Annotated in this window: 56 protein-coding genes and 1 CRISPR repeat array (1 of these 57 running past the window's edge); of the genes, 19 read left to right on the top strand and 37 right to left on the bottom strand. The window is 45.1% G+C overall.

Annotated elements, in window-relative coordinates:
* Positions 1-213, bottom strand: the 5' portion of a protein-coding gene (locus MC24_RS02360; protein WP_011943512.1) for a GH36-type glycosyl hydrolase domain-containing protein. It extends 2,229 nt beyond the left edge of the window; the window shows 213 of its 2,442 coding nt (coding positions 1-213); the start codon lies at positions 211-213; the stop codon falls past the left edge of the window.
* Positions 214-520: 307 nt separating this feature from the next.
* Here MC24_RS02360 and MC24_RS02355 point away from each other — a divergent pair, with 307 nt between their 5' ends.
* Positions 521-1,450, top strand: a complete 930-nt coding sequence (locus tag MC24_RS02355) for a DUF4382 domain-containing protein (protein WP_038052178.1) — start codon at positions 521-523, stop codon at positions 1,448-1,450.
* An 80-nt stretch (positions 1,451-1,530) separates the two neighbouring features.
* On the opposite strand, the gene MC24_RS02350 is transcribed toward MC24_RS02355, so the two are convergent.
* The 23 genes from MC24_RS02350 to MC24_RS02240 form a co-directional block, all read right to left on the bottom strand.
* Complete coding sequence (locus tag MC24_RS02350) at positions 1,531-1,710, bottom strand: hypothetical protein (RefSeq protein WP_012310848.1); 180 nt, start codon at positions 1,708-1,710, stop codon at positions 1,531-1,533.
* A 203-nt stretch (positions 1,711-1,913) separates the two neighbouring features.
* Positions 1,914-4,958: an alpha-mannosidase gene (locus tag MC24_RS02345; protein WP_038052176.1), complete on the bottom strand. Its 3,045-nt coding sequence runs from the start codon at positions 4,956-4,958 to the stop codon at positions 1,914-1,916.
* A 20-nt stretch (positions 4,959-4,978) separates the two neighbouring features.
* Positions 4,979-5,803 carry a carbohydrate ABC transporter permease gene (locus MC24_RS02340; protein WP_235280279.1) on the bottom strand — a complete coding sequence of 275 codons (825 nt, stop codon included), beginning with the start codon at positions 5,801-5,803 and terminating at the stop codon, positions 4,979-4,981.
* A 14-nt stretch (positions 5,804-5,817) separates the two neighbouring features.
* Positions 5,818-6,759, bottom strand: coding sequence for a carbohydrate ABC transporter permease (locus MC24_RS02335; protein ID WP_235280278.1), 942 nt, complete (start codon positions 6,757-6,759; stop codon positions 5,818-5,820).
* Entirely contained in the window at positions 6,744-8,048 is a 1,305-nt protein-coding gene (locus MC24_RS02330; RefSeq protein WP_038052174.1) for an ABC transporter substrate-binding protein, read from the bottom strand. The genes MC24_RS02335 and MC24_RS02330 overlap by 16 nt, the downstream gene beginning before the upstream one ends.
* Positions 8,049-8,223: 175 nt before the next feature.
* Complete coding sequence (locus tag MC24_RS02325; protein ID WP_081953058.1) at positions 8,224-9,357, bottom strand: GntR family transcriptional regulator; 1,134 nt, start codon at positions 9,355-9,357, stop codon at positions 8,224-8,226.
* Positions 9,358-9,370: 13 nt separating this feature from the next.
* Positions 9,371-10,261: a glycoside hydrolase family 130 protein gene (locus MC24_RS02320; protein WP_038052172.1), complete on the bottom strand. Its 891-nt coding sequence runs from the start codon at positions 10,259-10,261 to the stop codon at positions 9,371-9,373.
* Positions 10,262-10,273: 12 nt separating this feature from the next.
* On the bottom strand, positions 10,274-11,092 hold the full coding sequence (locus MC24_RS02315) for a carbohydrate ABC transporter permease (RefSeq protein WP_015919281.1): 819 nt from the start codon (positions 11,090-11,092) through the stop codon (positions 10,274-10,276).
* A complete protein-coding gene (locus tag MC24_RS02310) occupies positions 11,089-11,961 on the bottom strand; it encodes a carbohydrate ABC transporter permease (RefSeq protein WP_038052169.1) in 873 nt (290 codons plus the stop codon). The genes MC24_RS02315 and MC24_RS02310 overlap by 4 nt, the downstream gene beginning before the upstream one ends.
* Positions 11,958-14,114, bottom strand: a complete 2,157-nt coding sequence (locus tag MC24_RS02305) for a hypothetical protein (RefSeq protein WP_012896067.1) — start codon at positions 14,112-14,114, stop codon at positions 11,958-11,960. The genes MC24_RS02310 and MC24_RS02305 overlap by 4 nt, the downstream gene beginning before the upstream one ends.
* A gap of 51 nt (positions 14,115-14,165) precedes the next feature.
* Entirely contained in the window at positions 14,166-15,497 is a 1,332-nt protein-coding gene (locus MC24_RS02300) for a hypothetical protein (RefSeq protein WP_012896068.1), read from the bottom strand.
* Positions 15,498-15,545: 48 nt separating this feature from the next.
* Positions 15,546-16,802: an extracellular solute-binding protein gene (locus MC24_RS02295; protein ID WP_012896069.1), complete on the bottom strand. Its 1,257-nt coding sequence runs from the start codon at positions 16,800-16,802 to the stop codon at positions 15,546-15,548.
* Between the two features lie 29 nt (positions 16,803-16,831).
* Positions 16,832-17,818 carry a LacI family DNA-binding transcriptional regulator gene (locus MC24_RS02290; RefSeq protein WP_011943502.1) on the bottom strand — a complete coding sequence of 329 codons (987 nt, stop codon included), beginning with the start codon at positions 17,816-17,818 and terminating at the stop codon, positions 16,832-16,834.
* 205 nt (positions 17,819-18,023) lie between these two features.
* The gene (gene rny / locus MC24_RS02285) at positions 18,024-19,547 is read right to left on the bottom strand and encodes a ribonuclease Y (protein WP_011943501.1); all 1,524 of its coding nucleotides are present in this window, start codon (positions 19,545-19,547) and stop codon (positions 18,024-18,026) included.
* Positions 19,547-20,032: a regulatory protein RecX gene (locus MC24_RS02280; RefSeq protein ID WP_011943500.1), complete on the bottom strand. Its 486-nt coding sequence runs from the start codon at positions 20,030-20,032 to the stop codon at positions 19,547-19,549. Before MC24_RS02280 ends, rny begins: the two co-directional genes overlap by 1 nt.
* Positions 19,962-21,032 carry a recombinase RecA gene (gene recA / locus MC24_RS02275; protein ID WP_011943499.1) on the bottom strand — a complete coding sequence of 357 codons (1,071 nt, stop codon included), beginning with the start codon at positions 21,030-21,032 and terminating at the stop codon, positions 19,962-19,964. Before recA ends, MC24_RS02280 begins: the two co-directional genes overlap by 71 nt.
* Complete coding sequence (gene thpR / locus MC24_RS02270) at positions 21,025-21,588, bottom strand: RNA 2',3'-cyclic phosphodiesterase (protein ID WP_011943498.1); 564 nt, start codon at positions 21,586-21,588, stop codon at positions 21,025-21,027. Before thpR ends, recA begins: the two co-directional genes overlap by 8 nt.
* 3 nt (positions 21,589-21,591) lie before the next feature.
* The gene (locus tag MC24_RS02265; RefSeq protein WP_004082412.1) at positions 21,592-22,113 is read right to left on the bottom strand and encodes a CDP-alcohol phosphatidyltransferase family protein; all 522 of its coding nucleotides are present in this window, start codon (positions 22,111-22,113) and stop codon (positions 21,592-21,594) included.
* Positions 22,110-23,402 carry a 30S ribosomal protein S12 methylthiotransferase RimO gene (gene rimO, locus MC24_RS02260; protein WP_004082413.1) on the bottom strand — a complete coding sequence of 431 codons (1,293 nt, stop codon included), beginning with the start codon at positions 23,400-23,402 and terminating at the stop codon, positions 22,110-22,112. The genes MC24_RS02265 and rimO overlap by 4 nt, the downstream gene beginning before the upstream one ends.
* Positions 23,399-23,938, bottom strand: coding sequence for a DUF4416 family protein (locus MC24_RS02255; RefSeq protein WP_038033184.1), 540 nt, complete (start codon positions 23,936-23,938; stop codon positions 23,399-23,401). The genes rimO and MC24_RS02255 overlap by 4 nt, the downstream gene beginning before the upstream one ends.
* On the bottom strand, positions 23,926-24,501 hold the full coding sequence (locus MC24_RS02250) for a helix-turn-helix domain-containing protein (protein ID WP_038052166.1): 576 nt from the start codon (positions 24,499-24,501) through the stop codon (positions 23,926-23,928). Before MC24_RS02250 ends, MC24_RS02255 begins: the two co-directional genes overlap by 13 nt.
* Positions 24,502-24,572: 71 nt before the next feature.
* Positions 24,573-25,250, bottom strand: a complete 678-nt coding sequence (gene nfi / locus MC24_RS02245) for an endonuclease V (RefSeq protein ID WP_011943494.1) — start codon at positions 25,248-25,250, stop codon at positions 24,573-24,575.
* Positions 25,251-25,254: 4 nt separating this feature from the next.
* Positions 25,255-26,325 (bottom strand): LCP family protein, encoded by a 1,071-nt coding sequence (locus tag MC24_RS02240; protein ID WP_235280277.1) that lies wholly within the window; start codon positions 26,323-26,325, stop codon positions 25,255-25,257.
* A gap of 166 nt (positions 26,326-26,491) precedes the next feature.
* On the opposite strand from MC24_RS02240, the gene MC24_RS02235 reads away from it, so the two are divergent.
* Positions 26,492-27,451, top strand: a complete 960-nt coding sequence (locus MC24_RS02235; RefSeq protein ID WP_038052163.1) for an L-lactate dehydrogenase — start codon at positions 26,492-26,494, stop codon at positions 27,449-27,451.
* Here the strand turns inward: MC24_RS02235 and ecfT are convergent.
* Entirely contained in the window at positions 27,377-28,192 is an 816-nt protein-coding gene (ecfT, locus tag MC24_RS02230; RefSeq protein ID WP_038052162.1) for an energy-coupling factor transporter transmembrane protein EcfT, read from the bottom strand. The two genes, MC24_RS02235 and ecfT, sit on opposite strands and share 75 nt — an antisense overlap.
* Positions 28,189-30,573 (bottom strand): Lon protease family protein, encoded by a 2,385-nt coding sequence (locus tag MC24_RS02225; RefSeq protein WP_038052160.1) that lies wholly within the window; start codon positions 30,571-30,573, stop codon positions 28,189-28,191. The genes ecfT and MC24_RS02225 overlap by 4 nt, the downstream gene beginning before the upstream one ends.
* A 100-nt stretch (positions 30,574-30,673) precedes the next feature.
* Between MC24_RS02225 and minD the strand changes: the two genes are divergently transcribed.
* From minD to MC24_RS02210, 3 genes are read left to right on the top strand one after another with little or no spacing between them, the layout of a single operon-like run.
* Complete coding sequence (gene minD / locus MC24_RS02220) at positions 30,674-31,489, top strand: septum site-determining protein MinD (RefSeq protein WP_038052158.1); 816 nt, start codon at positions 30,674-30,676, stop codon at positions 31,487-31,489.
* A 4-nt stretch (positions 31,490-31,493) separates the two neighbouring features.
* A complete protein-coding gene (locus MC24_RS02215; RefSeq protein ID WP_038052156.1) occupies positions 31,494-31,769 on the top strand; it encodes a hypothetical protein in 276 nt (91 codons plus the stop codon).
* Positions 31,770-31,783: 14 nt separating this feature from the next.
* Positions 31,784-32,182: a secondary thiamine-phosphate synthase enzyme YjbQ gene (locus MC24_RS02210; RefSeq protein WP_038052154.1), complete on the top strand. Its 399-nt coding sequence runs from the start codon at positions 31,784-31,786 to the stop codon at positions 32,180-32,182.
* A gap of 1 nt (position 32,183) precedes the next feature.
* Here the strand turns inward: MC24_RS02210 and MC24_RS02205 are convergent, their stop codons facing one another.
* Positions 32,184-33,350 carry a type III PLP-dependent enzyme gene (locus MC24_RS02205; RefSeq protein ID WP_038052151.1) on the bottom strand — a complete coding sequence of 389 codons (1,167 nt, stop codon included), beginning with the start codon at positions 33,348-33,350 and terminating at the stop codon, positions 32,184-32,186.
* A 233-nt stretch (positions 33,351-33,583) separates the two neighbouring features.
* Here MC24_RS02205 and MC24_RS02200 point away from each other — a divergent pair, with 233 nt between their 5' ends.
* The 3 genes from MC24_RS02200 (at position 33,584) to MC24_RS02190 (ending at position 36,074) form a co-directional block, all read left to right on the top strand.
* Positions 33,584-33,784 carry a cold shock domain-containing protein gene (locus MC24_RS02200; RefSeq protein WP_038052149.1) on the top strand — a complete coding sequence of 67 codons (201 nt, stop codon included), beginning with the start codon at positions 33,584-33,586 and terminating at the stop codon, positions 33,782-33,784.
* A gap of 96 nt (positions 33,785-33,880) precedes the next feature.
* Positions 33,881-35,275: a glutamate--tRNA ligase gene (gene gltX / locus MC24_RS02195; protein ID WP_038052147.1), complete on the top strand. Its 1,395-nt coding sequence runs from the start codon at positions 33,881-33,883 to the stop codon at positions 35,273-35,275.
* Between the two features lie 34 nt (positions 35,276-35,309).
* Positions 35,310-36,074 carry a metallophosphoesterase family protein gene (locus tag MC24_RS02190; protein ID WP_038052145.1) on the top strand — a complete coding sequence of 255 codons (765 nt, stop codon included), beginning with the start codon at positions 35,310-35,312 and terminating at the stop codon, positions 36,072-36,074.
* On the opposite strand, the gene MC24_RS02185 is transcribed toward MC24_RS02190, so the two are convergent.
* Positions 36,058-36,807 (bottom strand): radical SAM protein, encoded by a 750-nt coding sequence (locus tag MC24_RS02185; protein WP_038052143.1) that lies wholly within the window; start codon positions 36,805-36,807, stop codon positions 36,058-36,060. The two genes, MC24_RS02190 and MC24_RS02185, sit on opposite strands and share 17 nt — an antisense overlap.
* Before the next feature lie 74 nt (positions 36,808-36,881).
* Here MC24_RS02185 and MC24_RS02180 point away from each other — a divergent pair, with 74 nt between their 5' ends.
* Complete coding sequence (locus MC24_RS02180; protein WP_038052137.1) at positions 36,882-38,408, top strand: bifunctional UDP-sugar hydrolase/5'-nucleotidase; 1,527 nt, start codon at positions 36,882-36,884, stop codon at positions 38,406-38,408.
* A 635-nt stretch (positions 38,409-39,043) separates the two neighbouring features.
* A CRISPR array of direct repeats spans positions 39,044-40,799; the repeat unit is 30 nt; unit sequence GTTTCAATACTTCCTTAGAGGTATGGAAAC.
* Positions 40,800-40,854: 55 nt separating this feature from the next.
* Here MC24_RS02180 and MC24_RS02175 read toward each other — a convergent pair.
* The 3 genes from MC24_RS02175 to MC24_RS02165 are packed head-to-tail and all read right to left on the bottom strand — an operon-like array spanning position 40,855 to position 45,161.
* On the bottom strand, positions 40,855-42,807 hold the full coding sequence (locus MC24_RS02175) for an IGHMBP2 family helicase (RefSeq protein WP_038052135.1): 1,953 nt from the start codon (positions 42,805-42,807) through the stop codon (positions 40,855-40,857).
* Positions 42,807-43,841, bottom strand: a complete 1,035-nt coding sequence (locus MC24_RS02170) for an L-Ala-D/L-Glu epimerase (protein WP_038052133.1) — start codon at positions 43,839-43,841, stop codon at positions 42,807-42,809. The genes MC24_RS02175 and MC24_RS02170 overlap by 1 nt, the downstream gene beginning before the upstream one ends.
* 3 nt (positions 43,842-43,844) lie before the next feature.
* Complete coding sequence (locus tag MC24_RS02165; protein WP_038052132.1) at positions 43,845-45,161, bottom strand: transglutaminase-like domain-containing protein; 1,317 nt, start codon at positions 45,159-45,161, stop codon at positions 43,845-43,847.
* A gap of 33 nt (positions 45,162-45,194) precedes the next feature.
* On the opposite strand from MC24_RS02165, the gene MC24_RS02160 reads away from it, so the two are divergent.
* Complete coding sequence (locus MC24_RS02160) at positions 45,195-45,869, top strand: cyclase family protein (protein WP_038052130.1); 675 nt, start codon at positions 45,195-45,197, stop codon at positions 45,867-45,869.
* A gap of 35 nt (positions 45,870-45,904) precedes the next feature.
* On the opposite strand, the gene MC24_RS02155 is transcribed toward MC24_RS02160, so the two are convergent.
* Genes MC24_RS02155 through MC24_RS02140 form a run of 4 tightly spaced genes read right to left on the bottom strand, consistent with a single transcriptional unit; the run spans position 45,905 to position 49,043 of the window.
* Complete coding sequence (locus MC24_RS02155) at positions 45,905-46,333, bottom strand: ferritin-like domain-containing protein (protein WP_008194237.1); 429 nt, start codon at positions 46,331-46,333, stop codon at positions 45,905-45,907.
* Complete coding sequence (gene nuoF, locus MC24_RS02150; protein ID WP_008194235.1) at positions 46,330-48,153, bottom strand: NADH-quinone oxidoreductase subunit NuoF; 1,824 nt, start codon at positions 48,151-48,153, stop codon at positions 46,330-46,332. Before nuoF ends, MC24_RS02155 begins: the two co-directional genes overlap by 4 nt.
* Positions 48,154-48,171: 18 nt before the next feature.
* Positions 48,172-48,552, bottom strand: a complete 381-nt coding sequence (locus tag MC24_RS02145) for a (2Fe-2S) ferredoxin domain-containing protein (protein ID WP_004082448.1) — start codon at positions 48,550-48,552, stop codon at positions 48,172-48,174.
* 2 nt (positions 48,553-48,554) lie between these two features.
* Entirely contained in the window at positions 48,555-49,043 is a 489-nt protein-coding gene (locus MC24_RS02140) for an NADH-quinone oxidoreductase subunit NuoE family protein (protein WP_004082449.1), read from the bottom strand.
* 203 nt (positions 49,044-49,246) lie between these two features.
* Between MC24_RS02140 and MC24_RS02135 the strand changes: the two genes are divergently transcribed.
* The 9 genes from MC24_RS02135 to MC24_RS02095 all read left to right on the top strand — a co-directional run bounded on the left by MC24_RS02135 (position 49,247) and on the right by MC24_RS02095 (position 55,502).
* Positions 49,247-50,008 (top strand): MBL fold metallo-hydrolase, encoded by a 762-nt coding sequence (locus MC24_RS02135; RefSeq protein ID WP_038052128.1) that lies wholly within the window; start codon positions 49,247-49,249, stop codon positions 50,006-50,008.
* A 9-nt stretch (positions 50,009-50,017) separates the two neighbouring features.
* Positions 50,018-50,854 (top strand): methyl-accepting chemotaxis protein, encoded by an 837-nt coding sequence (locus tag MC24_RS02130; protein ID WP_038052126.1) that lies wholly within the window; start codon positions 50,018-50,020, stop codon positions 50,852-50,854.
* Between the two features lie 90 nt (positions 50,855-50,944).
* On the top strand, positions 50,945-51,523 hold the full coding sequence (gene porC / locus MC24_RS02125) for a pyruvate synthase subunit PorC (RefSeq protein WP_004082456.1): 579 nt from the start codon (positions 50,945-50,947) through the stop codon (positions 51,521-51,523).
* A gap of 12 nt (positions 51,524-51,535) precedes the next feature.
* A complete protein-coding gene (gene porD, locus MC24_RS02120) occupies positions 51,536-51,835 on the top strand; it encodes a pyruvate synthase subunit PorD (protein WP_004082458.1) in 300 nt (99 codons plus the stop codon).
* 2 nt (positions 51,836-51,837) lie between these two features.
* Positions 51,838-53,016, top strand: coding sequence for a pyruvate synthase subunit PorA (gene porA, locus MC24_RS02115; RefSeq protein ID WP_004082460.1), 1,179 nt, complete (start codon positions 51,838-51,840; stop codon positions 53,014-53,016).
* A gap of 14 nt (positions 53,017-53,030) precedes the next feature.
* A complete protein-coding gene (locus MC24_RS02110) occupies positions 53,031-54,005 on the top strand; it encodes a thiamine pyrophosphate-dependent enzyme (protein WP_004082462.1) in 975 nt (324 codons plus the stop codon).
* Positions 54,006-54,046: 41 nt separating this feature from the next.
* Positions 54,047-54,817: a glucose 1-dehydrogenase gene (locus MC24_RS02105; protein WP_038052124.1), complete on the top strand. Its 771-nt coding sequence runs from the start codon at positions 54,047-54,049 to the stop codon at positions 54,815-54,817.
* Positions 54,814-55,197 carry a fluoride efflux transporter CrcB gene (gene crcB / locus MC24_RS02100; RefSeq protein WP_004082466.1) on the top strand — a complete coding sequence of 128 codons (384 nt, stop codon included), beginning with the start codon at positions 54,814-54,816 and terminating at the stop codon, positions 55,195-55,197. The genes MC24_RS02105 and crcB overlap by 4 nt, the downstream gene beginning before the upstream one ends.
* Positions 55,194-55,502: a DUF190 domain-containing protein gene (locus MC24_RS02095; RefSeq protein WP_004082468.1), complete on the top strand. Its 309-nt coding sequence runs from the start codon at positions 55,194-55,196 to the stop codon at positions 55,500-55,502. The genes crcB and MC24_RS02095 overlap by 4 nt, the downstream gene beginning before the upstream one ends.
* Here MC24_RS02095 and mutL read toward each other — a convergent pair.
* Together mutL and MC24_RS02085 are read right to left on the bottom strand one after the other, a co-directional pair.
* A complete protein-coding gene (gene mutL / locus MC24_RS02090; protein WP_193325877.1) occupies positions 55,499-57,031 on the bottom strand; it encodes a DNA mismatch repair endonuclease MutL in 1,533 nt (510 codons plus the stop codon). The two genes, MC24_RS02095 and mutL, sit on opposite strands and share 4 nt — an antisense overlap.
* Before the next feature lie 96 nt (positions 57,032-57,127).
* On the bottom strand, positions 57,128-57,671 hold a 544-nt coding region (locus tag MC24_RS02085), incomplete at its 5' end, for a methyl-accepting chemotaxis protein (protein ID WP_038052122.1).

Here is a 57,671-nt window from a genome sequence, read left to right as displayed (position 1 = left end):
GTACCTTCCTCCAGCATCCGTTGGAACGTTGTTGTATCTGAACCTCGTTATTCTTCTGAGTCTCGCGTCTTTGTAAAAACAGTAACCCCCTGCCATGTGAGATATGATGGAAAAGAAGTCCTCCGTTCCCAGATAATTTATCCATGGATACGGAGTTTGAGGAGTTGTGATCACGTATTCACGGTTGACGTCATCAAAATAACCGAATCGCACGCTATCACCCTCTCTTCACTTTTTCTGTCTCTGGTATTTTATTCTGAAAATGTTTTCATTCAAAATCTGAAGAGATGGATGCAGAAACAAGTATCGGCGAATATTTTTCAAAAGAAACCATTTTCTTCTAAATCCGCGGTTCCAGTCTCCGGTATTTATTAGACGAAATCAAAAAAGATAATTTATTAGTGGGCAAAAATCTTAGTGTTTAAGATCGAAAACATACAGGCTATTAATAGATAATTTGTTCACATATTTATTATGAAACCATTAATGAGTTAAAATATATTTTGGAGGAGGTGAGAACATGAAATACGTGCTCTGGGCAGTTCTGATTTTGAGTTTGCTGGCTGGATGTGTGCTTTTCACAACCGGAACCAACACCGTAAAAGCTCCTGTGTATCTCACGGACAACCCAACTTTCAACATCGAAAAATTACTGGTGAAAATTTCAAACGCGGAATACCACTATTCATTGGATGGAGAAGAGTACACTGCTACCGCTGCTCTGCTGGAGAATGAGTTCGATCTCCTCTCACTTGCTGGAACTAAAGTTCAGTTCTTCGAGATGGAATTGCCCGAGGGCGCTAATCTCGAGTGGATCAGACTCTACATCGATGCCGCCACTGCTGTTACAAACGGTTCAACAGAGACTGTTAGGGTTTCTTCCAGAAAGATCAAAATCATAAAGCCTGTTATAGTGCAGAACGGCGACTCGATCGTTCTCGACTTCGATGTGGCAAGATCTCTCAAAATCGCAACCACGGGCAACAACAAAAAATACTTGCTCAGGCCCGTTATAATTCCATATCACCACAGAGAGAGGAACGAGTACGGTTTTGGTGAGGGAGAGGAACACAGGTATGAGGTGGAAGGAAGGTTGAAAGAAACACTTTCAGGAACACCATGTCTTGTGGCACTCTTTGAGGGAGAAACCTGCTCCGGTACACTCGTGAATCTTGAAATCACAGACGATCATTTTGACTTCGAAGATCTGAAAGAAGCCACTTACACCGTTTGTGTGTACACCGATTTTGAACTTCCAGAGGAAAATGAAGTCGCTAACACTGATGAAGAATTGGAGATAGACGAAGACGATATGGAAAACGCAAATAATGAGATTTCAACCATACTAGCAGATCTCTCTCCATTCGCATCAGAAACGTTCTATCTCAACGACTCGACGATCACCTACATTTTCGATTCAAATCTGATAGAACTTGCACTCGGTGATTAAAAGTAGGGGAGGGATGCCTGGAAGACTCGAAGAAGGATATCTGGGAAGGCAGATCGTTAAAGATGGCGGATAAATAATCTTTACACTTCGACTGTTTCTTTCTCTCTTCTCCTCCTTCTGGAGGAGACTTTCTTTTCTTCTTTCACTACCTTTTCAAGGAGTTCTTTTTTGAGTTCGATGGCTTTGAGATTTTCGAGAGCTTTCTTTACCCTCTCTTCGTGGATCTCTCTAACAACTTCCGGCGGCAAGAACATCATCATAGTTTCACCTCCTTTTTGTTGTCATGCCTTTTTATCATTTATTTCTTCTGTCCTGTTATTTTTATAACATAACAGTGATACAAATCAAGAACACATTTTAGAAGAATCGTTTAAGGCTTTATTTATGGGTGTTTACACAGGAAAAATTAGGTTGATCAAAGAGCGGGGTGCCATCCCCGCTCTCGAGTGACAAGTTTGAACCTTCAACCTTCTACAACAAAAGTGTAGATCTTGAACGGATGGTAAACCACTGGGAAGGTGACTTTCTGTTTTTTCTCTTCCAGAACGTTCGTCTGGTAGATTTCACCGTTCCACGGGGTCTTAATGGAAAGTTTTCCTGATGTTCCGAAGATCTCAACAAGCCTCAGAACAATTTTGCCATTCACCCTTCTCAGTGAAGTGAGACGGAAATTCTGGGGAGAGATCTCCAGTAAAGGAGAGGGGAGGTTCAACACCCCGCGATGAACGATGAAAGATCTGTTGAGATCTTCTGATTCTTTTACAACATCTCTCAAGCTGTCCCCAGGGTGCACGTAGACAGAATAGGTGAAACTGTGTTTACCCTCGTCACAGAGAAAATCGGGGAAAATACCCGCTTTTATCAGTGAAAGCGCCATAGTACCCTGATGAACACTGCCACCGTATTTTCCGTCGTTCATAATAGACACACCGAAGTCTGTCTGGGAGAGATCCATCCACCTGTGAAACGGCACCTCGAAACGTGCCTGTTCGAAACTGGTGTTTCTGTGTGTGGGCCTTTCGATGAAACCACCGGAGATATCGAACCTTGCCTTTCTCGACAGAACAGTTGTTGGGAAGTAAGCTCTGAGAAGAGCTCGTCTTGTGTGCCAGTCTACCTTCGTTTCTATATCGAGCCTTCTACTCTTTCTGTAAAGGATGTAATGCTGCGTGATCCTGCTTCCTTCTGATTCATATTCAACACGGATCACTTCTCGAACAGGGCCAGACTCTATTTTTTCTATGTTTTTCGCCCTCAGGGTATATCCTGTCTTTTCCACGTTTTCTGCGATATCCCAGTTGTCCCAGTAGGCAGGGATGTTTTTATGAAGTTTCAAGATGTTTCCCTTCTCTTCGAAAACGTACCTGTCCAGTTCTTTGTCGTAGATTTGAATTGTTCCGTCATCGTTGACGTGCACCCTGAGAAATTCGTTCTCCATGATGTTTGTTTCTCTCAACTCACTTGGAGTTTCCTCAAACGTGGCTTTGCGAAATTTCAGTTCTACTTTCGTGAACGGAGGAATCTCCCTGTCTATGAAGTACACATACCTTCCATCGTGAGTTCTCTGTTTCAAGAGCGCTTCTCCTTCAAAGGAAATCGCGAGATCTTCGTTGAGGAAGAAAAGACACTTCTTTGGAAAAGAGGAAACGTTCAAAAGGGTTAAAACCTCTTCGTTCTCAGAAGAAAAAACTTTGAGAGATTCGATAACGATGTCTTTTGATTTTTCTATCACATGTCTGAGTTCTTTTTCTGTATCTTCATAGACTTCCTTTATAGAAGAACCAGGTAGAATATCGTGAAATTCGTTTCTCAACAGAATCTTCCAGAGTTCGTCTATTTCGTCAGAAAAATCTTTATCCGTGAAAGCAGAAATCAATTCCGCAAGGTAAAGACTGTCTTCCGCTTCTTTGTGAAGTTTCTTTGTCCTGGACTGTGAAGTGTAGGTTCCCCTGTGAAGTTCAAGGTAAAGCTCTCCGTCCCACACAGGAAGTTCTCCGTCGATATCCATTTTTTTGAAGAATTCTTCCACAGTTCCCATCTCAAGGCGCGGCAGTCCAGGAAAATCCTTCAGAACTTCGTAATTTTCCAGCATCTCTTCGGTTGGACCACCACCCCCATCACCGTGCCCGAATGAGAGAAGGACTTTGTTTGCGAGATGTTTCTGCCTGAAATTCTTCCAGGTTTTGTAGATCGTATCGGGATCTATCTTCCCGTTGTACCCCTCGTTGGGATTTTTGAAACTGAAATAGATCACTTCGGATCCATCTATTCCCCTCCAGCGGCACAGATCGTACGGAAACTCGTTCGTGTCGTTCCAGTTGAGTTTCGTGGTGACGAAGTATTTTATCCCGGCTTCTTTCAGAATTTGGGGAAGCACCCAGGAAAACCCAAACACGTCTGGAAGCCAGCACACCTTGCTCTTTCTTTTGAATTCCCTTTCGAAGAATTTTTGCCCATAGTAGAACTGTCTCACAAGCGACTCTATCGATGGAACGTTGCAGTCCGACTCCACCCACATGCCACCGACTGGTTCCCATCTACCCTCTTCTACGAGCTTTTTCACTTCCCCGAAGAGTTCCGGTGAATTTTGTTTGAGATCCTCGTACATTTGAGCGGAAGACTGAGTGTAAACGAACTCTGGATAGAGCTTAGAGAGCAACACAGAGTTTGCGAAAGTGCGTAGTATCTTTCTCTTCGTTTCCTCAACTGGCCAGAGCCAGGCGTAGTCTATGTGCGCGTGCCCCACAAGGTGAATCGTTCCAAAACTCGGATGGTCTTTTCTTATTCTATCCAGCTTTTCTTTGAATTTTTCGAACTCTTCCAGAATCTGATTTCTCAACTCTTCAGAAAGCTTCACACCTGTGAACTCTTTGAACTCCGGTGTGTTCCAGGTGTTTTTGATCTCATCTTTTATTCCCGGATCTTCCGGTGCTGTCATCAGATAGGTATCTGTGTCTCTTGGGATCCACACTTTCGAGAGAAACTTCTCGGAGATGTCCAGCAGTTTCTTAGAAAGTGACTCATCTTCTATTACTTCTGCCGTTTTTATGGTGAGTTCGAGAGTTTTCACCACCTTCATCAGTGCTTCATCAACGACGATGAAGAAAGCTTCTGTAAACACCGGTTTTTCCGGTCTTCCAAAAAGACCTCTTGGCATCACCTGAGCTTCTATCCTGTGTGGTTTACCATCGGCGAGTGGTGTGATGTTCAGCATTCTGTGGTACTCATTGATTTCCCCGTAAGGTTTCCCATCCACAAGAACAAGGGTCTCCCCACCGAACCAGAGTTTCAGGTAAGCCCTCTGTCCCCCGTCGACGGAGAAGGGGGACAGATCCTTTCTGAACCAAACAGGAGCGGAGTTGAAATTCCATTCGAAAATAGGGGTTACGATCTTCTTGACAAGGCCACTGGAAAAATCCCACTCTCCTATTTGCTCCCTACTCAAAATAGCAAAGGGAACAATCTCCGAAACCATTCTGAGTAGTTTATAAATCACGGCATCTTTCATTGGCACCCCTCCTGTGCCTGTTATCCCTTCAATCCTGTGAACTTTATGCTCTCAAGAATTTGTTTTTGAGCGAAAATGAAGAACACTAGAGTGGGAATAACCGCGATTGTTGCTGCTGCCATCATTTGATTCCACAAAGTGCCGTATCTATCGAGAAATTGAGGTAACCCCAGGGCGAGGGGATACTTACTCTCGTCCGTCAAATAGACTAACGGCCCCAGATAATCGTTCCATGAGGCTATGAATTGGAACAAAGCTACTATGACGAGAATAGGTCTGATTAAGGGAAGTGCGATCTTTAGATATATCTGAAATTCAGAAGCACCGTCTATTTTGGCTGCTTCAAAGAGGTTGCGAGGAAGAGAAAGGAAAAACTGTCTTATCAGAAAAATATAAAACGGTTGACCAAAGAATGAAGGCAGAATGAGCGGCCAGAAAGTATTGACCAGCTTTAATTTACTGAAAATGAGAAAAGTAGGAACCAGTGTAGCAGCACTGGGTAGCATTATTGTCGCAAGAATGATATAAAAAATGAGCTCCCTACCTCTCCAACGAGGAATGGAGAGTCCATATGCAACTAGAGGGCAGGAAATAAGTGTCCCCAAGATAGCTCCTCCTGTTATTATCAAGCTATTCCTGAAATAGGTGAAAAAAGGAAATCTCTTTAGAGCTTTGGGGTAGTTGTCAAAAGCAATCTCAGAAGGTATCAATTTTGGGGGAAATTCGTAGAGTTCGTAATTCGGTTTTAGTGAAGTAGAAATCATCCAGAAGAACGGAGCCATATAGATCATGGTTACAATCAAAAGCAAGAGAACATGAAATAATTTTCCGAGAATCAGTCTCATGAACATCTCCTCCTTCATCCATAAAAGACCCACTTTCTAGAAGTTCTTAAATAGAGAATACTCACCGCAAAAGCAGCAATAAACATTAACCACGCCATGGACGAAGCATATCCCATGTTTCCATATCTGAAAGCATGCCTGTACAAGTAGATTGCCAGCGAAAGGGTTGTGTTATTTGGGCCTCCACCGAACATTATTTGAGGAAGATCAAAAAATTGAAGAGCAAGAATGGACGAATACACAAGATAGTAGAGAATAGCAGGAGTGATCATGGGTAATGTGATCTTTCTGAAGATCTGCCACTTATTTGCTCCATCTATCAGTGCACTTTCGAAAATTTCTCTTGGAATGTCTTTGATAGCTGCCATGAAAATCATCGCCTGATTACCGGCGCCCCATTGAGCAATAAGAATTATGGTAAGCTTTACAAGTCTCTCGTCTGCTGTCCAGAGTGGCCCCGGGATACCTAACTTCGCCAGTAAACCGTTTACAAATCCCAAATATGGGTTGAAAAAATTCAAGGCTACGACGGCAAAAGCGTACACCGGAACAACCGAAGGCATGTACATAGCCGCTCTGAAGAAGCTGATGCCTTTGATGTCTTTAACCAGAAGCAACGCCAGACCGAGACCTACGATTAACCCCAAAGGTACTAATCCTATGAAGTACCAGAAGGTGTTCCAGAGGCTTTTGAGGAAAAGCTGATCCTGAAACAGTTCCAAGTAATTTTTTAACCCTACCCATTTGGGTGGCAAGGTGACATGATACTCTGTAAAGCTGTAAAAGAAAGATGCCACAATTGGATATATTTTGAAAATGGCAAGCCCTAGAATACCCGGTAAAACGAAAAGAATTCCTGTTATGAATTCTTTCCGTTTTCTCATTGGTGGGCCCCCTCTCATAACCCCCATAATAACCCCCCCCACGAGGGGGGGAAAGTTCACTTTTTCAACCATTTATCCAGTTCTTTTTGGACCTTCTCCTGGGCCTCTCTCAACGCTTCCTGTGCTGCTTTTTCTCCGTACAGAACAGCGTACATAGCGTTAGTGAGTTCATCCCACAGCAAAGCCCCAACAGGGATAACTGGCCTTACATGAGCTTTCGGCAGGAGGTCGGCGAAAAGCTTTTGCTCCGGAGGGGAAACCTTCAGAAGCTCGGGAACCGCTTCTTTTAAGGTGGGTAGATGCTGAGTGTCCACAGCGTACTTGATTTGGCCTTTTGTGGCCATGTAGTAGATGAACTCAGCGGCTTCCTTTGGATGTTTTGCGCCTTTTGGTATGACTAAGGACCATCCACCGGCCCATGTACTGTTCTTTTCACCATCTTCGGGTGCTGGTATCGAAGCAACTCCGAACTCAAAATCCTTGGGAGCGAGTTCTCTGATCTGAGCAAGCAACCAGTTACCGTCAATTACCATTGCTAACTTCCCTGCGAGGAAAGGATTTATAGGTTCAGCACCGCCTATGCTGGCGCCTGTGAAACTCATTCCGAAGGCTGAGACGAACGCCTCAAGTTCTTTTATATTGTACTTTTTGGCCCACTCACCCAGCCATTCAAACGCGCGTATTATTTTCGGATCGTCTGCGAAAACTAGTCTCTGTTTTTCTTCATCGTAAAAGCGACCTCCAAAAGTCCAACCCCAAGTGTAATGCCATCCTTGGAAAGCCCAAGGGATAAAACCAACCTGCGTGTACCTCCCCGCTACTTTTTTTGTGAGTTTCTCTGCGTACTCCTCTAATTCTTTTATTGTTGTAGGTGGTTTCTCAGGATCAAGTCCGGCCTCTCTGAACAGCTTTTTGTTGTAGTAGAGTGCTCTTGCATCTGTGTCCCATGGAAGAGCCCAGAGTTTCCCGTCCCATATGCATTCTCTGACTGCGAAATCGAAGAACTTTTGTTTCAGTTCCTCAATGTCATATCCAAGCTCTCTGAGATAATCCTCGAGTGGTTCAAGAACTCCATATGCTGCCCTCTGAGCAACTGTGAAACGATCCAGATAGTACACGTCTGGTCCCGTTCCCCCAGCAACGGCCGTCATAAGTTTTGTAATCTCAGTCTCTGAGCCCGGAACAATTACGATTTTCACACGGATATTCGGATGTGTTTTGTTGAACTCTTCCACAATCTCTTCAATGCTCTGTCTGTCCACAGGATTCGTCATAGAATGCCAGAAGGTGATTTCGACTGTCTCCGCGATCAAGAGAGTCCAGAAAGCTAATACCAAAAGGATGATTACTAAATACCTCATACCCACTCACCCCCTGACCTGAGATTCTTCGGCTTCGATTATAATCATCCGTTGTCTGTTGTGTCAAACAATTTCGTACCTAATTTTGCACAATCGTTACTGAATATTGTGGATTATTCTGGATTATTCTTGTATATACAACCAACACCAAAAAGAGATGAAGAATTTGTCTTTACTACTTTCTACAACCACAGGATTCTCTTACTACTAAGGTCACTGGTATGTGCTTTTCAGGTTCTACTGATTCACCGAGGAGTTTTTTCACCAGCTGAAGGGCTGCCAGTTCACCCATGGCTTGGAAATCCTGTTTTACGGTAGTGAGGCGTGGGTTCGTGTAGATACTTACTCTCAGGTCATCGAAACCATAAACTGATAGGTCCCCTGGTATCCTCTTCCCCTGATCTTTCAAGAAGGTAATTCCTCGAACTGCTAAATAATCGTTACAGAAGAAAATAGCTTGTATATCGTTAGCTACCACCTGGTTTGTGATGCGCATGAAATCTTTATCGTAATCGATCACTAGTTCATAATGAACCTCTTTGATTTCTTCTTTTAATCCTTCATATCGCTCCTTAACACTGGATACTTCCAGTGGTTCTTCCGTTACAAATAAAGCACGAGAAATACCATGTTTTTTCATATGCTTTCCTATCATTCTGCCCCCAATTCTATTTTCCGAAAGAACTGCAGGTACCTTTGGAAAACCTTCTATCGTCCTATCAACAAAAACGACAGGAAAGTTCTCTCTTATGAGACCCATCAGGAAATGATTCGATAAAGAAGTAATACGTGGCTCCATTATCAATCCAACAATTCCCAATCTCAACAGCTCCTTCAGGAGTTTTTCTTCATTAATTGGATTCATGATTTCAGCTTCAGCATTGAAAGGTATTACGTCCATGGAGAATTTCTGAAAGGTCTTTAATATACCGAACAACATGGCAGCACGGGTGTCCTGATAGTTAGATATTAAAACACCTATCTTCTTACCCCTCAGTGTGTTTGGAAAAGAGGCCACGAAAGTCCCCAATCCCTGAATTCTTGTTACGATACCCTCGTATTCCAACCTCTCCAATGCTTTTCTTGCTGTCAATCTACTAACTTCAAACCTTTTAGCCAGCTCGTTCTCTGATGGGACTTTATCACCTGGTTTGAGCTCGCCAGATAAAATTTTCCCTTTTATGTAGTCCATTATCAGAATATACGCTGGTTTCATCTTTCCGCCTCCCGTGTATTTTAGCTTGTAATCAATACTACCATACCACAAAAGAAGGTGATCCCTCCTCTGGGGATCACCTGCTTTATTCATCTTTATTCCTATATTAGCTTCTACACCATTTCATCACTTTCTCCACCGGGATCGTGGCAAGAGCAATGCAGTTGTCCGCTGCTCCGTAGTACACGTAGTAGTAGCCGTTGTATTCTATCATCGCATCGCTGAAGACCACGTTTGGAACGCCGCCGAATTTTTCCCAGTCTTCTTCTGGCTCAAGGATCGGCTCTTTCGATCTCTTTATCACCTTTGTGGGATCCTCCAGGTCAAGCAGCATGAAACCAAGGCGATAGATTGGCCGGGAAGTTCCCGTGTTTTGAACACCATGGTACAGGACAAGCCAGCCGTACTCGGTCTTTATCGGAGGGGCACCAACTCCTATCTTCAGGTCATCCCACATTCCCTGACGAGGAGATGCGATCTTCACGAAGTTGTCCCAGTGTACAAGATCGTCTGAGAAGGCAAGCCACATATCAGGTGGTATTCTGTGGAACATGACGTACTTTCCGTTGATCTTTTCTGGAAACAGCGCAGCATCTTTGTTGTCTATATCCGGTATCACAACCCCATATCTTTTCCAGGTGATGAAGTTCTTTGTCGATGCCATGGCGATTCTCACGCCACGAGGCGAATAGGCAGTGTAGACCATGTAATATTCATCACCAATTTTCGTGATCCTGGGATCTTCCACTCCATAGAGCTCGTCGTCACTCTTTGGTGAGAAAACGGGCTTTTCGAACTTGTTGAAGTGGATTCCGTCGGTGCTCACAGCGTAGCCAATCCTTGATACCATGTCCTCTCCCTGGGCTCTGTAGAGCATGTGGAAGAGTTCTCCGTCGTACACCACAGCCGGGTTGAAAACAAAGCGGCTTTCCCAGAGAAAGTACGGAGAAGGTTCCAGAATGGGATTCGCCGGGTGTCTTTCGAGTTTGAGTTCCATGCTCTCCCTCCTCTACTTGAAAGACATAGAGATTCCCTGCAAGAATTGCTTTCTGAAGATCAAAAAGATAAGAACCATGGGTATCGTCTGAATCACAGACCCTGCCATCAGCGGACCAACGTAGGCGGCGTACTCATGGTTGAAGGTGGCCAGAAGAACAGAAAGCGGCATTTTATTGTAGTCTTTCACCACCATGAGGGGCCAGAGGAAGTTGTCCCAGATTCCTATGAATGTGAAAAGACCCACGATAGAGAGGGTGCTTCTCGAGAGGGGAATCATCACTTTAAATATTATCCACAAGGTGCTCGCACCGTCAATCTTTGCAGCTTCTATGTAATCCTGTGGAATCGTTTTGTAGGACTGCGTGATCATAAAAAGACCCCACGCACTCATGAGAAAGGGAACGATCATGGCCGGGTAAGTATTGTAAAGGCCAAGTTTTCTTATCAACACAAAGAGAGGAATGATGAACATGAACCCCGGAAAGAGCATCTGAAAGATAATGAAGTTGAATACGGCATTGCTTCCTTTGAATCTGAGTTTTGCCAGACCGTATCCGATTATTGCAGAGGTCAGGACCACAGAAAGAGTCACAGTGACCGTGACAAAGACACTGTTCAGGAAAGCCCTCAGAAAGGGTCGTTCCATCTTTTCTGCCATTGTGAATATGTATTCGTAATGTTCAAGAGTTATTCTTGTTGGAAAGAACCTCGTGAAGATCTCTTCTGCTGGTTTTATCGATGAGAGAAACAGCCAGATATATGGATAGATCCATATCAAAGCAAGGACCAACATCACCCCGTGGAAGATAACCTCCTTAACCTTCTTCATACTATGGTCACCTCTTTTTCAATGACCTTTCTGATGAAGATGACTATCGAGAAGTTTATGAGAGCGGTCATGACCGCTATGGTTGTCGCGTAACTGGGATTTATCCTCTGAAAGGCGGTGTTGTACATGTATAGCATAAATGTGAGAGTTCTGTTCATCGGTCCTCCACCGGTGATCATGTATGGCTCTGTGAATATACCAAAGGAGAGGTTCACAGCGAGTATCAAAACCGTCACAATTGCCGGGTTTAGTAGAGGAAGTGTGATCTTCCAGAACTTCACCCAGGAAGTTGCACCATCCAGTTCCGCCGCCTCGAATATAGATTTGGGAATAGCCTGAAGTCCTGAGTAGAGAATGAGACCGTAGTACCCGACGAATTTCCAAGTGACCATTATCGCTATAGTCAACATTGCAAGCTGTGGATCTGTGAACCATGGTATCGTGATTCCAAACGCGTTGTAAAGAAATCTGTTTATGGGGCCTGTTTCTGAGAATATTCTCTGGAACATGATTGAGTACGCAACACCTGATGATACATAGGCAACCAAAAAACTCAGAGTCACAAACGTCTTGAAGTACTTCATGCGGTTCAGAGCGATTGCAAACAGAATCGACGCGATGAAAACCATGGGTATGAAATAGGAAAGAAAGTTCATCGTGTTCAGAAAGACCCTCCAGAACATCTTGTCTTCGAAGATCCTGAAGAAATTCTGAAGCCCCACGAATTTAGGAGATCCCACGAATTTCCATCGTGAAAAGGCGAGTATCAGCATCCAGACAAACGGATATCCCCAGAAAATAGCGGTGTATAGAAAATAGATAGAGACGAGACCCCACCCGAGCCTTGCTTCTCTTCTTCTGAGGCTCATCTTTCTCCCTCCGTACCAAACTCAAGGGTAATGGCAAATACATGCACATTTGGAGCGTTGGGTAAGGTTATCTCTTTTATAGGAGTATCAACAGGTATGCTTATCAGGTCAAGACCACATTTTATGTTCTGTTTTTCCCCACTGGCGATATATCTATAATCGAACATCAATTCCTTTGGAAGGATACACCAATCAGTGGCCGTAACTTTGAACATTTTATCATCCACAAAAATTTCAATCTCATAGTCCCCGTGATTTGCAGCCATAAGTAAGTGAAGATTTTTCACATGGATCGCCTCTTCCAACGATATTCTCTGTCCAAAACATCTCACATTATCAAGACCAGAAACCTTAAGAAGAAATGGAGTACTTTCCACAAAGATCAATCCTTCTTCAATCTCATTAGCAGGGAAATAAGCACCTACTATTCCTGCAGGATTATCGAAATTACCTGGTGATACTGGTGTTCCAAATCCATCATTGTTGAATATTTCTTCTAGATTCAAGATAGCGTAATTGCTGATCACTTCTAAAGATACTCTATAAGTCAATTTTTGTTTTTTTGATTCTTCCTCCTGGAAAACCTGACCTTCAACCAAATACAACCTGTTTTCTCGGAGATCAAAGAAAACCGATTTCACTTTTTCACCCTCTCTAAAACTAATTCCATATCTTTCTGGTACGAGTATCAACTGGTCTAAAAAGCCGCTTCCAGATAGAGAAATCCTCAAACTGTTATCCAGCATAATTTCTCCAACGTAGAAAATACCATCACCAGAGAGATTTTTCTCTATCTTTTCACCCATATTCGAATAAACTGCTAAGCTTACATCCGAGAAATTACCACTCGCAAAAACTCTATATTTCCCTGATACTCTCTGACTTTCCCATTTCAGTCTTGCATTTCCTTTAAAGGTGACAGCTGCTCCCCCTCCGAAATCCCCAGTAACAATCTTCACATCGGATATTCCTGGATTCCCGGATTCGGCCTCTAATACAATCAATCCTTTCCTTGATACAATATGGGGATTTTCTATAAGATTCTGATATCGATAAGGCAAACTCATCGCGTGGAGCACAACTCTCAGCGCGCAGATTGTGGACTCTGCACCGGCATTTCTGTTTACGTGTAAATACTCCAGTCCATCATATCCTTCTCCATTTGGACCCAGCATAGGAACACCCAATCTGTTTCCCCCGAAGAGCCATGAAGCGGCAAGGGACGTCAGATAAGCATATTTTTCTTCTCCTGTGATCTCCCAGATTTTTACCAGGGGTGTTACAATGCAATCCAAGGAATAGGAGAGTTCAGGAAAGAGATGAACGTATCTGTCTATGGAGTAAATTAGCCCAGTTGCCAGAAACAAAGGAACCTGTGATTCAAGCATTTTTTCTGCTACCTTCAGATAATTTTCTTCCCCCGTTGCAATGTACGCTTCCACTAAGGCTTCTGCGTAATGATTTCCCCATCCGTTCCATGAAAACCGTTCTTTATAAACTGAGAAGAACGTCCCCACGAAATCCTCTCGAATAAAATCTAAGAGTTTATCAGCAAATTCTTTTATGTCCTCTTTCACATCAAAAACTTTATTGTATTCACACAATCCAAGTATAAAAAGGGCAAGTCGTGAAGATGTCTCCGGCGGAGATTTCTTTACCGCATGATAGATAGCCTGGATGGAACGCAATACTTCCTCATCTTTCGTAAACTGAGCCAGTTTTGATAATCCCCAAAACGCTCTTAGGGTCCACCATGAAGAGGGGATTTTTGCGCTCGTTGGACCATGTTTGTTTATTGTTCCATCTAAGTAAGCGAAGTTGTACAGTAGACCATCAGATGCTTGCATTCGAAGAACAAACCTCGCAGCCTCCTTTGCAAGATCGAGGTATTCCTTCTTTCCGGTTTTTTCGTAAGCTTCACTGTAGAGAAGAACCACCCTCGCCACATCATCAACGCAAAAATCTCCTTCACCCTTTGCTCCAAGAACCTGATATTTGTCTCCGCGTTTTTCGGCATAAACCCAGTAACCTTTCACTTCCTGTCCTTCCAGAAAAAAATTTTGGGACAGAGATTCAAGGTGTGATGGATTAAAAGAGATTGAAAAACCGGCGATCGCTATGAAAAAAGATAAGATGAAAACTTTCTTTATCATTTCCCCACCTCCTGCTTCTTCGGGGAACTAAAAGATGGGGGAAAACCCCCATCAAAATTCTCTGAAGGGTTTCCCCCCAATCTTCAGATTTCTGAAAGATTCACTCTTTTTCTCTAAAAATCGTACGGCGGATTCTACACCTTCAGCCTCATAAATACTGAAGAGTCTGAGATGACGAACAACATCGCCGTATTTGTATCTGTTTGGCATATCTTCCAGTCTCATAGAATAGATTCCCTTTGTGGCGGAATAAACCTCGAACTCACTGGGCATCCACTTAAAAACACCATCCCTGAATTCAAGACTTTCATATATCCAGGTGTCCCCATCGAGCCATTTCCTATAGTCTGAAGGAACAAGTGGATTCTCGGGGAGTATTTCTGCCACGCCTATTCGTGCAATGGGTGAAAAGTTTGTTCTCCAGCGTTCCATGGAAGCGAATATATAAGTTGCCCCCCACCAGAGAGGTTTCATACTATCTTTTGCAGGAAAAACGATGTAGGGTAACTTATCAACCCAGGTCACTGCATTCCTTTCCAACCAATACTCGTAAGGAGTGACGCCTAACTGATCAGCCCAGATCAGTCTTCTGAAAACAGGAAGTATATGTAAAGTGTCTTCAAACAGAATTGCCAAAGGTCTTGTTACCATCGTCTGAAGTTTCATTATATCAGCGTAATTCTCGAATTCAAAAGAATTGTCAACAAGTATATCACCATTGCAGAAAATATGAACCACCAGATTTTGTATCAAACCTCTAAACTTTTCAGAGGCCAGGGTTGTCATTATACCAGCGGCAACAGGACCAGCGCCTATTATTTTCACAGAAACTATTCTGAAAGCACCTGAAGTTTCTTCATAGTGATTGCCAAGATTTCCATCAACATAGAAAGTCGATTCTGGCCAACCACTCACTCTAGCTATGCCTATTTCATCCAAAATAGTACCTTCAATATTTTCGTATCTGATGATCTTCGCAAGACCCCGTTTGTTGACTGTTGCTCCAATTTTTTCAGATTTTATCTCCCAACCAGTTTCTGTCTCAATCACATCAAAAACCTTTTCATATTCAGGTTTACTCACTCTCTCATCTGAAAACACAATTTCTCCTTTTCCTTTTGCAAGAAACACAAGATAATCTTGTGCTGAAATTTTGCCGTTTCCATCAACATCTTCCACTTGATAAGGGATTTCCTTTCCATCAAAGTAAATCCTAATACTATCCCAGACAGGCTCGAAATCTTCTGGTATTAAGTCAAGAAAATGCGAAAATTTCATAACAACAGGTACTTCAACATCCCCAGCTACTACAGGTATCGAAAAATTGGTGCCGAAAAGAACAAAACTAATTAGAAGTAACATTGACACAAAGAAACCTTTCATAATTTCACCCCCAATAAGGAAAAATAAAGGTGAGAGGGAAATCCCCCCTCACCACAGGAGTGCGTTGATTTCTTTAACAGCCTGTTTTAGAGCCTCTTCGGGTGTAGCTTTCAGATACATGAGAGGCTCCATCAGATATGTGGTCATGGCGTTCTGGACGTCTATTGTGTTGGTAATCAGCGCAGGCGGTACAGCGTAAGCCACAGCTTCTGCGATCTTTGCAAAGTAAGGATCCTTCATGTACTCGGCGAACACCGGATTCGTTCCAAGATCTTCTCTTGCGGGCGGCATCCTTGTGAGCTCGATCCAGCGTGCGTCGTTCTGTGCGTTGGAGAAGACCCATTTGATGAATTCAAAGGCTTCCTTCTTGTATTTGCAATGTTCGAACATAACGAGTCCTTTAGTATCCGCAAAGGTGTAGATTGGTTTGTCTTCGGGGTAATTATCTGGAACGGGAGGAGGTGTCATCACTATGTGCGGGTACACTTCGGGATAGTGTTCTTTTGTGTAGCTCAGGTGCCATGGTCCCATGAGCTGACCAAGGATCGTACCGTTTTCGAAAGGATCTTGGCCCAGATCCACAGCGGTCCAACCGTTCTTGAAAAGTGTGTAGATGAATTCAGCGACGGCTTTTCCGTACTCGTTATTGAAGACGGCTTTACCATTTTCGATGTAGGGTTTTCCACCACTTGCCGCATAGTAGAACGTTATGAAGTCGAACCATCTGTCCCACCAGTTTCTCCCAGCGACTGCTCTTATAACGTACTTTTCTTTCGGAACAACCCATTTCTTTGCCAGTTCGTAAATCTCAGAGTAAGTTCTTGGAGGTTTTTCGTATCCAAGTTCTTTCAGAAGATCTCCTCTCCACCAGAAGAGCATGGGGTTGGAGTAAATGGGTATGACGTAGTAATGTCCGTTGAGCTTCCAGCCCTCGAGTATGCCTCTCATTTTCCTTGCGTCCGCAAGTTTCCAAAACTCTTCTCCAAACTCCTCATCGAAAGCAACGAGAACATCCAGTTCTTCTGCGAGCTGGGCAGCAAAGCCACTGAATATGTTGGTACAAATATCTGGTGCGTTTCCAGCTGCGATAGCGTTCAAAATGGCTTCTTCAGAACTTCCAGCGGCTGGGATAACCGACCACTCGATCTGAACATCCGGATGTTCTGCGTTCCACTTTTCAACGAGTTCTTTCCAGAAAGTTTCCTGATTCGGGTTTGGTGCTGTCCAGAACACTATTTTCTTGACCTCGGCGAATGCAAAGACAGAAAGAACAACGAGCATAACAAGAAGTACTCTCTTCCACATACGTATCCCTCCTTTATAAAAGGTTGATGTTATTTTGTGCTTTTTCTCTTTACAAACTGTGTGAAAACAAGAATGCGAACAGGGTGTGGATTAATGCCAGTTAGCAATTCATGTAAGCGCTTACACGCAAGACAGCCCATTTCGTACTTGAAGACCCTCAGTGTCGTCAAAGGAGGATCGAAGTTTTCAGCATCAACAATATCGTCAAAACCTATTACAGAAACATCTTCTGGCACTCTGATACCATGCTCTTTGAGGCGTTTTATCGTCCAGAACGCGATGCTATCGTTGGAAGTGAAAATAGCTTCCGGTGTGCCATAAGAGTTCAACATGATGTCGATAACTTTTCTGGTTCCTTCTTCTGTGTCATCGCACTCATAAAATCGAGGCATTAATCCTGCTTTTTCCATTGCGTCTTTATAACCGTCGTATCTCATCTTGAAACCGTATGGATGCAGCGGACCGTGAATGTGAACGATTCGTCTGAAACCTTTAGAAATGAGGTAATTTGTCGCATAAAGCGCTCCATCGTATCCGTCACTTATCACACAATCCACACGCTCTCCGGGAATGTAATGGTCCACCAGAACAAAAGGTTTCTTCCTCGATTTGATTTCCTTCAAAGTCTTCTCCGAGAGATCTCCCCCTATGAATATGTAACCATCGGCTCCATTTGACTCAAAAAAGTTCTCGAGCATTTTCAGTTCTACATTCATTCCAAGTCTTCCACAATTTTCCTCAATGGCTCTTATTATCACTCCGTAGAACTCTCCCAAAATGCCATTGCTTTGAAGAGGCGACAGTATTCTTTTACTGGCAAACACATGGATATTGAACAGTTTTCCCTTCGAAGCAAGGAGCTTCGCTGAAATCTCTGGCTTATAACCCAGCTCTTCAATGGCTTTCCAGACTTTATATCTTGTTTTTTCCGAAACATAACCCGAACCGTTTATCACTCTTGAAACAGTTGCGATGGAAACCCCGGCAAGCTTTGCGACATCTTCTATTGTTGGCACAGATTACACCTCCTGTAAGCGCTTACATATCGTTTATACAAAAATCTCCGTGTTAAATCAAGATCTATTTCAGACGAATAACTTCAACTATTTCCAATTAAGAGAAATTATTCAGGATTATGATGCAAAATCTCAATTTTAATCAAAATTCACAAAAAACAAAAGCCCCCTGATGGGGGCTTGAAGGTTTTCCGTACCAAAACTCTTACTTTGCGTAAGCGACGCTTCTTTTCTCTCTTATCACCACAACTTTCAGAACACCAGGATACTCGAGCTCTTCTTCTATCTTTTTAGAAATATCGTAGGCGAGTTTTTCAGCGAGAGCGTCATCCACTTTGTCGGGTTCCACAATCACTCTAATTTCTCTTCCAGCCTGAATGGCGTAGGCCTTTTCAACGTACTTGAAGCTTTTTGCTATCTCCTCCAGCTTCATAAGACGTTTGATGTAGTTTTCCAGACTCTCTCTTCTCGCACCTGGTCTTGCCGCAGAGAGAGCATCGGCAGCTGCCACGAGTACTGCTTCAGGTGTCATGGGTTCTTCTTCTCCGTGATGGCTGAGAATCATGTTTATGATGTCTTCTTTTTCTCCGTATCTTCGGGCAAGCTCTGCACCTATGGTCGTGTGTGAACCTTCCAGCTCCTGATCAACAGCTTTTCCTATATCGTGGAGGAGTCCTCCTCTTCTCGCTTTGTCCGCGTTTAGCCCAAGTTCAGAAGCCATGTAACCGGCGAGCAGAGCCACTTCTATCGAATGGTTCAGAACGTTTTGGCCATAGCTCGTTCTGTATTTCAATTTTCCAAGGAGTTTCACAAGCTCCGGATGGAGCCCCATAACACCCGCTTTGAACGTCGCCTCTTGTCCAGCTTCTTTTATGGCTTTCTCCACTTCCTGCTTTGCTTTTTCGTACATTTCTTCGATCCTTGCAGGATGTATTCTTCCATCCGCCACCAGTTTTTCCAGTGTGATACGGGCTATCTCTCTTCTCAGAGGGTTAAAGCAGGAAAGAACCACCACTTCCGGGGTGTCGTCTATTATCAAGTCCACACCCGTGATCTTTTCAAACGTTCTGATGTTTCTTCCTTCTCTGCCTATGATTCTTCCCTTCATGTCGTCCGACGGAAGTGAAACGGTAGAAACGGTGATTTCTCCTACATAATCCGGTGCGTATCTCTGAACAGCGAATGCTATGACTTTCTTGGCTTCCTTTTCGACTTCTTCTTCAACCTGTTCTTTCATCTCTTTGTAGAGTTTCGCAAGGTCGTGTTCGTACCTCTGCCTGGCTTCTTCGAGAATGAGCTCTCTTGCTTCTTCCACAGTCATACCGGCAAGACGCTTCAATTCTTCGTCGATTCTTTTTTCCTTTTCTTCGACCTCTCTCATTTTCTCTTCCAGATTTGCTTTGAGTTCCTCAATCTGATGTTCCCTTTTTTCAAGGTTTTCCTCTTTCCTCGTCAGGAGTTCTTCTCTCTTTAAAATTCTTTCCTCAAACGCTCTCAATTCTTCTTCTCTTCTGGATCGCTCTTTCTCGAATTCCTCTCTGAGCCTGTGAACTTCCTCTCTTCCTTCTATTATCGCTTTCTTTTTTATCTCGTTTGCTTCTTTTTCTGCTTTCTCGATTATGGTTTGAGCGTCTTCTTTCGCTTTTCTGAGCTTTTGATTTATCTGATAACTTGCTATTAAGTATCCAATCAGAAGACCACCGGCTCCTGCTACTATGTACCACAGCATCATTCTTCACCTCCATCTATTTTATTGAGAATTTCCTCGATGAGAGAAGGATCGAACCCTCTTCTGTAGAGATAATCTCTTAACTCCCATCGATCTTTGAATCGACCTTTCAATCTCTTCAATTCTTCGTGAAAATCGATCTCCTCCAGAGCCTTTTCGATCGCTCTTTCTATGATCTCTTCATCCACTCCAAGTGATTTGAGCTTCATCCTCACAACTCTCGGTCCAAAGAGTTTCAACCGCATTTCGTCGAGTGCAAAGAGATAAGCCGCTTTTTCATCGTCCAGATATCCCTGCTTCTTCAAGGTATTAATGGTACTTTCCACTTCCTCATCTGCGAAGCCCTGTTTCTTCAACCGCTCGCGAAGTTCGTCTTCAAATCTGACTCGATACTTTAGGAGCTTCAACGCATAATTAAGAGGCTTCTTCGTCTGAAGATTTCTCTTCCTTCTTCTGTTCTTCTTTCTCCACTGATAGTAATCCATATTTTTCTCTTATTCTCCTTTCGATCTCTCCTGCTATTTCAGGGTTATCTTTGAGAAACTGAACGGCGTTCGAGCTTCCCTGCCCAAGGGAAACTTCCTCACCTTTGAGAGTGGTGTAGTAATACCAGCTACCTTTTCTTTCTACCATGCTTTCCTCAACAGCGATATTGAACAGCTCGTACTCTCTATCGATCCCTTTCCCGTATATGATGTACGTCTGAGCGGTTTTGAACGGAGGAGCAACCTTGTTCTTCACGATCTTTACACTTATCACGTTGCCTATCACATCTTTTCCTTCCTTTATAGGTTCACCCCTCCTGACTTCCATCCTCATGGTTGCGTAGAATTTCAAGGCGAGTCCGCCGGTCGTGGTTTCCGGGCTTCCAAACATAACGCCTATCTTCATTCTGATCTGGTTTGTGAATATAACTACCGCCTTGGATTTGTTCACACTTCCCGCGATCTTTCTCAGTGCCTGAGACATGAGACGCGCCTGAAGACCCACCTGCATGTCTCCCATGGCACCTTCTATTTCCGCTCTGGGAACGAGAGCCGCAACGGAATCAACAACTATGAGGTCGACCACACCACTTCTTACGAGTTCATCCACTATTTCGAGTGCTTGCTCTCCATGATCAGGCTGAGAGATGAGAAGACTCTTCAGATCCACTCCAAGGTTTTTCGCGTAAACAGGGTCCAGTGCGTGTTCTGCGTCTATGAAAGCAGCCACTCCTCCCATCTTCTGGGCCTCTGCTATGGCGTGAAGCGCGAGGGTGGTTTTTCCGCTCGATTCCTGACCAAAGATTTCCACAATCCTTCCTCTTGGGTATCCTCCAACACCCGTTGCGATATCGATGGCGAGAGACCCTGTTGGTATCACCTCTACAGGCTGAACCTGGGTTTCATCACCCAGGATCATTATGGAACCCTTTCCAAAGTTCTCTTCTATTCTCTTCAACGCTTTTTCCAGGACACTCTTTTTCTGTTTTTCATCAGACATACCTGATCAATCCTCCTTCAAACTGGCATTCGTAAAGAACTCTGTAGATGGGACCCGTCGGTGTTAACGTGGACGAGTAAATCTTGAATCTGTCCACAGCAACTTCGATGGGTGGAAAATCGATGTCTTCGATCAGTTTTTCCCATTTGTCCGGGTAGTACTTCACCCTTCCAATCGTAATGTGAGGGACGAACTTCTCTTCAAACGAAAAACCGTGGTGAGACAGCTCGTTTCTGAGCTCTTCGTAGAGTTTCATCAGGCGATCAGTGTTCTCCACTCCGAGCCAGAAGACGCGCGGAGACATCTTCCTTTTGAAGTACCCAAAACCCTTCACGGTGAACGAAAAAGAAGGAAAACCTCTCACCCTTCTACAGAGGTGTTCGGCTATTTCAGAGATTTTTTGTTCGTCAACCTCCCCCAGGAAAAAAAGTGTGAGGTGCATGTTTTCTTCAGAAACCCACGTTGCACCAAAACCTCTTCTCATGAGTTTTTCTATGATTTCAGAAGCTTGCTTCTTGACTTCTTCGTTAACATCGATAGCAATGAAGGTCCTCATGAACTATCCCTCCAATTTCGTGATTCTTGCAATATCGATCGTGTACGTAATCCAGGAGATCACCGTTACTGTGAGTGAGAGCACCACAAAAAACATGAGAAGTGCGTTACTCAAAAAGCCCATCTTGAAGAGATACGCAGCGATCAACACCACAAATTGAGAAACAGTCTTCGCCTTCCCTATCCACCTCGCTGGCACAACGTTTCCTCTGCTGGCTGCGAGTATTCTGAGCCCGTTTACAAAGGTGTCTCTTGCAAAGACAACCAGAACGTACCACAACGGAAGAACATCCAACATGGCCACTGCCGTGGATATCACGAGAATCTTGTCAGAAACCTGATCGAAGACCTTTCCAAAATCCGTTACCTGGTTTTTCTTCCTCGCAAAAAAACCATCGAGATAATCTGTGAAAGCCGCAAATACAAAAATCAGGAACGACAAAGAGATCCATCCTTCCATGTAAAACCAGACAACAGGAATTACCAGCGCCGCTCTCAACAAAGAAAAAAAGTTCGCAAGATTCATATCACTGACCCCCACATGTCGTACTCGTCGTGCTCTTTTATCACCACTTCAAGAAAGTCTCCTATCTTCCCTTTCCCTCTTACAAAAACCACTCCGTCCACTTCAGGTGCTTCCGTCCAGGTCCTTCCCACAAGAAACTTCCCTTCTTTTCCCTCAACCAGGAACTTCAATTTTTTTCCAACGAATCTATCAAGCCTGCTGTTTGAGATCTCCGCCTGGAGAAGGAGCAGTTCTTCCTGTCTTCTTTTCGCCATTTCCGGGTCAACTTTCTCTTTGAGGTTGAAAGCAACCGTTCCCTCCTCATCCGAATAAACGAAAGCTCCGAGTTTGTCAAACTGAATTTCTTCCACAAATTGCTTGAGTTCTTCGAAGTCTTCTTCAGTTTCTCCCGGAAATCCCACGATTATACTCGTTCTAAGAACCGCGTCCGGGAACCTCTCTCTGATGCTCGAAAGCATTTTTTTCAACTCTTCTGAACTCTTCGTTCGTCCCATTAGTTTCAATATTTTATCGCTTCCATGCTGCACCGGAACATCGAAATACTTCACAACCTTATCCAGTTCCAGCATTGCGCTTATTATTTCCTCTGTCAGATGATCCGGATGAAGGTACATAACCCTGATCCAGAACTCTCCGTTTAGACTGTTCAGTCTCCTCAAAAGATCAGGCAGCGCTTGCTTTCTATAGAGATCGATCCCGTAGGACGTCGTGTCCTGAGCGACGAGGATTATTTCTTTCTTTCCTTCTTTCAAAAGGTCTTCCACCTCTCGCGTTATGTCTTCTATGCTCCTGCTTCTCAGACTTCCTTTGAACGAAGGTATGGAACAGAAAGTGCATCCTCTGTCACACCCGTCGGATATCTTCACGTAAGCGTAGGGTCTCTCCTCCAGATCGATTCTTTTTCTGTATCTGTACACGGTCTCTGGTTGATCTGGAACAAGATCTGTACCATTTTCAATGGCATTCGCTATCTCTTCAGGATCTGCAACACCTATCCACTGATCCACCTCGGGAATTTCTTTCTTCAGCTCTTCGTAATAACGCTGAACAAGACAACCTTTCACAACCAATTTGTAACCATACTGATCCTTTGCATCTACAAAAGAGAAGATTTCATCTATTGATTCTCTTTTCGCGTCCTCTATGAAAGCACAGGTGTCCAACACAACCACATCCGCATCCTTCACATCGAAAACTATCTCGTGACCTCCTTCTCTCAACACACCTGCCAGGACTTCGCAATCCGCTTCGTTTTTCGGACATCCTAGAACCTTTATACCAACCCTCACTTCATCATTTTCCTCCTCTTTTTGAGGTACAGCTCCCTGATCTTTTCAAGATGCTTTTTGTACTCTTCTTCTCTGTAATTTGGATAGGTGAACTCCATGTGTCTGAATTCTCCCCGCACGTAAACCAGCGTCACCTCAGCGTAGATTCCTTTGCCTATGTAGATGCGGTTCCCCCAGTGTTTGGTGGAAGCGAGAACGAACTGAGTGTGATGAATGTATCCTGGATCTATGTTGACTTTTCTCTTTCCTTCGATCGAGAACATCTTTTCTATCTCGTTGGTTTCGCGCTTTATATCCGCCAGCTGGAAAGGATGGACGAGTCTTTCAAAACTCACAAGTCTTCCCTTCAAACCCTGTCCCATTTCTTCCGAATAGTAAAGAGTGTACTTCTCGAAATCGAGAACATCCGAAATGTAATCCATGGGCCCAAAACGTCCTTCGAGAACGGGCCTCACTTCGTTGAACCAGTAATCTATGTGCGATGCGAATATGAACATCACAAGATTCACCATGTCAGGTACCTTCACTTCTCCCATGAAACATTCACCTCGAACTTTCTGATCTTCACTGTCCACTCCTCGGAAGCCGTTTTTAGAACCACGTCGCTTCTGGATTCGACAATATACTCTCCTTCTTGAAGAGGAATCTCTCCACTCACACTTTTACCGTTCACAATCGTCTCCTCTGGTGCAACAAGATAAGCAGGTGGTGTCTGCCGCAGTTTCACATTCTCCACCGCTGAAAACAGAAGAAAAACCAGTCCTGCTATCAGAAAAAAGAACATCACCAGGTCCCTTGTTTTCTCTTTCTCCTTCTTTTTTCTCGGCTTCTTCTCTTCAACTTCTTCAGCTACTTCTTCCTTGCCTTCTTCGTACAGTTTGAGCATCTCATCTGGGGAGAGTTCGAGAAACTCCGAGTATCGTTTTATGTAACTTTTTATATAGACTTCTGCGTCAAGTCCCTTCAGATCGCCTTCCTCGATCCGCTTCAATTTCGATGGATTTATGTTCGTGAACAGAGAAGCGTCGAGAAGGGTTATTCTTCTTTCCTCCCTCTTTTTTCTGAAAGTCTCACCGAGTTTCTTCCATTTTTCGCTCAAAACAATCTCCTCCAGACCCCCGTGTCTGGTATCCTGAGGCTGAATTTATTTTATCACAGCCGAAAAATCTTTCAGAAAAGGCCTTTTTTGAGCCGTTGTGTGTAGATGTGTGCCAGTCTGGTGGGTTCCGGTATCCTTCTTCCGGGTAAGGTAAAAGCCTTGATCAGTCTTTTCGAACTTTCAATGTCCATGAGATGGCCCGGAGACACGAAGATAGGAGCACTTCCTTCCTTTGTTCTGATCACACAGCCTATTATCTCCTCGCCGTCGTAGAGATAACTCCAGGAACACCTTTTATCTTCAGGCATTTTGAACGTTCCATACAGTCTGGATTTTGCCACACCAATGGTCGGGATCTCTATGAAGAGTCCCATGTGGGAGGCTATCCCAAGTTTTCTGGGATGTGCCAGTCCCTGACCATCGAAGACCACAACATCGGGTTTCGTTCTCAGCTTTTCCCAGGCCTTCAAGAACAGAGGTCCTTCTCTGAAAGCAAGGAGCCCCGGAATGTAGGGAAAAGTTATCTCTCCCCTTTCAGAAACGACCTCTAATATTTTGAAAGAAGGATATTCGAGTACCACTATCACCGCGAGCCCTTCTTCTTTTCCCGGAAACGAAAGGTCCACTCCCGCCACGTACTCGGGCTCTCCTTCGTATGGAGTGAGTTTTATCTTCTTTCTGAGTTCGTTCTGCACTTTTATCGCTTCCTCCGGAGGAAGATCCCATCTGTGAAGCTGCCTGTAATCCATCGAATCACTCCCTGAAATCGTCTATCAGAATCAAAGCAGATACCGGAAAATCGGGATATATTCTGTTCTTTGCGAGGCTTTCCAGTATCGTGTAGTACATCGTGTAATCTTCCGGTCTGTCGAACCTGTGCACCGTAAAATGCCTGGAAGGATGCGCTTTCCTCAGAATTTCCAGGATATAGTCCTCCTTTTCCGGTTCCCCTATGAAGACATGGTCTCCCTCGAATTTCTGCGATATTCCCACGTCTTCCCAGACAACACGGTCCGGTTCGAATCCAACCCTGTCTTTCCACACTCCCCTCAGGTTGGCTTCGAATACCCTCGAAACAAGCGATGAGGTGTTCACAACGAGGAAGTTCACGCGGTATTTTTCCTGAACACTGCTTCCAATGAGATTCTCTTTGAAAGAAACGAGTCTTTTTTCATCCACAAAGATGCTTCCGTCGCTATCCACATTGTACGGAAGTGTCGAAAAGCTCACCCTAACACTGTTTTTCAATTTAGAAAAGAGTGTTAGAATCTCTGGAAGACCGATATCCGTTTCGATGTAAGGACTTATCTTTTTGTAAAGTACGGAAATTTCGAGAGGATTTCTTGAAAGGGCCTTGCTGAGGAGTTTCTTCAGTACATCCTTCTGTCTTTCTATTCGGGCAAGATCCCCCATGGAGTCTTTTCTGTATCTTATGTACGCAAGAAGCTGTTCTCCATTCAATTTGTAAGGAACCCCAGGTTTGAAATCTATGACGAGATTCTGCGACAGATCTTCATAAAACATGACCTCGTTCGGTATCACCTCTATTGGTCCCAGTTCATCCCCGAGTATTTTGAAAGCCTCGTAGTTGAATATCACGTAAGAATCCGGCTTCTGTCCCAGAAGTGATTCGATGATCTGAAATAGTTTTTCCATTCCATAAGTGTTGTAAATCGCGTTGATCTTTTTTCCCTCTATCATCAAATCCCTGGGTATCGATACAAAAGAGAGATTTCCTTTTTTCCAGTCCAGCACACCAACAACTATCACATCGGTTCGAACGGTGTGTTCGATCTCTTTATCTTTTCCCAGAACGAGAAACACGTAAGGGTTTTTCACCTCACCCTTGAAGAGATAAGATACCATCTTATCCAGTAAAAAGAAGGATGATATAATTAAAAAGAAGGCTAAACTAATTGAAAGTGACAGAAAGATTTTCTTCAACACGATATCACCCTGACTGTATTCTATCACCGGGGAGGTGATTCTGATGAAAATAGGTATCATAGGGCTTGGAAGGGTCGGTTCCAGCACAGCCTTTGCACTTCTGATGAAAGGTTTTGCGAGGGAAATGGTTTTGATAGACGTCGATAAGAAAAGAGCCGAAGGAGACGCACTCGATCTCATTCACGGAACACCTTTCACAAGAAGAGCGAATATCTACGCTGGAGATTACCCAGACTTGAAAGGATCAGATGTGGTGATCGTTGCTGCGGGAGTGCCTCAGAAACCTGGAGAGACAAGGCTTCAGCTTCTTGGGAGAAACGCAAGAGTGATGAAAGAAATAGCGCGAAACGTCTCCAAATACGCTCCCGATTCGATTGTCATCGTGGTCACGAATCCCGTTGATGTCCTCACGTATTTCTTCCTCAAAGAATCCGGAATGGATCCCAGGAAAGTGTTTGGTTCCGGAACGGTACTCGACACAGCAAGGCTCAGAACGTTGATAGCACAGCATTGTGGATTTTCTCCAAGAAGTGTGCATGTGTACGTGATAGGAGAACACGGAGATTCAGAGGTTCCCGTGTGGAGTGGCGCCATGATAGGAGGTATTCCTCTAAAGAACATGTGTCAGATCTGTCAAAAGTGCGATTCGAAAATACTGGAGGAGTTCGCTGAAAAAACCAAAAGAGCCGCGTACGAGATCATAGAAAGAAAAGGTGCCACCCACTACGCTATAGCGCTCGCCGTAGCTGACATAGTGGAGAACATCTTCTTCGACGAAAAGAGAGTGTTGACGCTTTCCGTCTACCTCGAAGATTACCTTGGTGTAAAAGACATCTGTATCAGCGTCCCTGTGACCCTTGGAAAGAACGGTGTGGAAAGAATTCTCGAACTGGAATTGAACGAAGAAGAACTGGATGCCTTCAGAAAGTCAGCCTCCATATTGAAGAACGCCATCGACGAAATAACGACCGAAGAGAACAAGCATCAGAACACCAGCGGTTGAGAGGACATAGATTGTATCTATCGGTTTCCACTTTATGTCTTTGAACCGTATTCTTGGAGGCTCACCTGTGTAGAGGCGGGCTTCCATGGCTACAGCCAGCTCTTCGGCTTTTCTGAGGGCCGATATGAGAAGAGGCACTATTATCACCACGAGCGCTCTTATTCTGTCGAAAAACTTCCCTCTTTCGAAGTTTGCTCCCCTGGCGATCTGAGCCTTCAAGATCCTGTCCGCTTCGAGCGCCAGAATAGGAACGAATCTCATCGCAATAGTCATCACCATTCCTATTTCATGGCCGATTTTCCTGGCACCGAATATCGAGAAGATACTTTCTATGGCCCTGGCAGAAAGCAAGGGAGGAGTGGTGGCAGAGAAATTCTCGGCGAGGAGGATTATGAGTACCAGTCTGAGCATGATGTAAACGGCAGACCATATGGCTCTGTCGGTGATTATCCAGAAGATCTTTTCACCCTCTGGTGAGGAAAAGAACTGAATCAGAACCGCAAACACGAGGAAGAACCAAAGACTCCTAAGTCCCGCAAGGTAAACTCTGAATCCTGTTCGGCTCAGAAACATAAGAAGAAAAATGGCCAGACCCGGCACAAGGTAAAGCGAAAGATCGGGTACGATCAATATAGCAGAAACGAGAAAGATCATACCCAGGAGTTTCGCTCTTGGATCGAGTCTGTGAACAATTGAATCAACCGGGATGTATCTTCCTATCAGAACCGTTGGCAATCTCATTTTTTACCCTTTCTCTTCTTTTTCTTTCTTTCTTCTGAAACCCCGTCGAGGAGCTTTTTCATCTTCTTCAATTCGCGGTAGACCAGATAATTCACGCTGTCTCTTTCGAATTTCCCGGTCTTTGTAATCTTTCCAGCCTTCATTCCCATAACGATCTCAATCGCGTCGTCTATGGTTTCCACGGTCCATATATGAAAGAGACCTTTCTTCATAGCCTGGACGATTTCATCTTTCAGCACCAGATTTTTCGCGTTGGCTTTGGGTATGATCACACCCTGTTTCCCATCGAACCCACGGGTTTTACAGGCCCTGTAAAAACCCTCTACTTTTTCCACGATTCCCCCAACGGGTTGTACCTCACCGTGCTGATTTATGGAACCAGTTACGGCTATTCCCTGTTTTATGGGCACCTTAGAAATAGCAGAAAGGAGAGCCAGTGCCTCCGCAAGTGAAGCGCTGTCTCCCTCCACTTCACTGTAAACTTGCTCGAAACTGATAGACGCACCGACAGAAAGCGGAAAGTCCTGAGCGTATCTACTCCCTAGAAATCCCTCCAGTATGAGAACTGCCTTACTGTGGATTTTCCCACTCAAATCTGCTTCACGCTGAATGTCAACAACACCTGGCCTCCCAAGATAAACCTTCGCAGTGATTTTCACTGGAACACCGAAAGAATGATCACCAAGATCGAGAACGGTAAGACCGTTTATCTGTCCCACTCTGGATCCGGTCACCTCTATCATGAGATCGAATGTTTTTATCATTTCGTCGTACTTTTCTTCGAGGAGATTTACTCTGTTCTCCATAGCCTGATAGGCCTTGAGAACGTGATCGGAAGTGGTAACTTCTGATCCTTCAAGTCTTGCAAGTTCCCCCGATTCAACTATGAGATTCACTATGTCTCCAAAAACAGCGGAAAGCTTCGTGCTGTTTCCGGCGTTTCTCATTGCGTACCATATGACTTTCTTCACCGCACCTTTGTCGAAGTGAGGAAGGTTTTTTTCTCGACAGACGGACGAGATGAAGGATACGTACTTCTGAACGTTCAATTCGTTTCTGGGTATCTCCCAGTCGAACTCCGCTTTTATCCTGAACAGTTTCCTGAAGTCTGGATCGAGTTCGTAAAGGAGTTCGTACAGGTAAGGTGTACCAATGATGACAACTTTCAAATCAAGGGGTATTTTTTCTGGTTTCAGAGTGATCGTGTTTGAAATTCCCAAAGTATGTTCAAGATTTTCAACGGAAATCTGAGTTTCCATGAGAACCCTTTTCAGGTTGTACCACGCGTAAGGTTGACTCAAAAGTCGTTCGGCTTCAACGATCAAAAAGCCACCATTTGCTTTGTGGATACTACCCGGCCTTATCATATTGAAATCCGTGTGGAGAAAACCACCTCTCACATAGTACTCAATCTTCCCGAACAGGTTGGAATAAGAGGGATTTGTTTCATAAATGACAGGAGCTCCAGTGAGATCCGAGTTGTCTACGATTAAATTCAAAGAGTACTTCCTCATATAGATCTCTTTTCTCTCCCGAGCGTCCATTCTCAAAAAGTCTAGAAGGTTCTCTACGATATCCTTCTTTATAGATTCGAGAAATTCCCTCACGGCTTCGTTTTCGAATTCACTCTCCACTTCAACAAAGAGTGGATCAATGGCGAAGAGGGCCGTTCTTTTGTGGAATTCTTCGAGGGATTTTCTGAACTCGATGTCCAGCTTCCTGATTCTGTAGAGCGTTCCGTCCACCAGGTGCTTCAACTTCATCTGCCTTTCTTCGATTTCTTTTTTGGCCTGATCTGGAAGAGCATCCACCATCTCCGGTGAGAGTGGTCTGCCATCCACCACAGGCAACATAGCGACACCGGCTGGAGTCAGCTGAACCATGAAACCGAGCTCCTTTGCTTTAGCCTCCAAACTCTCCCAGAGCTGCTTTCTCATGAGAGCGTATTTTTCTTCCTTTTCGGAAATTTTTCTTGCGAACTCCTCACTTTCGAAGGATTTATTCAAAACTTCGACCACTTCGTTGATCAAATCTTCGAGTCTTCTTTTAAACCTTCTTCCCTGTCCCGCTTTGAAAGAAATAGCCTTTGGTTCATACGGATTCTCAAAATTGTAAACATATCCCCAGTCATTTGGAACGGGAAGTTTCTTCGCAACATCCTGGAGCATCATCTGGACAAAGGTTCTTCTTCCCGTTCCCGTCACTCCCGTGACGAAGATGTTGTAACCCTTTTCTTTGATTCTTATTCCCGTCTCGATAGCCTCCTTTGCTCTCTTTTGACCTATGAAACCCTCGTTTGGAGGGACCTCTTCCGTGGTCTGGAAATTCAAAAAATCAAGGTCGAAATTGTTTATCTCATCGGGCTTCAATTTTCTGATCATCGTCCCACTTCCCTGTGAAGTAATTTTCTGTACGATCACATTTTATTGTACAATATTTTGAGGAGAAAACTGTTCGGGTGAACAAGAAAGGGTGGGATTGATGGGAAATGTCATAGTTGTAACTTCCGGTAAAGGAGGGGTGGGTAAAACCACCGTAACGGCCAACCTTGGATGTGCCCTGGCCAAACTCGGGGAGAAGGTGTGTCTCATCGATGCCGACATAGGCCTGAAAAATCTGGACATAGTCCTCGGACTCGAAAACAGAATCGTTTACACCATGATAGATGTAGTGAACGGTAAAGTCTCTCCTCAGGAGGCTCTTGTCAAACATAAAATGCTGAAAAATCTGTATCTTCTTCCTGCTTCACAGATAGCCACGAAAGAAATGGTCTCACCAAACGACATGAAGGCCATTGTGAAGGAACTGATACCACATTTCGACTACATCATAATCGATTCTCCAGCCGGCATCGAAAGGGGATTCAGAAACGCCGTCGCTCCGGCTGAAAGAGTGCTTGTTGTCACGACTCCCGAACTTCCTGCAATCTCTGACGCAGATCGTGTGATAGGGCTTCTGGAAAACTTTGGATTTTCCGATGAGAAGATAAACGTGATCATAAACAGATTCAAACCGCACATGGTGAAAAAGGGCGAAATGCTCACCACTGACGATATCAAACATACACTATCATTGGAGATTATAGCTGTTATACCAGATTCAGAGGATATCATAGTTGCCTCAAACACGGGAATTCCCGTTTCACTGAACGGAAATTCGAAAATTTCCAAAAACTTTGAAAACCTCGCAAGAAGAATTCGAGGAGAGGGCGTGCCTTTGGAGAACGACTTTGTCACCGTTTCGAAAGGTTTTCTCGATGCATTGAAAGACTTCTTCTCAAAACTCAAGAGGGGATGATATCATGAAGTTCCTATTTTGGGAGTTCGGAAAGAAGAATAAGAGCAGAGAAACGGCCAAAAAAAGACTGGAACAGATAGTTGGAACAACTAAGAGAAAACAGATGAACATAACAGAGATCATTCCAAAAGAAATGCTCGATAAGAATTCGGATAAGATAAAAGAAAGAATCGCCAGCTGGCTTTCCGAAACCTTCAATGTCGAAAAAGAAAAGATAAAGATAGACTTCGAAGAAAGAGAAGGCCACGTGGTGATAATCACAAACGTGTTCTTCAAATGAAGGGAGGGAAGTTGATGTTGAAAAGACTCACAGTTCGAACTTCTTCACGAACACAGTTCGTGGATATCACTTCGGAGGTTGTGAAAGTCATAGAAGAATCTAAGGTGAAAAATGGTATCTGCGTGGTTTTTGTTCCCCACACCACCGCGGGTATCACAATAAACGAAAACGCTGATCCGAGTGTGCGACAGGATATAATGAACACGATGAACAAACTGGTACCACCATCGGCTGGTTATACCCACCTAGAAGGAAATGCCGATTCTCATATAAAAGCATCAGTGTTGGGGTCTTCTGTCACGCTCATAATAGAAAACGGACGCCCCCTCCTTGGAACCTGGCAGGGAATATATTTCTGCGAATTTGACGGTCCAAGGACGAGGAGCGTTTACATAAAGGTTGTTGAGGGATGATTCAATCCAGTACACGCGTTCTGATTTTCTCTTCTATCGAGATCTCTGTGAGCTCCTCGATGAAGATCATCTTTGGTGGTTCTATTCCGTTGAAACGGGTGTTGTACTCCACTGTGTAAGCCCCCGCGTTTATGAAGCACACAAGATCGTTCAAGGTGATGCTCTTTGGAAGAAAGATTCTGTCGTATATCACATCGACGCTGTCACAGGTGGGACCCGCCAGATGGTACTCTTCGAGTTCCTCTCTTTCTTTTCCGAGAACCCTGACCTCGTACTCGAAGTTCTGGATGGTTTCTGCAAGCCCGTGAAACACTCCCGCGTCGATGTAGACCCATTTTTCACCGGATCTTTCGCTCTTCAAAAGCACCTTTGTGACGAGCCAACCCGCTTCTCCGACCATATACCTTCCAGGCTCGGCTATCACTTTCAAATTGTGGACAAACCAGAGATTTTCGTCTATTGCCTCTTCGATGACTTTTCCTATCTCTTCCATACTCGGAATCGGCTTTTTGTGTTGAACGGGAAAGCCTCCTCCAATGTTCAAGAGGAAAAGATTCAAACCGGATCTCATGGCTTTCTTGAACACTTTTCCTGCGACTTCGATAGCCTTTTTCCAGCTTTCGGGATTCAGATTCTGAGATCCCACATGAAAACTCAACCCCGCGGGTATCAGTTTCATCTTCGAAGCATAAAAGAGAATCTGAAGAGCGTGCTCTGGATTGGTTCCGAACTTTCTGGAAAGGGGCCAGTCCGCGTCTGCACCATCTGTTTCCATCCTCACAAAAACGAAACTTCCAGGAGCGTTTATAGCAACCTTTTCCACCTCCATTTCACTATCCACCGCAAAGAGCCTTATACCATTTTTGTACGCGAACGCGATGTCTTCCTCTCTTTTTATAGTGTTGCCAAAACTCATTCTTCTTCCATTCACCCCAAGTGCCAATAGCTTCTCTATCTCTCCCTTGGAAGCCACATCGAAATTGCACCCCAATCTGGCAAGAAGGGAAATGATGCGCGGATGCGAGTTTGCCTTCACCGCATAGTAAATATCCGCATCTCTGAGAACAGATTTCATTTCCAGATACTTCTTCTCCACGACCGACAAGTCGAAAAGAAGGAAAGGTGTTTTCACCACTTCGAGGGCTCTTCTAATCCAGTATTCCATCATGGACTCCTCCTCAATGGGATATAGTTATGCATATAAAGAATAGTGAAAAAACTCTTTCATAAAAAGCCCCTGGAAGTTAAATTAATGTGTCTTCAGAATAACACTAAGATTTCAAAACATCGTAACCCTTTCATGATGAAGAAAAAAAGATTTTTGACAAAGTCGTATCCGGGGTGTACACTTAGGAAGTACCGCCTTGAGCGGAAAGATTTTTAAGAAGGAGTGATTTCTTCATGAGAGGTACGGTTAAGTGGTTCGACTCTAAGAAAGGCTACGGTTTCATCACCATGGAGAACGGAGAAGACATCTTCGTTCACTGGTCAGCGATCCAGATGGATGGTTTCAAGACCCTCAGGGAAAACGAAACAGTCGAGTTCGAAATCCAGAAAGGTACCAAAGGACCTCAGGCTGTCAACGTGAGACCTGTTAGATAATAGAGGTCGAAACCGAATCCAGGCCCCGGTGTTTATCACCGGGGCTTTTTTTGATATATTAAAAGTCGGATCAAAAAAATCAGGAGGTGCTTCGAATTGGTAAGAGTCAGGTTCGCTCCCAGCCCAACGGGTCATCTCCACGTTGGTGGAGCAAGAACAGCTCTTTTCAACTGGATGTTCGCAAGAAAAGAGGGTGGAAAGTTCATCCTTCGAATAGAAGATACCGACCTCGAGAGAAGTTCAAGAGAATATGAACAGCAAATTCTGGAATCTCTGAAGTGGTGCGGTCTCAATTGGGACGAAGGACCTGATGTAGGGGGAGACTTCGGCCCTTACCGACAGAGCGAGAGACTCGAAATCTACCAAGAATACGCTGAGGAATTGGTGGAAAATAGAAGGGCCTATTACGTGGTTTACGACAAAGAAGATCCTACCAGAGAACTCTTCACAACTTACGAGTATCCAGACGAATACAAAGAGAAAGGCCATCCCGTCACCGTAAAGTTCAAAGTGCTTCCTGGAAAAACCTCTTTCAACGATCTTTTGAAAGGCTACATGGAATTCGACAACTCCACCATAGAAGATTTCATCATCATGAAGTCGAACGGTTTCCCAACCTACAACTTCGCGGTCGTGGTGGACGATCATCTCATGAGAATTTCCCATGTGTTTCGTGGTGAAGATCACCTTTCGAACACTCCAAAACAGCTCATGATATATGAGGCTTTTGGATGGGAAGTCCCTGTGTTCATGCACATTCCACTGATACTGGGACCGGATCGAACACCTCTGAGCAAAAGGCACGGTGCCACTTCTGTTGAACACTTCAGAAGGGAGGGCATTTTGAGCAGGGCTTTGATGAACTATCTCGCACTTCTTGGCTGGAGAATGGAAGAAGACGAGATCTTCACAATAGAAGAGAAACTTCAGTCATTCGATCCAAAGGATATCTCAAACAAGGGGGTTATCTTCGATTATCAGAAACTCGAATGGGTGAACGGGAAACACATGAGAAAGATCGATCTCGAAGATCTGAAGAAAGAATTCATCGAATGGGCAAAGTACGTGGGAAAGAAAATTCCCCCTCTGGATGAAAGATATTTCATAGAAACTCTACGTATATGCCGGGAAAAGGTGAACACACTCTCTCAGCTGCACGACATCATGTATCCATTCATGAGCGATGATTACGAGTACGAGAAGGACTATGTGGAAAAGTTCTTGAAGAGAGAAGAAGCCGAGAAGGTACTCGAAGAAGCGAAAAAAGCCTTCGAAAATCTCAACAGCTGGAACATGGAAGAGATAGAAAAAATATTGAGAAATCTTTCCGAAACGGTCTTGTCATCGAAAAAAGTGGTCTTTCAGATCATCAGAGGAGCAGTTACCGGAAAGTTAGTAACGCCTGGTCTTTTCGAAACCATAGAAGTGTTGGGAAAAGAAAGAACACTGAAAAGACTTGAAAGAACCTTACAGTTCTTAAAGAAGACTTAAAAGAACATGCATTATAATAGTTAAGGGTGATAAAATGAGGCTTGCCTTCTTTGGAGATGTTCATGGAAATCTCGAAGCGTTGAAGGCCGTTCTGGAGGACATAGAGAACAAAGGTGTCGATGAAGTATTCTGCCTTGGAGATCTGGTTGGCTACGGACCCGATCCTGAGGCTGTTGTGCAGACAATAATGGAACGAAACATCAAAACGATTATGGGAAATTACGACGATGCCGTTGGCTATTCCAGAGAGAGCTGCGGTTGTTCTTACGCACCCGGAAGGGAGACAGAAGTCGGGGACATCTCTCTCAAGTGGTCGATCGAAAACACCTCTGAGAAAACCAGAGAATTTTTGAGAAGTCTTCCAAAAAAGTTGAGTTTCGAAGTCGAAGGTGTCAAATTCTTGCTCGTTCATGGAAGTCCTCTGAACGAACTCCTCGAGTACGTAAAACCAAACACTCCTCCAGACAGGCTGAAAAGGATCGTAGAATCGGTTGAAGAGGACGTTGTTGTGAACGGACACACTCACCTTCCTATGGTGAAATGGGTTATGGGAAAGCTCGTTCTGAACCCAGGAAGCACCGGAAGACCGAAAGATGGTGATCCGAGGGCCTCTTACATGATCGTCGATGTTGAAAACGGCACGATCAGCTTTGAAATATTGCGTGTCGAATACGATGTGAAAACAACCGTGGAAAAGATCGTAAGAAACGGCCTTCCGGTTGAACTCGCGACCGTTCTGGCGCTCGGACAAACGTTTGACATGGGACCGGGAAAGGTCACTTTCACCCTCGGTCAATGAAGGCACAGCATCCTTTGAACTCGCCTGTCCCACCAACGGGTTTTGTGATGACATCCACAAGATCTTTCAACTCGCTTTGAAGCTTCTTTCTGTATTCCCCCCTCGGCTGCATACAGCCGAGGATCACTCTTTTGAACAGATTTCTTGCCTTTTCAAAAATCCTCACGACCTCCTGAAAATCGAGTGGATGAGACTTTCCAAACCTTGTTCCGGGAGTTGGGATGAACACGTTCAAAACAACGGTGTCTGTTTCCTGAGAGAGGATCTCAAGTGCTCTTTCTTCGTGGGTGATCTTTCCACCCATTATTCCAACTGTGATGTGAAACACCACGTTCTCATAAAAGTGAGCGATATCTAAAATTTCCTGTGGAGTCAATGTGAGTCCGTATATGCTTTTCAAAACGGTTTCATCACCGAAGAAATCCATAGAAACGACGTCAGCCAGCTCCTTTGCAACCTTGGACTTTTGAAACCCCACGTGAAAGTTGTAAAGAAGACCGTGGGCTTCTTTCAGCTCTTTCAAACGTTCGTAATGTTTCTCAAACGGAATGGAACCATCTGGAAGCATTCCGCCGCTTATCAGAAAGCTTCTGTAGCCTTTATTCACAAAGGCTGGAATTTCATCCACGGAGATCATATGGCTCAAATAGTGTGCTCCACAGTGGGGACAGTTGAGTGAACAAAACGTACCTGTTACACTCACGGGAATCGTGTGAGATGGATCCACCGTCACGAGTGAAACCTCCTTAACAGAATCTCACAATATGTTAGCACATTAGAGTTAAAATCTTCGAAGGGGGTGATATTATGAGAAAGTTCCTGGTGATCCTTCTGGCTCTACTGATAACCGTTTTGCTTCTTGGTGTGAGACTCACCATCCTTCACGTCAACGACACGCACGGTCACGCCTGGGCATTCGATGAGTATCGTAATCCCGGAATTGGAGGCCTTGCAGCCATCGCCACGATCGTAGAAGAGGTGAGAAGGGAAGTCGAGAGTCAGGGTGGGCATGTGATCTTTCTCCACGCAGGAGATTTGAACACAGGTGTTCCAGAGTCCGACCTTCAGGATGCTATACCCGACATTGTTGGATTCAACATGATAGGACTCAAAGCCATGGCCGTTGGAAATCACGAGTTCGACAATCCAAGGGAAGTTCTCGAAAAACAGATGAAATTCGCAGATTTTCCGTTCCTTTCAGCGAACATAGTGAAAGAAGATGGTAACCCGTTCTTCAAACCCTACATCATCGAAAATCTCGGTGAATTGAAAGTCGCCATCATCGGTTTCACCACAGAAGAAACGGAGATTCTGGAACCTCTCTACCTCGAAGGTCTGAAGTTTGAAAACGCCCTGAAAGTGGCCCGAGAAATAGCACCCGAACTGAAAAAACAGGCAGATATTGTTATCGCTCTTGCACACCTCGACTGGGGAGAGCCGAAGAAAGAAGGAATCACCACGACACACCAGTTGGCAGGAGTTGAAGGAATAGACGTTGTTATAGCTGGACACAGCCACGTTCTTGGGTCCGACGTCGTGGAAGGAAAGATAATAGCCTCGGCTGGAGATTATGGAAAGTACGTTGGAAGACTCGATCTGGACATCGAAGACGGAAAGATCGTGGCATGGCACTGGGAAGCGATACCCGTCAATTTGAAGGTGTACGAAAACGAAAAGTACAGATACCTTGGAAAACCATACCTCGAGAACAGATACGTTGCAAAGGCTCTCGAATATTTCAAGAAAGTGGGAGATGAAAAACTCGATACCGTCATAGGAGAGACAAAGATCTACCTCGATGGTGAAAGAGAACACGTCAGATCGAAAAGTACGAATCTTGCCAACCTCATAGCGGACGCCATGAGGTGGAAAGTGGGAGCGGATATCGCCTTCACAAACGGTGGAGGCATAAGAGCCTCTATAAAACCTGGAAAGATCACTGTGAGAGATATATTGACAGTTCTCCCGTTCGGAAACACCCTCTACGTGCTGGAGCTCACCGGGGAACAGATCATGAAAGTGCTCGAGTACGCTGCTACCATTTCAGAAGGCAAAGGTGCGTTCCTCCAGGTTTCCGGCCTCACATGGAAGAGCAAAGACGGAAAAGTTGTGGAAGTCCTCGTGAACGGAGAACCGTTCGATCCAGAAAGAAAATACAAAGTGGTCACGAACAACTACATGGCAGGTGGTGGAGACGGCTACGTCATGCTCAAAGAGTGGGAGGGATACGACACAGGATATCTTATGTCAGATGCCGTTATTGAGTACATACAGAATGTTCTGAACGGGAAAATAGAAGAGTACGACGATTCGCAGAGGTACGTGAGGGAGTAACTGGATTAGTCCAAGGAGTTCAGACTGAGGCGGAGCAATTCCGCCTCTTTGTTTTTGATATTAAAAAATTAGTGTGAAAATTATTTATATTTACTAAATAACTTTTATGCATACAAACCAAGATAGTTCCAATCATTCACAAAGTGGGTGGTGTGTGTATTTAGCATCAGAAGGTCGATACAGAGTATGCAATTACCGGTAACGAAAAATTTCATGCGGGTTTGTGGTACCGGAAGCTATGCGTTAAAAAGGGAATAATGAATGATAAGACGAAACAATATGAAGAGAATTTGTTATGAATGATGATGTGTAAGTAGCAGAAATTCATACATCTTGCAGTTAACTTCTAACTCTTTGAGGGAAAACTTTTTTCATCTATTTGTGAAATATGGAACTAATCGATTTTTGCCCAAAACACCCCAAAATGCCCTGACGTAGGTTGATATAATTAATCTTTTGTTTTTGCCTTGAATTCTCTCTCTGTTTGACTATGCAATTATTCCATTTTTCCAAACAGTTCTTGAAAACACCCCCTTGTGTGTTAGAATCGTTTATGGAAAATGAGTATATGGAAGTTCAAAAAACATCTTGCTTTCAGTTTGTGTTTGTGGTATAATTTATTCTGAACTCAATGGGTTTCAATACTTCCTTAGAGGTATGGAAACAACGACTGTAGATTGTCACTCGTTGTCTGCGAAAGAGTTTCAATACTTCCTTAGAGGTATGGAAACAGCATACGCTACTCTTATCGCTTCTTCATCCGTTTGTTTCAATACTTCCTTAGAGGTATGGAAACACGCACGAGTCCTTCGATTGCGTTCGTGACCGCTTCGTTTCAATACTTCCTTAGAGGTATGGAAACCAAAATTGACAGAGGAACAGCACAAGCTCTTAGACAGTTTCAATACTTCCTTAGAGGTATGGAAACATTCCTCAAGCACTATCTCTCTGAACTTCTTCTCGTTTCAATACTTCCTTAGAGGTATGGAAACTTGTGAAGGAGAAAACAGCCACAGCAAAACTGTTGGTTTCAATACTTCCTTAGAGGTATGGAAACACCGAACGAAGCGAGAGAAATGGTCGGATACGAGCCGTTTCAATACTTCCTTAGAGGTATGGAAACGCAGGATTTTTAGCAGTTTCATACGCTCCGTTAGATGTTTCAATACTTCCTTAGAGGTATGGAAACTAATTTCCTGTTTCGGCATGAAAACTGTCAAAACCGTTTCAATACTTCCTTAGAGGTATGGAAACAAGATGATCGAGCACCTGCAGTTTGGATGTAGGGGTGGTGCATGTTTCAATACTTCCTTAGAGGTATGGAAACGCGATCTTGATATCGTCGTCGATGGGATACCCTTCTCCCGTTTCAATACTTCCTTAGAGGTATGGAAACGACGAAGATTTCGAATGGTGGTATGTCCAGTACAGGAGTTTCAATACTTCCTTAGAGGTATGGAAACGCGCCCGCAAGAGCACAGACTATTACGCAGACAATTTTGTTTCAATACTTCCTTAGAGGTATGGAAACCTCCCGCAACCACTGTTTTCAAGCGAGAGCGCTCAGGTTTCAATACTTCCTTAGAGGTATGGAAACAGCCCTCGTCTGTTAGCTTTAGAAAAGCATATTGCAGTTTCAATACTTCCTTAGAGGTATGGAAACGAAACCCCGACCCAGACAATATACGAGAGGAATATCAGTTTCAATACTTCCTTAGAGGTATGGAAACCCATAAAGCGAGTTCATGATTATCTTCGTGAATAAGGTTTCAATACTTCCTTAGAGGTATGGAAACTCCTCTCACCTTCTTTTTCTTCTTGATCTTCTCCTTTTGTTTCAATACTTCCTTAGAGGTATGGAAACTCTGACAGAGCCCAAAGGACATAAATCGACTTCCGAGTTTCAATACTTCCTTAGAGGTATGGAAACAAAATAACCATATAGTGCGCCTGCTTCAACGCAACGTGTTTCAATACTTCCTTAGAGGTATGGAAACCCGAAAAAGTTCAGTGTATCCTGAAAATATACCTTGGTTTCAATACTTCCTTAGAGGTATGGAAACTTCACATCTATACCTTGCTTTCATTGTTCTGTTTGAGTTTCAATACTTCCTTAGAGGTATGGAAACTGGTGAACGTCGACAGAAGGAAGTTGCCTGTCCTTGTTTCAATACTTCCTTAGAGGTATGGAAACTATCTCACGGGCCGACGAGGAGTGGGGAAAACCACAGTTTCAATACTTCCTTAGAGGTATGGAAACTTAACATAGAAAACTCCTTTGTCAGTATATACAATGTTTCAATACTTCCTTAGAGGTATGGAAACCACCGAACGAAGCAAGAGCGATGGTAGGCTACGAGCGTTTCAATACTTCCTTAGAGGTATGGAAACATAAATGGAAAAATCCCCACGTGAGTGGGGAATGTTTTTTGTTATATGCTTCAGGTCAAAAGATCACATAGGTTCCTTTCTTTTTCACAAATTCCACGAATTTTCTGTAAGTTGGATGAACAGAAAGTGTGCTCGAATCTCCCGTCGCTATCAGCTTTCTTTTTGCTCGTGTGAGCGAAACGTTTAACCTTCTCAAATCTTCGAGGAACCCTATTTCACCGTTTTTGTTCGAGCGAACAAACGAAATGATGACGACCTCTTTTTCCCTTCCTTGGAAACCGTCTACACTGTGTACTTCCACCTCTTCTTCGATCAGCTCTCTTATGAGATTCACCTGATCATCGTAGGGAGTGATAATCCCGATCCAATCCTCTTTCACTCCCATGGAAAGAAGTTTTTCCACAATCTCTTTCACGATTTGTGCTTCCAGCGGATTTTCCCTCGAGGGAGAGTCTTTCCTTTGCTTTTCGAATCTGTCGGGTCTGTTTTTCGTGTCTATGAAGACCAGAACGTTTTTTGGAGAGAGAACGACATCCCAAAACTTTCCAAAGTTCGGTATCTCTACTCCAAGGTCAAAGAGTGTTATGTTTTTGACTTCCTCGGCTGCCTTCAGTTTTCCATCGTAAAATTCTTCACTCGGGAATTCCATCAAGAGTTCGTTCATTCTGTACTGGGTATCGAGAAGAGAAGACTTCTCGGGGTATCGATTTATGAGTTCTTCAAACAGTGTTCTCGAAAGGTCCTTCGCGTCTTCTGAGAGTATCGTGGGAGGAAGCTGTTTGTGATCCCCAGCGAGGACGAACTTTTTGCCTTTCGATATGGGGATGAGAATGCTTGGAATGGTTGCCTGAGAAGCTTCGTCAACAACTACCACATCGAAAACAATTCCCGATACTATTTCCAGAGCTGCGGACGAATTGGTAGAAAGCACAACCTGTGCTTCCCGTACTATCCTGTTCGCTATTATTTCCTCTTTGCGTTCTATGAGTTCTCTAATATCTTGAATCTGATTATTCAACTTTATCCACTCTGCCATCTCTTTTATCTTTTCCTTAGAAACTCCCCTGGCACTCCAGTTTTTCTCCGCGTACTCCAGGATCTTCTTGTCGCTGAGCCCCCTTCTCCACTGCGGTGAAGGTTTTGTGAAACTGTCCCTTTTTTCGATCAACTTTGTGAGTTCTTCCTTCATCTTTTTTACTTTCTCGTACTCATCGTCCGTTTCGATCTGATGTGCGAGTGTGGACTCCTTCAGATGAGAAGACACGCGCGAAGGATGGCCAATTCTTACCAGAGACACCTCTCCCCAGAGCCTCTCCACGAGGTTATCCACAGCAAGATTGCTCTCCGTTGTGACCAGAATCTTCTTTCCACGTGCCGCTTCCTGTCTTATGTACTCCACGAGTGTTCTGGTCTTCCCCGTCCCGAAGGGGCCGTGTATGAGAAAGAAATCGGAACTTCCAAGAGCGAGAGAAACCGCTTCTCTCTGACTTTCGTTCAAACCCTCATCGAAAGAAGTGAACTCCTCTTCAAACGATTCTTCAGGCTTTTTTCTTCCAAGGAGAAACTCAAGGGCTCTTTTCCCTTCTGGAGAAAGCGTCATCAAGTTCTCTATCTGTCTCCTAAACGTGATGTCACTTGCAAAGAGATCTATCCTCACATTTTTGAGCTTCCACGATGGAAGTCTATCAACTGCTACCGTGATGAAACGTTCTCCCTTTTCCACCACTGTTCCTGTGTAATCACTTTTGAGAGGATTTCCTTTGCTCATGAGAACAAGATCACCCACAGCAATCTCCGTGTCTATCTTCTTTCTTCTTCCAAATCTCACAAGGAAGTATCCAAGTTCTTCTCCTATGAACTTTCCTGTGAGGCCCAGAACGGCACGACCCTTTTTCTCTCTTTCCTCTCCCGAGAGTCGCTTCATCTCGTCGAGCATTGCGTTTATTTCCGCGTTTCTTTCGAGTTCTACAAGTTTCACGAGTTTCTTTATGAACTGCTGAACCGTCATTACTCTTTCACCCTCATTCTCGGACCATCCTGGATGAATTTTCCTCTGAAGATTTCTTCCTTCAGCATTAGGTGACTATCGAGGTCATGAAACTCAAAAGCCCCTGTTCCGAGTGCAAAGTGAACACTCTGGTTTATCCCGAGGGAGGATTCTCCCATGCATCCGATCATGAGCTTCAAACCAGCCGATTCTGCTATTTTCACTATGGCAAGAGCGTCGGAAATTCCAGACTTCATGAGTTTTATGTTCACGTAATCAACCGCCTCTTCCTTCACGAGCCTCATCAAATCGAACTTCGTTCTCACGGATTCGTCCGCCGCAACGGGAAACGGTGAGTGGAACCTCACGAACTTCAAGCCTTCAATGTCTTCCCTCCTCACAGGCTGTTCGTACACAGCGATGTCTATTCCCTTCTGATATACTGCCCGCACGAATTCCACCGCTTCTTTCGGTGTGTAGCCCATGTTCGCGTCAACTATGTACTTTGCTCCTCGAGTGACCCTTGCTATCTCTTCCATAGCTTCGATGTCTTCCTTCAGGTTCTCTCCAACCTTGATCTTGATCACTCTGAAACCCTCTTCGAATATTTTCTTTGCCTCACTCACACGGTTTTCGATGGTGTCTATTCCAACTGTTTTGTCCGTCTCTATCTCATCTCTTTTTCCTCCGAGGAGATAACAGACCTGTGTTCCAAGCTCCTGAGAGAGAGCGTCCAGCGTAGCAAACTGAACGGCTGCTTTCAAACTCGGAAATCCGAAGAGCTTGTCCGTGACTTCAAAGATTCTGGCATAGTTTCGCACATCGATGCCTGCGATCATCTCTTTCACAACGTTCTCTATCACAAGGAGCGCTTCCACCCTTTCACCGTTCACTCTAAAAGAAGGGGACGCCTCTCCGTACCCCCTAACGCCGCTTTCCAGAACGATCTCAACCTCGACATTTCTGCTCTCGGAAGATATGCTCCCAGTTATGTGAAACGGCTTTTCGTATTCGTATCTCTTGAGAGAAAGCTTCACGTCCACGATCTTCGACATTTTTCACACCTCCTCGAAACCAATCACTTCTATACTACTTTCGAACGGTAGACGTTTCTCTTCGCTCTCCGCTTCTCCAACTTGGTTGTCTGTGGGGTCGTTTCTCACAAAACGAGTTTTCGGATCGAAATCTTTCATGAAACCATCGTTTGCCACCATTCTGAAGCCATCCAGGTTTCCAAAGTAGAACTTCCTGAAAGGTTCGTTGTCCCTTCTTGCACCACCAAAGGAAAGATCCGCAGGAAGCCACCCGTAGGGTTCCACGTAAAAAAGTGCCCAGTCGTGGGGAGAACCGAAGACCGGGTTTATGTACCATCCAGATTGCCACCTTGCGGGAACACCAGCGATCCTGCACATAGTGATGAAAAGAAGCGCCTGAAAACCGCAATCACCTTTCAAATTGTTCACCACAAAATCTGTTATGTTTTCGTACAGGGCGTACGGTTTCACGTAGGAGTACCTCACGTTAAATGTGATCCAGTCGTATATTCTTTTCGCTTTGAGGTATGGGTTTATCTCGTCGCCTACCACTGTTTGTGTTAACCACCTGAGTTTCGGAGTGAAAACGATGTGTGGAGGTTCTTCTTTTAAGAACTCTTCAAGCCCTGTGTTCTTCTCTGAAACCCTTTCAGGATCAACGTGGTTCACCCACTCCCTAATAGTGTACTCGAATTCCACGAAAAAGGTGCTGTCTTCGCTTTCGAAATAGATGGTTCTTTGCGGAGCATCGTTCGGTGAAATGTAGTAACTTTCGTGGCTTGTTTTTAGAAGTTTCACACCTTCGATCTGAAGCCCTTCCTTGGGAAATGGAAGCCATACCCGGTGCCTGGAAGACGTTTCCTTCAGTTTCAAAGTTATTCTCGCTCTTACTCTGTACTTTTTCGGATTCTCACCCTTTGTGAGACGTTCCAGTCGTTCGTGAAGAATTTTCTTTGCTTTCTCGCTTTTTTCATCTTTCCTGAGTCTTTCTCTGTACTCCGGCCTGGCGAAGGCAAGGTTATGGAAGAAACGCCTTTCGAATCTCTTCTCACCTTCCACGACGATGTAGTCGAGCGCTCCTTCGTTCATGAGGTACTGAAACTCTTCCTCCGAGAAACCTCCAAACATCTCCATCATCTTCTTCAACGCTTCTTTTTCGGTGAAGGGATAATCCTCGAGAAGTCTTTCGATTCTTTCTTTTTCGTAGATGAGTCTTTCACGCTGAAGTGAAGGGAGGTCTTTTTTCAGAAAGTCGTCGATCAATTTCAAGGCGACTGAAAAGTTCCCCAGCGTTTCTTCTCTGACAACCTCCTCTGGTAAACTGTAAAAGAGAAACTCCATATTGATACCTCCCCCAGAAAGGAAGTGACAGACATGTTCATAGAATTATCTTACCCTATAGAAGAGAGAATGTTGACCTACCCAGACAACCCGCCGGACTATTTTGAGCCGACAAGCAGAATAGAGCGGGGAGATGCCGCCAACACGACGATGATTCATCATTTCTCGCACACAGGCACACACGTGGACGCCCCTTACCATTTTTGTGAAGAGGGCTGGACATTGGATCAGATACCTCTTGAATACTTCATTTTTGAAAAACCCCTGCTCGTGGACAGGGAGAAGAAACCAATGGAACTCTTCACCATCGAAGATATCGAAGAACTGGATCTGAATGGTGTGGATCTTCTCATGTTCAGATCGGGTTTTGCGAAGTTGAGAAGAACAGATCCTGCAACCTACAGGTACATGTTCCCCGGCATTTCAAAAGAGTTGGCTCGTTTTCTGAGGGAATCTGTCCCCTCTCTCAAAGCGGTCATGCTCGATTTTCTCAGTGCCGATCCCATCGTGTTGGGTGAAAAAGAAAACTACCCCGCGCACAGATGGCTTTTGTCGAAGAAATTCAGCAGCAAAAGACCCATCATCATATTCGAAGATGTGAATTTAGAACTTGTCGCTGGAAAGAAGATAAAACGTGTGATCGCTCTTCCTTTGAGATTCAAGGGGCTGGACGGTGGACCCGTCAGCGTTCTGGCAGAGGTGGAATGATTTGAACAAAAACCCCGCCGTCCGGCGGGGTATCTTCACACTTCCAGTCTCAGAAGGTCCCTCAGATGCTTTTTCTCCTCATCGATGATCGCCTGAACGGGTTCTTTCTCCGGTACGTAGCTCAATATTTCGCTGTAAAAGACTATGGAATCTTTTTCCACTTCGATGGCCCTTCTCACGGCTTCTCTCAGATCATCAGGGGGAATTTCTTCGAGTTTGGGAAAGATAGAGATCTCTGCGAGAGCTTCGAGATAGCCGAGCACCTCATCGGATGGGTTAAGATCCTGCTCGTATTTTTCTAGGATCTCCTTGAACTTTCTGGAGTGGTCCCTCTCTTGTTCCGCCAGCCGTTCAAAGAGTGCCTTCGTTTCCCCCTCCGTTTTCTCCGCGAGATTCTTGTAATAAGAGTAACCGGTTGATTCGATCCTCAAAGCTATATTCAGAAGATCCCTTGGGCCTATCATTCTACCGCCTCCTCCACCGGCAGGGCTGGAGTAACCTTACTTATAGCTCCAAACCTACAGACTTCGATACAGCTACCACACCTGACACACTCCGCCTGATCTATCACGTGAGGCTGCCTCACCTGACCGCTTATACACTGAACAGGACAGACTCTCGCACACGCGGTACATCCAACACATTTTTCAGGATCAATCACATAGCTGATCAACGCTTTACACTTCTTGGATGGACACTTCTTCTCTCTGACATGCGCCAGATACTCGTCTCTGAAGTATCTGAGTGTGGAAAGAACAGGATTCGGTGCGGTTTGACCAAGTCCACAGAGGGAAGTGTCCTTTACCACATGCGCCAGCTTTTCGAGCTCTTCTATGTCCTCCTCTGTTCCCTCGCCGGAAGTGATCTTCTCCAGGATTTCGAGCATCTTCTTCGTTCCTTCTCTACAGGGCGTACATTTTCCACAGGATTCTTCCACGGTGAACTCGAGGAAGAACCTTGCGACGTCAACCATACAGTCGTCTTCGTCCATCACTATCATTCCACCAGAACCCATGATTGCACCGAGTTTCTGGAGGGATTCGAAATCAACAGGAGTGTTCACATACTCAGCGGGGATACATCCTCCACTCGGTCCCCCAGTCTGGATGGCTTTCAGCTTTTTGTCTCCGGCTATTCCTCCTCCAATCTCGTATATGAGCTCTCTGAGTGTGATTCCCATGGGAACTTCCACAAGACCTGTGTTCTTCACTTTACCAGCGAGAGCGAACACTTTCGTCCCCGGAGAGTTCTCCGTCCCGTATTTTCTGAACTCTTTCGCACCGTTTCTGATGATCCAGGGTACGTTCGCAAGTGTTTCAACGTTGTTGATCACTGTGGGGTATCCCCAGAGTCCCTTCTCAACGGGATAGGGAGGCTTCACCCTCGGCTGGCCTCTCTCACCCTCTATGGAGGCCATCAACGCGGTTTCCTCACCACAAACGAACGCACCCGCACCGATTCTGATCTCTATATCGAAGGAAAAATCCGTTCCCATTATGTTTTCTCCAAGAAAACCGTACTCTCTTGCCTGATTCAGTGCGATGTTGAGCCTTTCGATGGCGAGAGGATACTCCGCCCTGACATAAACGAACCCCTTCTGAGCACCTATCGCGTAGGCGGCTATTGCCATTCCCTCTATGACGGCGTGTGGATCTCCTTCAAGAACCGATCTGTCCATGAAAGCACCCGGATCTCCTTCGTCCGCGTTACAGACAACGAATTTCTTCTCGGCCTTTTGCTTTGCCGCGAGTTCCCACTTGAGCCCTGTTGGAAAACCCGCTCCTCCTCTTCCTCTGAGTCCGCTGTCCTTTATCTCCCTTATCACGTCTTCCGGTTTCATCTGAAGAGCCTTTGCAAGGGCAAAGTATCCGTCTCTTGCGATGTACTCCTCTATCTTCGTGGGATCTATGACACCGAGATTCCTTGTGACGATCCTGACCTGTTTCTTGAAGAAAGGCACTTCCTCATGGACCCTTGGAACAGGTTTTCCTTCGGGAGCTTTGTAAAGGTACTTCTCCACGATCCTTCCCTTCAAAATGTGTTCTTCAACGATCTCTCTTGCCGCATCTGGCGTGAGCTTCTGGTAAAACACACCTTCCGGGTAGATCACGGCGATCGGCCCCAGAGTACACGCTCCCATACAACCGGTCTCTATCACCCTGACAACTTCATCGAGGCCGTACTTTCTCAATTCTTCTTCGAAGGCATCTTTGACACTCTTTTCGCCGGCGGAAATACACGCTCCACCTGCACAGATAAGGATCGTGTTCGTTGTGAGCGGCACTTTCCTTCACCTCCAGAGTCAGGCTTCTCCTCTTTTGACCACCAGATCTTCGACGACCCTTCCTTCGAGTATGTGCATCTTCACGATTCTCTTTGCGTTTTCCGGAGTGACCCTTCCGTATATGACTGGCTCCTGACCTTCGAGCCTCACTTCAACGGTGGGTTCCACCTCGCAGAGTCCCATGCAACCCGACTGAACAACCGCTATATCGTTTATGTTGTATTCATTGAGGGCTTCAACGATCGCCTTCAGAGTCTCTTTGGCACCCGCCGCTATTCCACACGTACCCATCGCAACAGTTATCTTCCCTCTTTTACCTGTTTCGCCCCTCAGCTGGAGATCCTTCAGAGCCTGTTCCTTTATCTTCATGAGCTCCTCCAGACTCTTCACCTTGGCCATCCTCATCCCTCCCGCTTGTACTTACTGATGATCTGAGGCACCATATCGGGAGTTACTCTGCCGTAAAAATCGTCTTCATCCACCATGACAACCGGTGCCATGCTGCACGCTCCAAGACATCTCACACCATGAACGGAGAACATACCATCACTGGTGGGTTCATCCGGATTCACCTTGAGTTCTTCGAGGAATCTTTCGAAGATTCTGTCCGCACCCTTCACGTAACACGCGGTACCGAGACAAACCTTGATCTGATGTTTTCCCTTTGGCTTTGTAGAGAAGAAGTTGTAGAAGGTGACCACTCCATAAACCTTCGAGAGAGGAACGTCGAGTTTGTCTGAGATGTACTCGAGAACATCCGCGGGAAGATATCCGAAGAGTTCCTGTGCCTTGTGAAGCACCTGTATGAGTGCATCCTTCTTTCCCTCGTACCCATTTTCTTCTATGAAATTCTCCAGCTCTTTGAAGAGTTCTTCTTTCGACTTGACCAAAACCGCCACCTCCTGATCGGAATTTATCGGGATTTTTTTCACAATTTTTATCTGATATTTTTTTCACATTCACCATAGTCGATTATAACACCTCTCACTGTCATATGATGAAAAGAAAAGAAACAGTCACAAAGTGTTGCATGTAGTGATAGAATCAAATGGGGATTAATTCTTGAAATCGTTTGAAATCAGGAGGGAGCAACATGTTTGAAAACGAAATCCTCTTCGACAACGGTCAGCACAAATTCCTGTTTCTGGGATGGGAAGAGAAAGAAGAAGAGATCGTTCAGACGAACCAGTATCTGATCCTCGATGGAAACGAAGGGATTCTCCTGGACCCGGGCGGAGCCCACGTCTTTCCCAGGGTGATGTCCAACGTAGCGGAAGTGGTTGATCTTTCCAGCATAAAACACATATTCTACACGCATCAGGATCCAGATGTCACATCCGGGATTTTGCTTTGGCTTTCGATATGTGAGAACGCGAAGATATACATATCCTCTCTCTGGGTGAGGTTTCTCCCACACTTTGGAATCTACGATCAGAAAAGGATCGTTCCGATCCCTGACAAAGGAACAAAGATAAAATTCCTGAGTGGTAACGAGCTCGAGATACTCCCGGCGCATTTCCTTCATTCTACAGGGAATTTCGTTCTCTACGATCCGGTGGCAAAGATCCTCTTCTCAGGAGATATAGGCGCCGCGGTGTTCGAAAAGGGAAAGAGGTACAGGTACGTCGATGATTTCGAAAGACATCTTCCGCTCATGGAGGCCTTCCACAAAAGGTACATGTCTTCCAATGCGGCCTGCAAGAAATGGGTGGATATGGTTTCAAATAAGAAGATAGATATGATCGCACCTCAGCACGGCGCTGTGTTCAGAGGAGAGTCTGTGAAGAAATTCCTCGAGTGGTTCAGAAATCTCAAATGCGGTGTTGATCTGATAGACGATCTCTATTCTTTGTGAGGTGATTCTATGAGAGAAAGAGAAATTGTGGACAAACTCACTTCTGCGTTCTTTGCAGAGAACACGATCATATCCTTCACAAGCCAGCTGGACGAAGCACTGACCAGAAAGCTGAGAAAAATGCAGCGCAGAATAGAGGAAGTTAAAGAAAGGTTTGTGAATCTCAACAGACTGTTTCAGAAACTGGTGGGAGATTTTCAAGCGAAAAGTGATCAGCTCGTCTCTGTCATCCAAGACATGGAGAAGATCAGCGAAAACATCATGGAGGAGTTGAAAAAATCCGGAACAAATGTAGATCAGATCATCGAAAGGGTGAAAGAAGCTTCATCCCAGATAGGAGAGACCCTTGAAAACATAAGATCGATCGAAAAGTTGATTCAGAACATTATGAGAATCGCCAGGGAAACCAACATCCTCGCCTTGAACGCCACCATAGAGGCTGCGAGGGCCGGAGAAGCGGGAAAAGGCTTCATGATCGTAGCAAACGAGGTTCAGAATCTATCAAACGAAACAAATGAAGTGACAAAGCAGATCGTCGAGAAGGCCAGAGAAATCCTCGAATCTTCACAAAGATCCCTTGAAAACCTCGAGTTCATGGCGAATCTGTTTGAAACAGTTGGAAAAACCCTCCAGAATATGGTTCGTTTCATGGAAAACAACGTAAAGCTCCTTCAGGAGGTCAGAAACTCCCTCGATACCTCGAAGGAGTCACTCTCAGAAAAGAGTGCGGAAATCGACAGTGCAACGAAGGTTCTGGAAGAGACTGCAGGAGGATTCACGACCATAAACAGAGTTATCAACTCAGTGATCACCGCTCAGAGAAAACTGAAGGATCTAAAGATTTAATTTATTGTTTAAGTATACCATTATGAAATGCATTATGTATCTGATACAATAACGTGGGTTAAATCCATGTTGTCGAGGAGGTGCAATCGGATGCCCGTTGCGAAGAAATACTTTGAAATACGATGGCACGGTAGAGCCGGGCAAGGTGCGAAGAGTGCTTCCCAGATGCTGGCAGAAGCCGCTCTGGAAGCCGGGAAATACGTTCAGGCTTTTCCAGAATACGGTGCAGAAAGAACAGGTGCTCCCATGAGGGCCTTCAACAGGATTGGTGACGAGTACATCAGAGTGAGATCTGCAGTGGAAAACCCGGACGTCGTTGTGGTGATCGATGAAACACTACTTTCTCCCGCCATTGTAGAAGGCCTTTCAGAAGATGGTATCCTCCTTGTGAACACCGTTAAGGATTTCGAATTCGTCAGAAAAAAGACAGGATTCAACGGAAAGATATGCGTGGTGGATGCTACAGACATCGCTCTCCAGGAGATAAAGAGAGGAATACCGAACACACCGATGCTTGGAGCGCTGGTCAGAGTGACAGGTATTGTGCCTCTCGAGGCGATAGAGAAGAGAATCGAGAAGATGTTCGGAAAGAAATTCCCTCAGGAAGTGATTGATGCGAACAAGAGAGCTTTGAGACGTGGATATGAGGAAGTAAAGTGCTCAGAGTGAGGAGGTGTGAGAATGTCTCTTAAAAGCTGGAAGGAAATTCCCATTGGAGGAGTCATCGACAAACCGGGAACAGCAAGAGAATACAAAACAGGTGCCTGGCGTGTGATGAGACCTATTCTTCACAAAGAGAAATGTATAGACTGTATGTTCTGCTGGCTCTACTGTCCAGATCAAGCGATCATCCAAGAAGGCGGAATAATGAAAGGTTTCAACTACGACTACTGTAAAGGATGCGGACTCTGTGCGAACGTATGTCCAAAGCAGGCCATAGAGATGAGACCTGAGACTGAGTTTCTGAGCGAGGAGGGATGAGGATGGAAAGGGTCGTCGAGAGAGTGGCCGTCACCGGCGCTGAGGCCGTTGCCAATGCGATGAGACAGATAGAGCCCGATGTCGTTGCGGCGTACCCGATCACTCCACAGACACCTATTGTGGAGTACTTCGCCAGGTTCGTCGCGGACGGCGTTGTCAGGACAGAAATGATTCCCGTCGAAAGTGAACACAGTGCGATGAGCGCTGTCGTTGGAGCCGCTGCCGCGGGAGCAAGAGCGATGACAGCAACCAGTGCAAATGGACTCGCACTGATGCACGAAATAGTTTACATCGCTGCCTCCTACAGACTTCCCATTGTGATGCCCGTTGTGAACAGAGCGCTCAGTGGTCCTATAAACATTCACTGTGACCACAGCGACGCGATGGCAGAAAGGGATTCTGGATGGATTCAGCTCTTTGCGGAAACTAATCAGGAGGCTTACGATTTCACCATTCTCGCTGTGAGACTGGCAGAACACGAAGATGTGAGACTTCCCGTCATGGTGAACCTCGATGGGTTCATCCTTTCTCACGGAGTGGAACCCGTTGAGTTCTATCCCGATGAACTCGTGAAGAAGTTCGTTGGAGAGCTCAAACCCATGTATCCTCTTCTGGATACTGAACACCCTGTAACCTGGGGTCCTCTCGATCTTTACGATTACTACTTCGAACACAAAAGACAGCAGATTGAAGCCATGGAAAACGTAAAGAAGGTGTTCCCGGAAATCGCAAAAGAATTCGAAGAAACGTTTGGAAGGAAATACTGGTTTGTCGAACCGTACAGAATGGAAGATGCAGAGCACGTGATGGTAGCACTGGGCTCCACAAACAGCACGATAAAGTACGTGGTTGATGAACTGAGAGAAGAAGGCTACAAAGTTGGATCTTTGAAAATCTGGATGTTCAGACCGTTCCCGAAGGAGCAGCTTCAGGAACTCCTCAACGGAAGAAAGAGTGTAGTTGTGCTCGACAGAGCTGTTTCCTTCGGAGCGGAAGCACCTCTCTACGAAGCAGTGAAATCTGCGCTCTACGAAGTAGCAGCGAGGCCGATGCTTGGATCCTATGTCTACGGTCTCGGTGGAAGGGACATCAAACCAGAGCACATCAGAAAAGCGTTCGAAGATGCCATAAACGGAAACCTCATAGCAGATGAACAGAGATATCTTGGTCTCAGAGAGTGAAGGAGGTGTGAGGAATGCCCGTTAACATAAAACAGCTGGCACAGGAGTTCGATAAGAAAGAAATCGGTATCACACAGGGTCACAGGCTCTGTCCAGGTTGTGGAGCACCCATCACAGTGAAGTTCGTGATGATGATCGCAAGACACCTCGGATACGAACCCGTTGTTGGACTCGCAACAGGTTGTCTGGAGGTTTCTACCTCCATCTATCCGTACACCGCTTGGAGCGTACCTTACATTCACAACGCCTTTGAAAACGTGGCAGCAACGATGAGCGGTGTGGAAACGGCTTACAAAGCACTGAAAAACAAAGGAAAGATCCCAGAAGACAAAAAATACGCCTTCATTGCTTTTGGTGGAGACGGTGGAACGTACGATATCGGTCTTCAGTCACTGTCCGGGATGCTCGAAAGAGGTCACAAGGTGCTCTACGTCCTCTACGACAACGAGGGATACATGAACACAGGAAACCAGAGATCCGGATCCACACCCCCGGGTTCGGATACCACGACAGCTCCAGTTGGAAAGAAGCTCCCTGGAAAGGTCCAGCTGAAAAAGAACATCGTCGAGATCGTAGCGGCTCACGAGAACGTCTACGCAGCTACCGCATCGCTCTCTGAACCCATGGACTTCTTTGCCAAGGTGGAAAAGGCGCTGAACTTCGATGGACCTTCTTTCCTTGCGGTCTTCTCTCCTTGCGTCAGGTTCTGGAGAGTGAACGACGATAAAACAGTAGAAATATCAAAACTCGCCGTAGAAACGAAGTACTGGCCTTTGTACGAAGTGGAAAGAGGAGTTTACAGAGTCACCAGAAAACCGAGACAGTTCAAACCTGTGGAGGAATTCCTGAAGGCTCAGGGAAGGTTCAGAAAACTTCTTTCAAGACCGGATGCAAAAGAAATCGTAGACGAACTCCAGGAATACGTCGACAGAAGATGGGAAAGACTACTCACACTGGAAGAGGTTACAAAGGACAAACCGATTAGATAAAACGGGCGGGGGTTACCCCGCCTTTTCTGTGGGGTGTTAGCATGCTCGAAGGCAAGGTGGCAGTCGTTACAGGTGGAGGTCAGGGAATCGGAGCCGCGATCGCTCAGCTTTTTGCGGAAAACGGCATGAAGGTAGTCATAGCAGAGATAGACGAAGAAGCGGGCGTTGAAAGAGAAGAGATGTTGAGAGAAAGAGGGCTGGATGTCACATTCGTAAAAACGGACGTTGCAGATGAAAACTCCGTGAAGAACATGGTGAGAAAAACCGTCGAAATATACGGCGGGGTAGACGTTCTGGTGAACAACGCAGCCGTCATGTCCGTGAAGAGCATCTTCGAAAGACCTCTCGAAGAATGGGAGAGAGTGATCAGGGTGAACCTCACGGGGCCTTACATCTGTTCTCGATACTGCGCGGAAGAAATGATAAAACGCGGTGGCGGAGTGATCATAAACATAGCAAGCACAAGGGCATTTCAGTCAGAACCAGACACGGAACCCTACTCAGCTTCAAAAGGAGGCCTTGTGGCACTCACGCACTCCTTGGCCGTGAGTCTTTCCAGATATCACATAAGAGTGGTGAGCATAAGCCCCGGCTGGATAGAAACATCGGAATGGAAGAAGAAGTCCCTGAGAAAAAAACCCGATCTGAGACCCATCGATCACGAACAGCACCCGGCTGGAAGAGTTGGAAATCCCTTAGATATTGCCCATCTCTGCGTCTTTCTCGTGGACGACGAAAAAGCAGGTTTCATAACAGGCACGAACTTCATCGTCGATGGTGGTATGACGGTGAAGATGATATACGAGGAATGATCGAGCTGGATTACCTGACAATTGCATTCGGAGGAGCGATTGGAGCCGTTCTCAGATACCTTGTTTCCCGTACGATCAATTCACTCCTGCCGTTCTCTTACATACCACTTGGCACGATCATCGTGAACTCTGTGGGTTCTTTTTTTCTTTCGTTTTTGATGTTCGCCGCTATCGAGAAAGTTCCTCTCTCTAAGGAAGCCATCCTTTTCTTCGGAACGGGGCTCCTGGGAGCCTTCACCACTTTTTCCACATTTACTTACGAAACGCTCTCGCTCATCGAAGAGAGTCCCGCAAGGGGAGTCGCTTATGCTCTTGCCAATCTTCTCTTTGCTTTTACATGCGCCTACTTTGGAATGATTCTGGGGAGGGGGAAGGTATGAAGCTTCTCAAGATCTACCTCGGAGAAAAAGACAAGCACAGCGGAAAGCCTCTTTTCGAGTATCTTGTGAAGCGCGCTTACGAACTCGGTATGAAAGGAGTCACTGTCTACAGAGGTATCATGGGTTTCGGTCACAAGAGACACATGCACAGAAGTGATTTTTTCAGTCTTTCACCGGATCTTCCTATCGTTCTTGAGATCGTCGATGAAGAAGAGAGAATAAACCTTTTTTTGAAGGAAATCGACAACATAGACTTCGATGGCCTGGTTTTCACCGCTGACGTCAACGTGGTGAAAATGGGTTAACGCTCGAAAAATCGGTCCATGTCCTCATAGCTGATCTTGAAAGAAATCGGCCTTCCGTGAGGACATCTTTCAAACCGCTTCTTGAAAAAGACATCCAGCAGTTTCGATGCGATCTCTTCGTCGAATTCTCCGGATTTAGTGGCAAGTTTACAAGCGGCAAGGGCTATTCTTTCCTTCAGTTTTTCATCAACTGGGAAGTCCCTGAAAAATTCCTCCACAACGTCTTCGGTGAGGAACTCAGGGATTTCAATGACTTTCAAAGCTCCTTCTTCTCCTTGAAAGGAGAATCCGTATTCTTCCAGTTTTTGTTTTTCTTCCCTTGATAGCACAACTGTTATGTTCCTTTTCACCCGTCTTTTCCTCCAGCTTTTTTTCGAAAGGATTTCTTCGTAAATCGTTCGTTCGTGGAGAGCATGAAGATCCACAAAGAGCAAACCATCTTCCACTTCAACGACAGCGTACTTACCCTTGACCAAAAACCATCTGTAGGAAGGTGATTCCGCTACGCTCAGCGCATGGGAGGATATTTCTTCGTACGCAACCGACCTGTACCATTTCCGTGCCAGATTTCTTTTGAGGGTTTCTTCCAAACTCTTTTTCACCTTTTCTTCGTTGAGAAATTTCACCACGATTTTCGAAGGGTGTATGTTCACGTCGAGTTCTTCCGGATTTACCTCTATGAAAAGAACCGCGACGGGATAGCTTCTCTTTGGAAGATCGTAAACTTTCATGAGTACTTCGTGGAGTTCTTCGGAAACCACAAAACGACCGTTCACGTAGAAATACTCTCCCGTTCTGCTGGATCTTGTCACCTCGCGGGATGAAACTATTCCCTTTATCCTCAGGCCGGATAATTCCTCTTCGAACGTGATGTAACCTTTTCTCAGATCTTCAAGGATCAGGATAGCTCTTTCAAAGATGTTCTGTGTTCTTGGAAAGGAATGGACTATCTTTCCATCTGAGGTGAATACAAAATCAACGTCGTTTCGTACAAGGACGAATCTTTCAAACATCTCACGACACATTCTCAACTCGATGGCAGAGGACTTCAGAGATTTTCTCCGGACGGGTAGGTTGAAGAAGAGATCTCTCACCTCAACGGTGGTGCCGGTATCCCTGTGGGTTTCCGAGATTTCTTCCACTTTCCCCCCAGCAATCATCAACTGTGTTGCGAGTGCGTCTTTTTCCGTTTTTGTCACGATCTTGGTTCTGCTGACCTGCACAATCGAAGCAAGCGCTTCACCTCTGAAACCGTAAGTTCTGATCCTGTGCAGATCTTCCTCGCTCTCTATCTTGCTCGTCGTGTAAGGTTCTATTGCCAGAAGTGCCTCTTCTCTGGTCATCCCGATTCCATTGTCGGATACTCTTACCATGTTCTTTCCACCGTTTTCTATCTCAACAACTATCCTGTCGGCCTGCGCGTCCAGACTGTTTTCTACAAGCTCTTTCAGAACGAAAGATGGATTGTGAATCACCTCACCCGCGGCGATTTTTCTGACGAGGCTCTCGGGAAGTCTTTTTATTCTCAAAACAGAACACCTCTCCACTCGATCTCCCTGAAAATTTTAACATCCAGAAAAAAAGGCGGGATAACCCCGCCTGATTTTTTCTATTGATTTCCCTTCTCACACTTTGAACTTCTGAACGAGCGTTGAGAGCTGTTCAGAAAGCTCAGACAGTCTTTCAGCGGCCTGAGAGACCTTTGCGGCAGATTCGGTCTGATCTTCTATGAGAGACTCCATTCTGTTTAGACTTTCCACAACTCCTTCGACTATCTTTGTGACGTTGTCCATAGCGCTTGCCATTTCTTCTGCAGCCGCTCCCTGCTCCTGCGCAGTGGCAGCTGTGTTCTCTATCATGCTGTTGATCTCTTCTATCCTTCCAAGGATCTCCCTGAATCTCTTCGTCACTTCTTCTCCCATCACCGCTATCTCGTCCACTCCTTCGAACATCTCTTTCGAGCCGTTCTCTACGTGTTCTATCGTCGTCCTCAAGCTGCTCAGCATCTTCGCTATGTCTTCTGTCGCCTTCTGGCTCTCTTCTGCAAGTTTCCTTATCTCGTCTGCCACAACCGCAAAGCCCCTTCCAGCTTCCCCTGCCCTCGCCGCTTCTATTGCTGCGTTCAAGGCAAGTAAAGGTCGCTTTCCTTCCTTCTGCAAGAAGTTCATC

Origin of the sequence: Thermotoga sp. Mc24 (genome assembly GCF_000784835.1) — a bacterium.
Lineage (GTDB): Bacteria > Thermotogota > Thermotogae > Thermotogales > Thermotogaceae > Thermotoga.
The sequence above is the reverse complement of the archived record's forward strand: the minus strand, read 5'-3'. Positions and strand labels throughout refer to the sequence as shown.

Excerpts from the sequence above, each read along its gene's own strand:
- MC24_RS02355 (WP_038052178.1), top strand. The coding sequence starts at position 521 with ATGAAATACGTGCTCTGGGCAGTTCTGATTTTGAGTTTGCTGGCTGGA.
- MC24_RS02350 (WP_012310848.1), bottom strand. The coding sequence starts at position 1,710 with ATGATGATGTTCTTGCCGCCGGAAGTTGTTAGAGAGATCCACGAAGAG.
- MC24_RS02345 (WP_038052176.1), bottom strand. The coding sequence starts at position 4,958 with ATGAAAGATGCCGTGATTTATAAACTACTCAGAATGGTTTCGGAGATT.
- MC24_RS02340 (WP_235280279.1), bottom strand. The coding sequence starts at position 5,803 with ATGAGACTGATTCTCGGAAAATTATTTCATGTTCTCTTGCTTTTGATT.
- MC24_RS02335 (WP_235280278.1), bottom strand. The coding sequence starts at position 6,759 with ATGGTTGAAAAAGTGAACTTTCCCCCCCTCGTGGGGGGGGTTATTATG.
- MC24_RS02330 (WP_038052174.1), bottom strand. The coding sequence starts at position 8,048 with ATGAGGTATTTAGTAATCATCCTTTTGGTATTAGCTTTCTGGACTCTC.
- MC24_RS02325 (WP_081953058.1), bottom strand. The coding sequence starts at position 9,357 with ATGAATAAAGCAGGTGATCCCCAGAGGAGGGATCACCTTCTTTTGTGG.
- MC24_RS02320 (WP_038052172.1), bottom strand. The coding sequence starts at position 10,261 with ATGGAACTCAAACTCGAAAGACACCCGGCGAATCCCATTCTGGAACCT.
- MC24_RS02315 (WP_015919281.1), bottom strand. The coding sequence starts at position 11,092 with ATGAAGAAGGTTAAGGAGGTTATCTTCCACGGGGTGATGTTGGTCCTT.
- MC24_RS02310 (WP_038052169.1), bottom strand. The coding sequence starts at position 11,961 with ATGAGCCTCAGAAGAAGAGAAGCAAGGCTCGGGTGGGGTCTCGTCTCT.
- MC24_RS02305 (WP_012896067.1), bottom strand. The coding sequence starts at position 14,114 with ATGATAAAGAAAGTTTTCATCTTATCTTTTTTCATAGCGATCGCCGGT.
- MC24_RS02300 (WP_012896068.1), bottom strand. The coding sequence starts at position 15,497 with ATGAAAGGTTTCTTTGTGTCAATGTTACTTCTAATTAGTTTTGTTCTT.
- MC24_RS02295 (WP_012896069.1), bottom strand. The coding sequence starts at position 16,802 with ATGTGGAAGAGAGTACTTCTTGTTATGCTCGTTGTTCTTTCTGTCTTT.
- rny (WP_011943501.1), bottom strand. The coding sequence starts at position 19,547 with ATGCTGTGGTACATAGTAGCAGGAGCCGGTGGTCTTCTGATTGGATAC.
- MC24_RS02280 (WP_011943500.1), bottom strand. The coding sequence starts at position 20,032 with ATGGATTACTATCAGTGGAGAAAGAAGAACAGAAGAAGGAAGAGAAAT.
- recA (WP_011943499.1), bottom strand. The coding sequence starts at position 21,032 with ATGTCTGATGAAAAACAGAAAAAGAGTGTCCTGGAAAAAGCGTTGAAG.
- thpR (WP_011943498.1), bottom strand. The coding sequence starts at position 21,588 with ATGAGGACCTTCATTGCTATCGATGTTAACGAAGAAGTCAAGAAGCAA.
- MC24_RS02265 (WP_004082412.1), bottom strand. The coding sequence starts at position 22,113 with ATGAATCTTGCGAACTTTTTTTCTTTGTTGAGAGCGGCGCTGGTAATT.
- MC24_RS02255 (WP_038033184.1), bottom strand. The coding sequence starts at position 23,938 with ATGGGAGAAGTGAAGGTACCTGACATGGTGAATCTTGTGATGTTCATA.
- nfi (WP_011943494.1), bottom strand. The coding sequence starts at position 25,250 with ATGGATTACAGGCAGCTTCACAGATGGGATCTTCCTCCGGAGGAAGCG.
- MC24_RS02235 (WP_038052163.1), top strand. The coding sequence starts at position 26,492 with ATGAAAATAGGTATCATAGGGCTTGGAAGGGTCGGTTCCAGCACAGCC.
- ecfT (WP_038052162.1), bottom strand. The coding sequence starts at position 28,192 with ATGAGATTGCCAACGGTTCTGATAGGAAGATACATCCCGGTTGATTCA.
- MC24_RS02225 (WP_038052160.1), bottom strand. The coding sequence starts at position 30,573 with ATGATCAGAAAATTGAAGCCCGATGAGATAAACAATTTCGACCTTGAT.
- minD (WP_038052158.1), top strand. The coding sequence starts at position 30,674 with ATGGGAAATGTCATAGTTGTAACTTCCGGTAAAGGAGGGGTGGGTAAA.
- MC24_RS02215 (WP_038052156.1), top strand. The coding sequence starts at position 31,494 with ATGAAGTTCCTATTTTGGGAGTTCGGAAAGAAGAATAAGAGCAGAGAA.
- MC24_RS02210 (WP_038052154.1), top strand. The coding sequence starts at position 31,784 with ATGTTGAAAAGACTCACAGTTCGAACTTCTTCACGAACACAGTTCGTG.
- MC24_RS02205 (WP_038052151.1), bottom strand. The coding sequence starts at position 33,350 with ATGATGGAATACTGGATTAGAAGAGCCCTCGAAGTGGTGAAAACACCT.
- MC24_RS02200 (WP_038052149.1), top strand. The coding sequence starts at position 33,584 with ATGAGAGGTACGGTTAAGTGGTTCGACTCTAAGAAAGGCTACGGTTTC.
- MC24_RS02190 (WP_038052145.1), top strand. The coding sequence starts at position 35,310 with ATGAGGCTTGCCTTCTTTGGAGATGTTCATGGAAATCTCGAAGCGTTG.
- MC24_RS02180 (WP_038052137.1), top strand. The coding sequence starts at position 36,882 with ATGAGAAAGTTCCTGGTGATCCTTCTGGCTCTACTGATAACCGTTTTG.
- MC24_RS02175 (WP_038052135.1), bottom strand. The coding sequence starts at position 42,807 with ATGACGGTTCAGCAGTTCATAAAGAAACTCGTGAAACTTGTAGAACTC.
- MC24_RS02170 (WP_038052133.1), bottom strand. The coding sequence starts at position 43,841 with ATGTCGAAGATCGTGGACGTGAAGCTTTCTCTCAAGAGATACGAATAC.
- MC24_RS02165 (WP_038052132.1), bottom strand. The coding sequence starts at position 45,161 with ATGGAGTTTCTCTTTTACAGTTTACCAGAGGAGGTTGTCAGAGAAGAA.
- MC24_RS02160 (WP_038052130.1), top strand. The coding sequence starts at position 45,195 with ATGTTCATAGAATTATCTTACCCTATAGAAGAGAGAATGTTGACCTAC.
- MC24_RS02155 (WP_008194237.1), bottom strand. The coding sequence starts at position 46,333 with ATGATAGGCCCAAGGGATCTTCTGAATATAGCTTTGAGGATCGAATCA.
- MC24_RS02145 (WP_004082448.1), bottom strand. The coding sequence starts at position 48,552 with ATGGCCAAGGTGAAGAGTCTGGAGGAGCTCATGAAGATAAAGGAACAG.
- MC24_RS02135 (WP_038052128.1), top strand. The coding sequence starts at position 49,247 with ATGTTTGAAAACGAAATCCTCTTCGACAACGGTCAGCACAAATTCCTG.
- MC24_RS02130 (WP_038052126.1), top strand. The coding sequence starts at position 50,018 with ATGAGAGAAAGAGAAATTGTGGACAAACTCACTTCTGCGTTCTTTGCA.
- porC (WP_004082456.1), top strand. The coding sequence starts at position 50,945 with ATGCCCGTTGCGAAGAAATACTTTGAAATACGATGGCACGGTAGAGCC.
- porD (WP_004082458.1), top strand. The coding sequence starts at position 51,536 with ATGTCTCTTAAAAGCTGGAAGGAAATTCCCATTGGAGGAGTCATCGAC.
- porA (WP_004082460.1), top strand. The coding sequence starts at position 51,838 with ATGGAAAGGGTCGTCGAGAGAGTGGCCGTCACCGGCGCTGAGGCCGTT.
- MC24_RS02110 (WP_004082462.1), top strand. The coding sequence starts at position 53,031 with ATGCCCGTTAACATAAAACAGCTGGCACAGGAGTTCGATAAGAAAGAA.
- MC24_RS02105 (WP_038052124.1), top strand. The coding sequence starts at position 54,047 with ATGCTCGAAGGCAAGGTGGCAGTCGTTACAGGTGGAGGTCAGGGAATC.
- crcB (WP_004082466.1), top strand. The coding sequence starts at position 54,814 with ATGATCGAGCTGGATTACCTGACAATTGCATTCGGAGGAGCGATTGGA.
- MC24_RS02095 (WP_004082468.1), top strand. The coding sequence starts at position 55,194 with ATGAAGCTTCTCAAGATCTACCTCGGAGAAAAAGACAAGCACAGCGGA.